The organism is Marinobacter flavimaris, assembly GCF_002933295.1.
Classification (GTDB): Bacteria; Pseudomonadota; Gammaproteobacteria; order Pseudomonadales; family Oleiphilaceae; genus Marinobacter; species Marinobacter flavimaris.
This window is the reverse complement of record NZ_PSSW01000010.1, coordinates 56,788-112,324: the sequence shown is the minus strand read 5'-3', so window position 1 is coordinate 112,324 and position 55,537 is coordinate 56,788. Positions and strand designations below refer to the sequence as shown.

General features: G+C 58.7%; 54 protein-coding genes (2 of these 54 running past the window's edge). 24 read left to right on the top strand and 30 right to left on the bottom strand.

Going from position 1 to position 55,537, the window contains the following annotated elements; genetic code table 11:
* Nucleotides 1–1,368, top strand: partial view of an ATP-binding protein gene (locus tag MDHKLMBL_RS16880; protein ID WP_008173225.1) — the final stretch only. It extends 1,434 nt beyond the left edge of the window; 1,368 of the gene's 2,802 nt are visible here — the last part of the coding sequence; its start codon lies beyond the left edge, outside the window; its stop codon occupies nt 1,366–1,368.
* A gap of 12 nt (nt 1,369–1,380) precedes the next feature.
* Here MDHKLMBL_RS16880 and MDHKLMBL_RS16875 read toward each other — a convergent pair whose 3' ends face one another.
* A complete protein-coding gene (locus MDHKLMBL_RS16875) occupies nt 1,381–1,746 on the bottom strand; it encodes a hypothetical protein (RefSeq protein ID WP_008173227.1) in 366 nt (121 codons plus the stop codon).
* 218 nt (nt 1,747–1,964) lie between these two features.
* On the opposite strand from MDHKLMBL_RS16875, the gene MDHKLMBL_RS16870 reads away from it, so the two are divergent.
* Together MDHKLMBL_RS16870 and MDHKLMBL_RS16865 are read left to right on the top strand one after the other, a co-directional pair.
* On the top strand, nt 1,965–2,567 hold the full coding sequence (locus MDHKLMBL_RS16870) for a hypothetical protein (RefSeq protein ID WP_008173230.1): 603 nt from the start codon (nt 1,965–1,967) through the stop codon (nt 2,565–2,567).
* A gap of 7 nt (nt 2,568–2,574) precedes the next feature.
* On the top strand, nt 2,575–4,791 hold the full coding sequence (locus MDHKLMBL_RS16865; RefSeq protein ID WP_053114170.1) for a patatin-like phospholipase family protein: 2,217 nt from the start codon (nt 2,575–2,577) through the stop codon (nt 4,789–4,791).
* A 6-nt stretch (nt 4,792–4,797) separates the two neighbouring features.
* Here the strand turns inward: MDHKLMBL_RS16865 and MDHKLMBL_RS16860 are convergent, their stop codons facing one another.
* From MDHKLMBL_RS16860 to MDHKLMBL_RS16850, 3 genes are all read right to left on the bottom strand, one after another.
* Entirely contained in the window at nt 4,798–5,475 is a 678-nt protein-coding gene (locus MDHKLMBL_RS16860; RefSeq protein ID WP_008173234.1) for a GntR family transcriptional regulator, read from the bottom strand.
* Nucleotides 5,476–5,558: 83 nt separating this feature from the next.
* Nucleotides 5,559–6,989, bottom strand: a complete 1,431-nt coding sequence (gene cls / locus MDHKLMBL_RS16855; protein WP_014575864.1) for a cardiolipin synthase — start codon at nt 6,987–6,989, stop codon at nt 5,559–5,561.
* A complete protein-coding gene (locus MDHKLMBL_RS16850; RefSeq protein ID WP_008173236.1) occupies nt 6,989–8,065 on the bottom strand; it encodes an AraC family transcriptional regulator in 1,077 nt (358 codons plus the stop codon). Before MDHKLMBL_RS16850 ends, cls begins: the two co-directional genes overlap by 1 nt.
* 389 nt (nt 8,066–8,454) lie before the next feature.
* On the opposite strand from MDHKLMBL_RS16850, the gene MDHKLMBL_RS16845 reads away from it, so the two are divergent.
* The 4 genes from MDHKLMBL_RS16845 (at nt 8,455) to MDHKLMBL_RS16830 (ending at nt 11,965) form a co-directional block, all read left to right on the top strand.
* Nucleotides 8,455–9,252: an alpha/beta fold hydrolase gene (locus MDHKLMBL_RS16845; protein ID WP_014575867.1), complete on the top strand. Its 798-nt coding sequence runs from the start codon at nt 8,455–8,457 to the stop codon at nt 9,250–9,252.
* A gap of 101 nt (nt 9,253–9,353) precedes the next feature.
* Nucleotides 9,354–10,439, top strand: coding sequence for an SMP-30/gluconolactonase/LRE family protein (locus MDHKLMBL_RS16840; RefSeq protein ID WP_053114172.1), 1,086 nt, complete (start codon nt 9,354–9,356; stop codon nt 10,437–10,439).
* Complete coding sequence (locus MDHKLMBL_RS16835) at nt 10,439–10,900, top strand: acyl-CoA thioesterase (RefSeq protein ID WP_053114174.1); 462 nt, start codon at nt 10,439–10,441, stop codon at nt 10,898–10,900. Before MDHKLMBL_RS16840 ends, MDHKLMBL_RS16835 begins: the two co-directional genes overlap by 1 nt.
* Before the next feature lie 81 nt (nt 10,901–10,981).
* Nucleotides 10,982–11,965, top strand: a complete 984-nt coding sequence (locus MDHKLMBL_RS16830) for an NADP-dependent oxidoreductase (protein WP_008173247.1) — start codon at nt 10,982–10,984, stop codon at nt 11,963–11,965.
* Here MDHKLMBL_RS16830 and MDHKLMBL_RS16825 read toward each other — a convergent pair.
* The 3 genes from MDHKLMBL_RS16825 to MDHKLMBL_RS16815 all read right to left on the bottom strand — a co-directional run bounded on the left by MDHKLMBL_RS16825 (nt 11,951) and on the right by MDHKLMBL_RS16815 (nt 16,689).
* The gene (locus MDHKLMBL_RS16825) at nt 11,951–13,828 is read right to left on the bottom strand and encodes a cation:proton antiporter (protein ID WP_053114176.1); all 1,878 of its coding nucleotides are present in this window, start codon (nt 13,826–13,828) and stop codon (nt 11,951–11,953) included. The two genes, MDHKLMBL_RS16830 and MDHKLMBL_RS16825, sit on opposite strands and share 15 nt — an antisense overlap.
* Nucleotides 13,829–13,849: 21 nt before the next feature.
* Nucleotides 13,850–14,641 carry a tRNA cyclic N6-threonylcarbamoyladenosine(37) synthase TcdA gene (tcdA, locus tag MDHKLMBL_RS16820; protein WP_169702126.1) on the bottom strand — a complete coding sequence of 264 codons (792 nt, stop codon included), beginning with the start codon at nt 14,639–14,641 and terminating at the stop codon, nt 13,850–13,852.
* 272 nt (nt 14,642–14,913) lie between these two features.
* A complete protein-coding gene (locus MDHKLMBL_RS16815) occupies nt 14,914–16,689 on the bottom strand; it encodes an acyl-CoA dehydrogenase C-terminal domain-containing protein (protein ID WP_008173252.1) in 1,776 nt (591 codons plus the stop codon).
* A gap of 170 nt (nt 16,690–16,859) precedes the next feature.
* Between MDHKLMBL_RS16815 and MDHKLMBL_RS16810 the strand changes: the two genes are divergently transcribed.
* Nucleotides 16,860–17,603 (top strand): SDR family oxidoreductase, encoded by a 744-nt coding sequence (locus MDHKLMBL_RS16810; protein WP_053114195.1) that lies wholly within the window; start codon nt 16,860–16,862, stop codon nt 17,601–17,603.
* Nucleotides 17,604–17,682: 79 nt separating this feature from the next.
* Here MDHKLMBL_RS16810 and MDHKLMBL_RS16805 read toward each other — a convergent pair whose 3' ends face one another.
* Complete coding sequence (locus MDHKLMBL_RS16805) at nt 17,683–18,321, bottom strand: ChrR family anti-sigma-E factor (RefSeq protein WP_053114198.1); 639 nt, start codon at nt 18,319–18,321, stop codon at nt 17,683–17,685.
* Nucleotides 18,318–18,917, bottom strand: coding sequence for a sigma-70 family RNA polymerase sigma factor (locus MDHKLMBL_RS16800; protein WP_053114200.1), 600 nt, complete (start codon nt 18,915–18,917; stop codon nt 18,318–18,320). Before MDHKLMBL_RS16800 ends, MDHKLMBL_RS16805 begins: the two co-directional genes overlap by 4 nt.
* Before the next feature lie 239 nt (nt 18,918–19,156).
* Between MDHKLMBL_RS16800 and MDHKLMBL_RS16795 the strand changes: the two genes are divergently transcribed.
* Nucleotides 19,157–20,194 carry an AraC family transcriptional regulator gene (locus MDHKLMBL_RS16795; protein ID WP_053114202.1) on the top strand — a complete coding sequence of 346 codons (1,038 nt, stop codon included), beginning with the start codon at nt 19,157–19,159 and terminating at the stop codon, nt 20,192–20,194.
* A gap of 6 nt (nt 20,195–20,200) precedes the next feature.
* On the opposite strand, the gene speA is transcribed toward MDHKLMBL_RS16795, so the two are convergent.
* Nucleotides 20,201–22,111, bottom strand: a complete 1,911-nt coding sequence (gene speA, locus MDHKLMBL_RS16790) for a biosynthetic arginine decarboxylase (RefSeq protein ID WP_053114204.1) — start codon at nt 22,109–22,111, stop codon at nt 20,201–20,203.
* Nucleotides 22,112–22,322: 211 nt separating this feature from the next.
* On the opposite strand from speA, the gene speE reads away from it, so the two are divergent.
* On the top strand, nt 22,323–23,204 hold the full coding sequence (gene speE, locus MDHKLMBL_RS16785; RefSeq protein ID WP_008173265.1) for a polyamine aminopropyltransferase: 882 nt from the start codon (nt 22,323–22,325) through the stop codon (nt 23,202–23,204).
* A gap of 74 nt (nt 23,205–23,278) precedes the next feature.
* Here speE and MDHKLMBL_RS16780 read toward each other — a convergent pair whose 3' ends face one another.
* Together MDHKLMBL_RS16780 and glnK are read right to left on the bottom strand one after the other, a co-directional pair.
* Complete coding sequence (locus MDHKLMBL_RS16780) at nt 23,279–24,562, bottom strand: ammonium transporter (protein WP_008173267.1); 1,284 nt, start codon at nt 24,560–24,562, stop codon at nt 23,279–23,281.
* 73 nt (nt 24,563–24,635) lie between these two features.
* A complete protein-coding gene (gene glnK / locus MDHKLMBL_RS16775; RefSeq protein ID WP_008173268.1) occupies nt 24,636–24,974 on the bottom strand; it encodes a P-II family nitrogen regulator in 339 nt (112 codons plus the stop codon).
* 381 nt (nt 24,975–25,355) lie between these two features.
* Between glnK and MDHKLMBL_RS16770 the strand changes: the two genes are divergently transcribed.
* From MDHKLMBL_RS16770 to trmB, 3 genes are all read left to right on the top strand, one after another.
* Nucleotides 25,356–25,610, top strand: coding sequence for an accessory factor UbiK family protein (locus MDHKLMBL_RS16770; protein ID WP_008173270.1), 255 nt, complete (start codon nt 25,356–25,358; stop codon nt 25,608–25,610).
* A gap of 63 nt (nt 25,611–25,673) precedes the next feature.
* Complete coding sequence (locus MDHKLMBL_RS16765; RefSeq protein ID WP_053114206.1) at nt 25,674–27,206, top strand: YifB family Mg chelatase-like AAA ATPase; 1,533 nt, start codon at nt 25,674–25,676, stop codon at nt 27,204–27,206.
* A 72-nt stretch (nt 27,207–27,278) separates the two neighbouring features.
* Complete coding sequence (gene trmB / locus MDHKLMBL_RS16760; RefSeq protein WP_008174166.1) at nt 27,279–28,010, top strand: tRNA (guanosine(46)-N7)-methyltransferase TrmB; 732 nt, start codon at nt 27,279–27,281, stop codon at nt 28,008–28,010.
* Between the two features lie 17 nt (nt 28,011–28,027).
* Here the strand turns inward: trmB and MDHKLMBL_RS16755 are convergent, their stop codons facing one another.
* From MDHKLMBL_RS16755 to MDHKLMBL_RS16710, 10 genes are all read right to left on the bottom strand, one after another.
* Nucleotides 28,028–28,561, bottom strand: a complete 534-nt coding sequence (locus MDHKLMBL_RS16755; RefSeq protein ID WP_008174168.1) for a hypothetical protein — start codon at nt 28,559–28,561, stop codon at nt 28,028–28,030.
* Nucleotides 28,561–29,727: a radical SAM family heme chaperone HemW gene (hemW, locus tag MDHKLMBL_RS16750; protein ID WP_039882032.1), complete on the bottom strand. Its 1,167-nt coding sequence runs from the start codon at nt 29,725–29,727 to the stop codon at nt 28,561–28,563. Before hemW ends, MDHKLMBL_RS16755 begins: the two co-directional genes overlap by 1 nt.
* A 5-nt stretch (nt 29,728–29,732) precedes the next feature.
* Nucleotides 29,733–30,332 (bottom strand): RdgB/HAM1 family non-canonical purine NTP pyrophosphatase, encoded by a 600-nt coding sequence (gene rdgB / locus MDHKLMBL_RS16745; RefSeq protein WP_053114208.1) that lies wholly within the window; start codon nt 30,330–30,332, stop codon nt 29,733–29,735.
* A gap of 6 nt (nt 30,333–30,338) precedes the next feature.
* On the bottom strand, nt 30,339–30,794 hold the full coding sequence (locus tag MDHKLMBL_RS16740) for a DUF4426 domain-containing protein (protein ID WP_008174175.1): 456 nt from the start codon (nt 30,792–30,794) through the stop codon (nt 30,339–30,341).
* A gap of 2 nt (nt 30,795–30,796) precedes the next feature.
* Nucleotides 30,797–31,396, bottom strand: coding sequence for a methionine biosynthesis protein MetW (gene metW, locus MDHKLMBL_RS16735; protein ID WP_008174176.1), 600 nt, complete (start codon nt 31,394–31,396; stop codon nt 30,797–30,799).
* Nucleotides 31,393–32,541, bottom strand: a complete 1,149-nt coding sequence (gene metX, locus MDHKLMBL_RS16730) for a homoserine O-succinyltransferase MetX (RefSeq protein WP_053114210.1) — start codon at nt 32,539–32,541, stop codon at nt 31,393–31,395. The genes metW and metX overlap by 4 nt, the downstream gene beginning before the upstream one ends.
* Nucleotides 32,542–32,747: 206 nt before the next feature.
* Nucleotides 32,748–34,712, bottom strand: a complete 1,965-nt coding sequence (locus tag MDHKLMBL_RS16725; protein ID WP_104271535.1) for a dynamin family protein — start codon at nt 34,710–34,712, stop codon at nt 32,748–32,750.
* A gap of 243 nt (nt 34,713–34,955) precedes the next feature.
* On the bottom strand, nt 34,956–35,540 hold the full coding sequence (locus MDHKLMBL_RS16720; RefSeq protein ID WP_008174183.1) for a YggT family protein: 585 nt from the start codon (nt 35,538–35,540) through the stop codon (nt 34,956–34,958).
* Between the two features lie 22 nt (nt 35,541–35,562).
* Nucleotides 35,563–36,396 carry a pyrroline-5-carboxylate reductase gene (gene proC / locus MDHKLMBL_RS16715; RefSeq protein WP_014575886.1) on the bottom strand — a complete coding sequence of 278 codons (834 nt, stop codon included), beginning with the start codon at nt 36,394–36,396 and terminating at the stop codon, nt 35,563–35,565.
* Between the two features lie 61 nt (nt 36,397–36,457).
* Nucleotides 36,458–37,162, bottom strand: coding sequence for a YggS family pyridoxal phosphate-dependent enzyme (locus MDHKLMBL_RS16710; protein WP_104271533.1), 705 nt, complete (start codon nt 37,160–37,162; stop codon nt 36,458–36,460).
* Nucleotides 37,163–37,302: 140 nt separating this feature from the next.
* Between MDHKLMBL_RS16710 and MDHKLMBL_RS16705 the strand changes: the two genes are divergently transcribed.
* The 3 genes from MDHKLMBL_RS16705 (at nt 37,303) to MDHKLMBL_RS16695 (ending at nt 41,040) form a co-directional block, all read left to right on the top strand.
* Nucleotides 37,303–38,337 carry a type IV pilus twitching motility protein PilT gene (locus tag MDHKLMBL_RS16705; RefSeq protein ID WP_008174189.1) on the top strand — a complete coding sequence of 345 codons (1,035 nt, stop codon included), beginning with the start codon at nt 37,303–37,305 and terminating at the stop codon, nt 38,335–38,337.
* Nucleotides 38,338–38,395: 58 nt separating this feature from the next.
* The gene (locus MDHKLMBL_RS16700; protein WP_008174191.1) at nt 38,396–39,517 is read left to right on the top strand and encodes a PilT/PilU family type 4a pilus ATPase; all 1,122 of its coding nucleotides are present in this window, start codon (nt 38,396–38,398) and stop codon (nt 39,515–39,517) included.
* Nucleotides 39,518–39,636: 119 nt separating this feature from the next.
* On the top strand, nt 39,637–41,040 hold the full coding sequence (locus tag MDHKLMBL_RS16695) for an OmpP1/FadL family transporter (protein ID WP_490401406.1): 1,404 nt from the start codon (nt 39,637–39,639) through the stop codon (nt 41,038–41,040).
* 31 nt (nt 41,041–41,071) lie between these two features.
* Here MDHKLMBL_RS16695 and MDHKLMBL_RS16690 read toward each other — a convergent pair whose 3' ends face one another.
* Both MDHKLMBL_RS16690 and polA read right to left on the bottom strand, forming a co-directional pair.
* Complete coding sequence (locus tag MDHKLMBL_RS16690) at nt 41,072–41,446, bottom strand: hypothetical protein (protein WP_008174194.1); 375 nt, start codon at nt 41,444–41,446, stop codon at nt 41,072–41,074.
* Nucleotides 41,447–41,679: 233 nt separating this feature from the next.
* The gene (gene polA / locus MDHKLMBL_RS16685) at nt 41,680–44,412 is read right to left on the bottom strand and encodes a DNA polymerase I (RefSeq protein WP_104271531.1); all 2,733 of its coding nucleotides are present in this window, start codon (nt 44,410–44,412) and stop codon (nt 41,680–41,682) included.
* 87 nt (nt 44,413–44,499) lie between these two features.
* Here polA and MDHKLMBL_RS16680 point away from each other — a divergent pair, with 87 nt between their 5' ends.
* A complete protein-coding gene (locus MDHKLMBL_RS16680; protein ID WP_008174197.1) occupies nt 44,500–44,838 on the top strand; it encodes a DUF2782 domain-containing protein in 339 nt (112 codons plus the stop codon).
* A 7-nt stretch (nt 44,839–44,845) separates the two neighbouring features.
* Here MDHKLMBL_RS16680 and MDHKLMBL_RS16675 read toward each other — a convergent pair whose 3' ends face one another.
* Nucleotides 44,846–45,325, bottom strand: coding sequence for a fibronectin type III domain-containing protein (locus tag MDHKLMBL_RS16675; protein WP_227507713.1), 480 nt, complete (start codon nt 45,323–45,325; stop codon nt 44,846–44,848).
* Nucleotides 45,326–45,604: 279 nt separating this feature from the next.
* On the opposite strand from MDHKLMBL_RS16675, the gene MDHKLMBL_RS16670 reads away from it, so the two are divergent.
* The gene (locus tag MDHKLMBL_RS16670; protein WP_014575893.1) at nt 45,605–46,027 is read left to right on the top strand and encodes a hypothetical protein; all 423 of its coding nucleotides are present in this window, start codon (nt 45,605–45,607) and stop codon (nt 46,025–46,027) included.
* Between the two features lie 97 nt (nt 46,028–46,124).
* Here MDHKLMBL_RS16670 and MDHKLMBL_RS16665 read toward each other — a convergent pair whose 3' ends face one another.
* Together MDHKLMBL_RS16665 and pyrE are read right to left on the bottom strand one after the other, a co-directional pair.
* Nucleotides 46,125–46,778: a DUF4124 domain-containing protein gene (locus tag MDHKLMBL_RS16665; RefSeq protein WP_104271529.1), complete on the bottom strand. Its 654-nt coding sequence runs from the start codon at nt 46,776–46,778 to the stop codon at nt 46,125–46,127.
* 3 nt (nt 46,779–46,781) lie between these two features.
* Complete coding sequence (pyrE, locus tag MDHKLMBL_RS16660) at nt 46,782–47,420, bottom strand: orotate phosphoribosyltransferase (protein ID WP_008174208.1); 639 nt, start codon at nt 47,418–47,420, stop codon at nt 46,782–46,784.
* 81 nt (nt 47,421–47,501) lie between these two features.
* Between pyrE and MDHKLMBL_RS16655 the strand changes: the two genes are divergently transcribed.
* Nucleotides 47,502–48,308, top strand: coding sequence for an exodeoxyribonuclease III (locus tag MDHKLMBL_RS16655; protein WP_008174210.1), 807 nt, complete (start codon nt 47,502–47,504; stop codon nt 48,306–48,308).
* Between the two features lie 150 nt (nt 48,309–48,458).
* Here the strand turns inward: MDHKLMBL_RS16655 and rph are convergent, their stop codons facing one another.
* Nucleotides 48,459–49,175 carry a ribonuclease PH gene (gene rph / locus MDHKLMBL_RS16650; RefSeq protein WP_092033172.1) on the bottom strand — a complete coding sequence of 239 codons (717 nt, stop codon included), beginning with the start codon at nt 49,173–49,175 and terminating at the stop codon, nt 48,459–48,461.
* Nucleotides 49,176–49,343: 168 nt separating this feature from the next.
* Here rph and MDHKLMBL_RS16645 point away from each other — a divergent pair, with 168 nt between their 5' ends.
* Nucleotides 49,344–50,210 (top strand): YicC/YloC family endoribonuclease, encoded by an 867-nt coding sequence (locus tag MDHKLMBL_RS16645; RefSeq protein WP_053114218.1) that lies wholly within the window; start codon nt 49,344–49,346, stop codon nt 50,208–50,210.
* Nucleotides 50,211–50,231: 21 nt separating this feature from the next.
* On the opposite strand, the gene MDHKLMBL_RS16640 is transcribed toward MDHKLMBL_RS16645, so the two are convergent.
* Entirely contained in the window at nt 50,232–51,053 is an 822-nt protein-coding gene (locus tag MDHKLMBL_RS16640; protein ID WP_008169597.1) for an RluA family pseudouridine synthase, read from the bottom strand.
* A 148-nt stretch (nt 51,054–51,201) separates the two neighbouring features.
* On the opposite strand from MDHKLMBL_RS16640, the gene gmk reads away from it, so the two are divergent.
* The 4 genes from gmk (at nt 51,202) to MDHKLMBL_RS16620 (ending at nt 54,913) form a co-directional block, all read left to right on the top strand.
* The gene (gene gmk / locus MDHKLMBL_RS16635; RefSeq protein ID WP_008169596.1) at nt 51,202–51,834 is read left to right on the top strand and encodes a guanylate kinase; all 633 of its coding nucleotides are present in this window, start codon (nt 51,202–51,204) and stop codon (nt 51,832–51,834) included.
* 86 nt (nt 51,835–51,920) lie between these two features.
* On the top strand, nt 51,921–52,133 hold the full coding sequence (rpoZ, locus tag MDHKLMBL_RS16630; protein ID WP_008169593.1) for a DNA-directed RNA polymerase subunit omega: 213 nt from the start codon (nt 51,921–51,923) through the stop codon (nt 52,131–52,133).
* A 173-nt stretch (nt 52,134–52,306) separates the two neighbouring features.
* Complete coding sequence (locus MDHKLMBL_RS16625; protein ID WP_053114221.1) at nt 52,307–54,448, top strand: RelA/SpoT family protein; 2,142 nt, start codon at nt 52,307–52,309, stop codon at nt 54,446–54,448.
* A gap of 78 nt (nt 54,449–54,526) precedes the next feature.
* A complete protein-coding gene (locus tag MDHKLMBL_RS16620; protein ID WP_008169589.1) occupies nt 54,527–54,913 on the top strand; it encodes a RidA family protein in 387 nt (128 codons plus the stop codon).
* A 61-nt stretch (nt 54,914–54,974) separates the two neighbouring features.
* Here MDHKLMBL_RS16620 and MDHKLMBL_RS16615 read toward each other — a convergent pair whose 3' ends face one another.
* Nucleotides 54,975–55,537: the 3' portion of an NAD-dependent epimerase/dehydratase family protein gene (locus MDHKLMBL_RS16615; protein WP_104271527.1), read on the bottom strand. The gene runs 304 nt beyond the window's last position; 563 of the gene's 867 nt are visible here — the last part of the coding sequence; its start codon lies beyond the right edge, outside the window; it ends in the stop codon at nt 54,975–54,977.

Here is a 55,537-nt window from a genome sequence, read left to right as displayed (position 1 = left end):
AAGGACAACCCTGAGCTGCACCGGGTGCTGAACAAGGCGCTGGGCAGCCTCGAAGCCAGCGAGACAGAATCCATCTACAACAGGTGGATTCATCTGGATATCGAGCAGGAGACCGATTACACCGTAGTGCGGCGGGTGGTGCTGATCGCCATCCTGGTCGTGCTGATCTTTCTGTACTGGAACCGCAAGTTGTCGCGGGAGGTGGATGAGCGTATCCGGTCGGAGAATGCCCTGCGCCGGAGCGAAGACGAGTTGCGGGCCGCCAAGCTCGAAGCCGAGAGGTTGGCCCGGGAGGCGGAGGCCGCCAGCCTGGCCAAGAGTGAGTTCCTGGCCAATATGTCCCACGAAATACGAACGCCGATGAACGCGGTGATCGGCTATAGCGATCTGCTCAGCAACAGTGTTACCGACCCGCAGCAGCGCAATTACCTGGACGCCATCCGGGCGGGAAGTCGAAGTCTGCTGATGCTGATCAACGACATTCTGGACCTGTCCCGAATCGAGGCGGGGAAAATGCGGTTGGACTATTCCGCCGTATCGGTCCGTCGTCTCCTGGATGATGTTCGCCACATTTTCGATCTGCGGGCCCGGGAGCAGGGCATAACCCTGGAAGTGAGTGTCGACTCGCGAATGCCCGGCGCCATGATGCTGGATGAAACCCGTCTTCGGCAGGTTCTGTTCAACCTGGTCGGCAACGCCATCAAGTTCACCCACGACGGTGGTGTCACAGTTCGGGCAACCGCGAAGCCGCTCAAGAAGCGGTCGGCAGAAGCGGAACAGAACCCGGAAGCGCCGGAACGCCAGTATTACAAGTTGATCGTCACGGTCAGCGATAGCGGTATCGGTATCCCGCCGGATCAGGTGGAGCGTATTTTCGATGCCTTTGAGCAGCAGGAGGGGCAGAATACGCGGCGCTATGGTGGAACCGGTCTCGGGTTGGCCATCAGCCGGAAGCTGGCCCGTATGATGGGCGGTGAGCTGGAAGTTGAGAGTGAGCAAGGTTCCGGTTCGGTCTTTACGGTGACCTTGCCCCGGGTTGAGGCGACGGTGGAACAGGCGGAAGACGAGGGCGTTCCCAAGGAATCCGACCGGCTGCTGGCCCAGACTCTCAGCATGCAGGAGCGGGGCTGGCTCAGGGAACAGCTCGCGGCGGATTTCGGTGACGAGTGGGAAGCTGTGAGAGAGAGTGGCGATCCGGAGCAGATGAAAGACTTTGCACGCCGGGTGCTGGCCTGGGGCCAGCGATTCCGGTCACGTTCCGTTACCCGTTACGGGGAGAAGCTGCTTGCGGATGTCGAGGCATTCAACCTGGACGCGGTCAACAGTGCTCTTGAGGCTTTCCCGAAGTTGCTCGGCCGCGAAGAGTAAGAGCCGGGTGGGTTACAGACAATCGAACTGCGAGCGACGGTCGAAAGCGACCGAGACCATGTCGTAACCGGAATCCGAGAGTTGGCGGATCAGGTCGCGGTCTTTCAGCAGAGTCATGCAGACCTTGTGCACGCTGGCCTGAAGCTGTTCAGATGCCATGTCGTTAGAAGCCAGGCGGAAATCCACAATCAGGTATTTGCGCTCGACCGCCGCGCTGGCGGGGATATCCTGTCGTTCAACGCTCTCGTACCCGATATAGGTCGCCTGGGCTTCCGGAAACACCTGGCTCATGAGTACATCAAGATTTTCGGCATGAACAAGCGGTGCCGACAGCAAAAGGGCTGTGGCAGCGAGGCGAAGTGAGCGTGTGATCGTCATTGGAGGCCACTCCCTGGTGACATTCCGGTTAATCTGTAACCAAGTGTAAAGTTTGGTTACCGTTGATTATTGCAGAGTCTGTCGCATTTTGCGTGATATGTGACATTAATTTTTCAATTGTTTGCAGTCTCGATACAGTGACGACCGGGCTTTCGGGCTCCCGGTCCGGTGCACGATCAACTATGATGTGGGTAAGACGGACTTAGAGAGGAAAACGCATGTTTCAGCTTGTCTTTAAAGGGGAATGCGTTCCCGGAACGGATCTGGAAACGGCGCGCAACAATGCCAGAACCCTGTTCAAGGCGTCTCTTGATCAGGTTGATCGCATGTTCAGTGGTCAGCCGGTGGTTATTCGCAACAAGCTGGAAGAGGTTCAGGCTGAAAAATACCGGGCGGTGTTGAAAAAGCACGGCATGGTAGCTTATGTCCAGCCGATGGCTGACGCCCGGCCTGCTGCCAGTGCGGCACCACAGCCAGCCCCGTCGGCCCCCGCAAGTCAGCCCCGTCCGCAGCCGGCGCCCTCTGCCCCGCCGGCGGAAGGGCAGCGCCGTGGGGTTCCTGAAACCGAGCCTGGCGATCGTTTGCCGGTGGCGGGCGAGAAGGTGGATACGATACTTTCCGGCTCCGGTCTGAGTCTGGATCCGGTCGGGGTCAACCTGACAGAGAAGACCGAAGTGGAGCCACCGATGTTTCAGCATCTGGACGAGTGGAGCCTTGCTCCGGCTGGCAGTGATCTGGGTGTCGAGCGTGACCTGCCGCCGCCGATGATACCTGACGTATCCCACCTGTCACTGGCGGACGACTCCTCCGAGCGGAAATAACCCAATTGTGAGCCAGTGCAACCCCTGGGGCCGGAATGCCCCTCGACTGATCGCCGTCATCATGATTCTCTTGGCACCACTGGCTTCGGCTGAGGAGCGTCCCAAGGTAGGGCTGGTTCTGAGTGGCGGCGGCGCCAAGGGTATGGCCCATGTTGGCGTGCTGCGGGTTCTGGAGGAAATGCGGGTTCCTGTTGATCTGGTGGTGGGCACCAGCGCGGGTTCCGCAGTCGGTGCCCTGTATGCCAGTGGTATGCCGGTCAGTGACATCGAGCAGCGCTTTATCGAGATGGACTGGCTTTCCAGCTTTCGCGACGATCCCGGCCGGGTCTACAAGCCGGTTCGGCGCAAGCAGGATGACTGGCGGTTTCCGGTGGTCCCGGGCATCGGTGTTCGCGCCGATGGCCTGCGTGTCGGCGGCGGGCTGATTGCCGGGCAGAATCTAGGTTTTATCCTCAACGAGCTGACCCACAACGCCGCCCTGGTTGAAGACTTCGACCGGCTCCCCATTCCCTTCCGGGCGGTTGCCACCGATCTCGAGACCGGTGAGCAGGTGGTCATCGGTGACGGTAACCTCTCCGAGGCCATCCGTGCCAGCATGAGTATTCCCGGGGTATACGCGCCGGTGGAACGTGATGGCCAGTTGCTGGTGGATGGGGGCGTCGCCAACAACCTGCCCATCAGCGTTGCCAGGGATTTGGGCGCCGACATCATCATCGCAGTGGATATTACCGACAGTCTGATGGAAACCGACGAGCTGCGGGGCGCGTTTTCCGTTGTCGGTCAACTCACAACCATCATGACCCGTCGGAACACCGACCAGCAGCTGGATCTGCTCGCCGAAGACGATGTTCTGATCCGCCCCGACCTCGAAGGCTACACCTCCGCTGATTTTTACGATGCGCCGGTTCTGTTTGAGCTGGGCGCCAGCTCGGCCCGGGAACACGGCGTCGAACTGCGTCCGTTGGCATTATCCCGCAAGGCCTGGGCCGATTGGCGCGACAGCGTGTCAGCGCAGGACGCGGGTGCGCGTATCGTGTCACGCATCGAGATCGAAGACAGTCGTCGGTTGGCCCGGGACTTCCTCAAGGAACGAATCCGGCAGAGAATCGGAGAGCCACTGGACACCGCCCGCCTGGAAGCCGACCTCAAACGGATCTACGGGCTTGGCTATTACGAGATTGTGTCCTATTCGACCTCGTCTTTGCCCGAGGGAACCGTTCTGACCATCCGCGTCCAGGAGAAGAGCTGGGGGCCGAACTACCTGTCTTTCGGTTTGAGTTATGAGGATAACTTTGACGGGGAAACCCGGTTCAATCTTGCCTCTTCCCTTCGAATGACCGAGCTCAATGCCCTGGGCGGGGAGTGGCAGACCGGTGTTCAGCTGGGCACCGAGCCCTGGGTTCGCAGCCAGTGGTATCAGCCGCTGGATTACGGCTATGAGCGTTTTCTGGTGCTCGGTGGCGAGTACTCCCGGGATACCTTCAGCCTGTTTGATGCCGCCGGAACCCGCGTTACGGAGGTGGATGTGACCTTCCGGAAAGCGGATCTGGCACTGGGCATGGAAATCGGCGGCAATGCCGAAGTTCGCCTGATCTATGCGCGGGGCTATGCGACGGTTGACGAGCAGATCGGGCAACCGGTAGCGCCGGAGGGGTCGGTGCACCAGGGTGGGCTGGCCGTGCAACTGGTACACGACTCTCTGGACGATACTTTCTATCCTCGCGACGGTGGCTTTGCCGGCCTCCGTGGACGTTTTGAACGGGAGGGCCTGGGATCCGACCGGGAGTTCGATTCGGTAACCGGCCTGGCGCTGGGAACCGGAAGCTGGAAAGGCCTGACCCTGACCGGACTGGTCTTCGGCCATGCGGTAACCCGGGGCACTCCCGGAATTGAAAATGCCGTCCGCCTGGGTGGATTCCGCCGGCTATCGGCATACGCGCCGGGTGAGATTACCGGAGACAACGCGTTAATGGTTTCAGCCTATGCCAGCCAGACCTTTGGCGGCCCGCTGCTGCCCTGGTTCGTTGGCGCCGGGTTCGAGGCGGGTAATGCCTGGCCCTCTCTGGATGAGGCGAGCTGGGACAGTTCGGTGAAATCGTCCAGCGTATTCGCCGGCGTGGATACCTTCCTCGGCCCGGTTCAGGTGGCCGCAGCCTACAACAACGAAGACAACTGGACGGCCTACCTGAACATTGGTTTCTCGTTCACCCAGCTCTTTTACTAAGTGCCGTCAGGCCGTTCTGCTGCCGGTCTTTTCAATGGCAGTGAGAACCTGCTGGCATTGTTGCAGGGCATAGCGGTGCAGGATGTCTGCCAGGCGATCCTCATCCCGATCCTTGATGGCACTGATTGACTGTTCCATGTGGGACAGGTTGTCCTCAATGACACGATTGCCTCCTTCCTGGAAGGCGACGAAGGCACAGCGCTTTGCCGAAGGCCAGAGGTCATCAATGGCAGAGACAATGAAGTAGTTGTCGGCATAGGCCAGCGATGCCTTGGTGTACTCAATGCCCAGCTCCAGAAACGCCATAAGATCGTTTTTCCTGTAGCAGGCCTGCATCTGCTCATACAGGCTCTCCAGCCGGGCCATGTCCTCGGGCTGCCAGTGACGCACCAGCTTGCGACCGGTGTGGGTGAGGTAGAGCTCCAGGGTCTCGTACAGGCTGCGAACGAAGTATTCATCCAGCGGAGTCACGAACGCGCCTTTGCGGGGTACGTTGCGGACCAGATGCCGCTTCTCCAGCAGCAGCAAGCCCTCCCGTATGGATCCATGACTGACGTCCATCTGTTTCGCCATGGCGCCCTCGTAGATCCGTTCACCGGAGCGCAGCTGGCCAAAGGCAATCAGGTTTTCGATGTGGCGTGCGACCTGTTCGGTCAGTGTTTCTCTGGGCTTGAAGGCATTCATGGTGATCTGTCGCTACTGCATACTGGCTGAATCGTCCTGGCATAGTCGCACATCGGCTATTCCGGAGCCAGTGGGCGGATGGCCTATAGCAGTGGCGCCAGCAGGCGGACGGCCCGGCAACACAGGCGGAACAGGATCGACCGATCCTTGTAGTCGCTCTCGATCATCAGGCGGGAATTGTCCAGATCGTGTTCCAGCATGGATTCCACACTCCGGATGAAATGCCTTGCGGTGGTTATGGCGGTGATCTCGAAATTCAGTCGCATCGAGCGGTTGTCCATGTTGGCGGTTCCCACCGCCGCGTATCGATCATCCACCAGGATCACTTTCTGATGCATGAAGCCAGGCTGGTAGCGATAGATGCCGATGCCGGTCTTGCAGGCCTGGACGAGGTAAGAGTAAGCCGCCAGGCCAATCAGGCGGCTGTCCGATTTCTCCGGAATCAGGATTCGTACGTCCACGCCCCGAAGCGCCGCCAACTGAAGGGCGTTCATGATCTGGAAATCCGGAACAAAATAGGGCGAGGCGATCCAGAGCCGGGTGCGGGCATTATTGATGCAATTGAGGAAAAACAGTGTGCAGGTTTCCCAGCTGTCCGCGGGTCCTGTTGGCAGCATCAGCACCTCGTCGTCGCCGGGCTGGTTGTCGACCGGCGCCCAGTCGAGGCTGGGAAAATCGTTGCTGGCCCAGTTCCAGTCTTCCAGCCATGCCAGCTGCAGGCCGGTGACGGCCGGACCCTCAATCCGGCAGTGGGTATCGCGCCAGGGTTCCTGGTCCATGGCAGTGCCCAGGTATTCGTCCCCCAGGTTGATGCCACCCACAAAGCCGATCTTGCCGTCGCAGACCAGCAGTTTCCGGTGGTTCCGGAAATTGATCTGGAACCGCCTCCGGCGGATGTTGCCGTTACCGAACGAGGCCACGCGGGCGCCGGCGGCGGCGAGCTGGTTCAGGTACTTGCGCGGCAGCCAGACGCTGCCAATGTCGTCATACAGAAACCAGACTTCCACACCCTGGGCCAGTTTGCGCTCGAGAATTGACTTGATCCGGCGGCCAACCCGGTCTGACCGCACGATGTAGAACTCCAGGAGGATATAGTGCTCGGCGTCTTCCATGGCTTCGAACAGGGCCTCGAACGTGGCCTCACCGTCCCTGAGCAGGGTACATCGGTTGCCATCGGTGAACGGCTGCCGGCCCAGTCGGCAGAGCACCTGAAGTTCGTCGGTGAACCGTTCGCTGGCGGGGATGGGTATGGAGGTTGTTTGCTGCTCGAACCGGTTCAGCAGATTGGTCAGGGATTCGTCGCCAAGCCGTCGGGCTTTCACGTAGCCGCCAAACCGATGCCGCCCGAACAGCACGAACATGGGCACAGCCAGGTAGGGCAGGCCGATCAGGGCAATGACCCAGGCAATGGCACCCTGTGTTGTCCGATAGGTCAGAAGAATACGGTAAATACAGGCAAATGCGCCCAGGTAAACGGCCCCGACCACCAGTGCAACGAGAGACAGCTCGTCCATCATTGCGCTCCCTCATCTGCCTGGTGGCCGTAGGGCCCCGATGTGGCCAGATGCCTTGCCCGGTACTCTGCCGGTGAGGTGCCGGTCCAGCGCTTGAACGCCCGGCTGAAGGCGCTGAGCTCTGAAAAACCCAGCAGAAAAGCAATTTCACCCAGAGCGTACTGGTCGGCCGCAACATACCTGAGCGCCTTGTCCTGGCGAACCTGCTCAACCAGGCCATGGAAGCTCAGGCCTTCCTTCTTGAGCTTGCGGTAGAGCGTCTGGCGGCTCATATGGCATTGCCGGGCAAGGCTGTCGGCATCGATTCTTTCGGTCGCCATCTGCTTCGAGATCAGTCGGCGAATCCTGCGGCCGAACGAGCGGCGGCTCTGAAGCCTCGCCAGCAGCGTATTGACCTGCTTCAGTACTGCCGAATACACGTAGGGATTGCGGCGTGGTATCGGGTGCCCCAGATGCCGGCTGTTGAACGCCAGCCGGGTAATACCGCAATCAAACCGCACCGGGCCACCGAGAAGCTTTTCGTACTCGTCGGCGTACACCGGCGCCGGATGGGCGATCTCCACCCATTCCGCCCGGATGCCCGGATGAATGAAGTGGCGGGTGCGGGTGATGGCCGCAGCCAGGGTCCGGTCCATATCCTGCCGGCAGTAATGTTCGGCCATGTCCGGTTGCCAGCAGAGAATGGCCTGGTCGGCGGTCTGTTCGAAGCTCAGGAATACCGACTCGTTGATCAGCCGATGCAGGCGCACGTACTGGGTAACGGCTTCACCCAGGGTGTCACAGTTGAAAAACACATGCCCGACCAGTCCCATCCGCTCGGGATCCACCACTTTTCCGGCGTGCAGCCCGACAGCGGGATCGCCCGTTACCAGCTCGGCGTGTTCCCACAGCCGGTAATGGGCATCGGCGGGCACGCGCCGGTCCGGGTCGGTGAGCTCCGACATGGCCAGCCCGGTCAGCTGTTCCACCCGTGGCGCATTGAGAACACCCTGGCGTTCCAGATAGTGAACCAGCGCCAGCGTGCTGGAGGCAGCGACCAGGGGTGCGCTGGTGGAGTCTGATTGGGCAGATGTCACGTTGATAGTTAACGACCTGTCATGATGACTGATACAAAATGTCAAGTGGGTGCAACGGCCTGTCAAGGGTTACCCGTGGCTTTAACGATAGCATCAGGGTATCAGGTTGGAGCAATGGAAAAGCAATCAGGAGGTGTTTTATGGAACAGGAAATCTTCGTACCTCATACCGAGCTTGAGCGTAAAAACGTGATTGAGCTTGCCGAGTATCTGAACAGCATCTTCTACTGCTGATCCTTCAGACGTCACGTCTATGACCTTCAAGCCGGGCTTTGCCCGGCTTTTTTTCGTCCACGGAAAATGACCGCTAATACCGGCACTTGCTCGCAAGACTGGCAGTGGTAATGTATCCGGTCTGAGAACGCAGACCAATCCGGAGACTGACTGCCCATGACTGTTGCGCTGAACCACCGCATTACCGGCGAAGGCCCGCCCCTGATACTGCTGCACGGGCTGTTCGGCTCCCTGGACAACCTGGGGGGGATCGCCCGCCGTCTGGAAGACCAGTGGCAGATTCACGCACTGGACGAGCGCAACCACGGGAGTTCGCCCCACACGGATACCATGGACTATCCGGCCATGGCCGCCGACGTCATCGCCTACATGGACGCCCAGGCCCTGGACAAGGTGAGCCTGCTGGGTCATTCCATGGGTGGCAAGGTGGCGATGCAGGTTGCCCTACAGGCGCCGGAGCGTGTGGAAAAACTGATCGTGGCCGACATTGCCCCGGTAAACTACAAACCCCGGCACGATGCTATTCTGGAAGGGTTGACCAGCATGGATCTGACCGGTGTGCGTTCCCGTCAGGACGCAGACAGGCTGATGGCAGATTTTGTCGAAGAGCCGGGTGTTCGCCAGTTCCTGCTGAAAAACCTGGAACGGATTCCCCGCGAAGACCAGCAGGAGGGCGGGCCAATGTTCCGGTGGCGGCTCAATCTGCCGGTTATCGATGCCTGCTATGAGCATCTGGCCAGGGCGCCGGAGGGTGATGGCCCGTTTGATGGTCCTGTGCTGTTTCTGAAGGGCGCGGATTCGGCCTACATCCAGGAAAAACACCGGGATGATATCCAGCGACTGTTCCCGCAGGCACAGCTGCGTATTATCCAGGGGACCGGCCACTGGCTGCACGCTGAGAAAGCCGACTCCTTTGCTGCCCTGTGCCGCCGTTTCCTCAGCGCCGATGAATGATGGTGCCCTGCGTAGGGCATTTTCCTGCTCACCGGCCCGTCTGCTAAGGTGGGCCAATCGCTGACATACGGAATGGACATAACAACAGGCGGGCAGAGTGTATGAAATGGCTGATGGTGGGTTTGCTGGTTGTCTTCCTGCTGCTTGGCAGTTTCCTGCTGACTCCGTCGCCCGTCGACAGCAAAGCCTGGAACCCGCCATCGCCACCTCCGCTGACCGGTGAGGTTGCGCCAAATGAGCGCCTGAGGCTTGCGGACCTGATCGCCAGGGGCCAGGTATACGGCCCAGAGGACACAGCCGTGAGCGAGGATGGCGTGCTTTATACCGGCACCCAGGATGGCTTCATCGTGCGGGTGTTCCCGGATGGCCGGGTTGAAAACTGGTTGTCCACCGATGGTCGGCCTCTGGGCATGGTGTTTGACAGCCAGGGCAATCTCATCGTTGCAGATTCCTGGCGGGGGCTGCTGTCTATCAGTCCTGAGGGCGAGATCACCGTATTGGCCCGCGAGGCGGAGGGAACGCTGTTCCGCTTCACCGATGACGTCGACATCGCCGATGACGGGCGCATTTATTTCACCGACGCCAGCTCCAAGTTCCACCAGCCGGAATACATGCTGGATCTTCTGGAAATGCGTCCCCATGGCCGCCTGCTCCGCTACTCTCCAAAAACCGGCAAGGCCGAGGTTCTCCTGGCCAACCTGCATTTTGCCAATGGTGTTGCGGTATCTCCGGAGGGCGACTACGTGCTGGTTAACGAAACCTGGAAATACCGCATCCTTCGATACTGGATTCACGGGCCCAAAGCCGGCCAGGCGGAAGTCTTTGCCGACAATCTGCCCGGTTTTCCCGATAACCTCGCGGTGGATGATCAGGGGCGCTACTGGGTGGCGTTTCCTACCCTTAGAGATTCGAGGATGGACGCCATGCACCCCCGGCCCTGGCTCAAGGATCTGGTGGCTAAACTCCCGAGCAGCCTGAAACCTGCGCCACAAGAATATGGTCTTGTGATTGCGTTCGACCGGGACGGTGAGGTTATTACCAGTCTCCACGACACTCGGGGGACCCATTTGCAGGAAATCACCTCGGTGAATCCTCACGATGGCAACCTGTACTTTGGTTCACTTCACAATGATCGTATTGGTCGGCTACCGTTGCAGGCCATTCCGGGTCTGGGGGACAGCAACTGATGCAGCAACACGATATTGACTGGGATCTGCCGGCGCCTTTCACGATCGAGATAGCGGTACGGCCCGAGGATACCGATCGGCTTGGGCACGCCAACAACGTTGTTTACGTACGGTGGCTGGAAGACGTCAGTTGGGCCCACATAGAAAGCCTGGGTATGACCTGGGAATTGCACGAGAAAACCGGCAAGGCGATGGCCATTACCCGAACGGAAATCGATTACCTGGCCTCGGCGAACGCCGGCGATCAACTGGTTCTTGGGACCTGGCTCACCGATTACGATGGTCGGTTCCGGTCTGCACGGCAGTTCCAGCTCGTTCGTCCCTCGGATGGCAAAACCTTGGTCAGGGCCGTTTCCACTCACGCCTGTGTTGATCTGAAAAGCCAGCGGCCTGCCCGTGCGCCCAAAGAGTTCGCTGAGATTCTCGGTTCCGCTGTGGTAGCCGGAGGCAAAGGGCTGTAGGTCACCCGAGGTCTTTTGTGCTTTACTTCAGCTAATCTTGTTCAAAGCCAATCCCGTTTAACCTGTTGTCCGGAGATCTTCATGGAAAATACTGCCGATCAGAACGCTGAAGCCACGATGCGCCATGTGATCTACGATCGCTTTGGTGAGCGTGACGTCCTGCAAGTGGTCTCGGCCGATGTGCCAGTCCCCGGAGACGATCAGGTGCTCGTCAGGGTGCACGGTGCGGGGCTCAATCCGATCGACTGGAAAACCCGGAAGGGGCTTGGTTTCGCGGCGCGGCAGATCGAGAATTCGTTGCCGTGGACGCCCGGTTACGATGTCGCCGGAGAGGTTGTCGGAGTAGGTGCCAACGTGACCACCCTTGCGCCCGGTGACCGTGTCATGGGCATGGTCGGATTCCCGGCCGGCGGTGGCGGTTATGCGCAGTATGCCCTGGCCGCGGCCGATGAACTGGCTATCGTGCCGGAAGAACTGGACCTGGTGTCTGCAGGTGCCTTGCCCCTGGCGGCACTGACCGCATGGCAGGCTCTGTTTGAGATGGCGAAACTGGAGTCGGGGCAGAAAATCCTGATCCACGCCGGCGCCGGTGGCGTGGGCCATTTTGCGGTGCAGTTTGCATTGGAGCGCGGTGCCCATGTCATTGCAACGGCCTCGGCCGGTAACCGGGATTTCCTGGCGGAACTCGGGGTCCACGAGGTGATTGACTACCGCAACACGGATATCGCCGAAGAGTGCTATGGTCTGGACGTGGTACTGGACCTTGTTGGGGGTGATACCGGCAAACGCTCCCTGCACACCCTCGGCGAACATGGAGTCCTCGTGACCATCCCGACGGTTACCGCCGACGAAATCATCAGTGCTGCCGAGGAAATGGGTTTACGCGCCCATGGCATGACTGTGCGTCCCGACGTATTTCACCTGGATGAGATTGCCGAGCTGATTGAGGACGGTGACGTCAAGGTGCACATCGAAAAAGCGTTCGCGCTGGACGATGTCGCGCAGGCCCACGAACTGCTGGAAGGCGGGCACGTGCGCGGCAAGCTGGTGCTAGATTGTCGATGAGGGTTCCTGATCGGCCGGTTGATCCTGGCTGGCCGATGGTTCTCCTCCCTCTTTCTCCTTGCGCTCCTTGCGGGCCTGGGGCGGTACCAGGCTGATCAGGATCCAGTCGTTTTCCGGTTTCAGGTCTTTCATGCTGCAAACCGGGGCGACGTGTTCCTTGCTGTCGAACGTGAACAGCACCAGGGCCTGGTTCTGGTATTTGTTCAGGAACTCCTCGTAACCGAATTCCTCACTCAACTGGGTGGTCTTTACGGTGTAGCCCTGGCTCACCAGACTGGCCAGCTTGGCGTAGCTGACGCCATCGAACAGGCCCCGGGTCATCTGTATTTTTTCAGCCGTCTGATGCCGGGCCTTCTGGTCCTGATCACCTTCGGCCAGGCTGAACACGCACTTGTTTCCGAACCAGTCCAGGAAGTGGTACGTGGCCAGTGAGTTCATGTGCTTGTACGGGGAGATCACCAGCAGCTTACCGATGCCTGTCAGGTCCAGATGGGTCGATGCATGCTCGGAAACCGGGTTGCCGAAGTACACCTGCAGGTTCTCCATGCGGGCCTGACGGACGTTTTCCCAGTTGGTGTCCGCCAGGGTCACGGGCACCTCATACTTTTTCAGGGCCATGCCAATCATACGGGCCACCGGATTGGCGCCCAGGATCAGGAAGCCGTATTCCGCTGGTTCCGCGACCTTCAATAGGCGGGCAACCGGCCGTGCGGTGAGGCTCTGCAGAGTAACGGTGGCGATAATCAGCATAAACACCAGGGGTACCAGGGCGCCGGCACTCTCATAACCCAACTTCTGCAGCTGGAAAGCGAACAGCGCTGACACCGCGGCCGCGACGATGCCCCGGGGGGCGATCCAGCTCAGAAATAGCTTTTCCCGCAAGTTCAGGTTGGTGCCGATGGCCGACAGGAAAATACTCAGGGGGCGGGCTACCAGCATCAGCAGGGCCAGCACAGCCACCAGGCCCCAACCCAATTCGGCAATCGCCGCAAACTCAACTCGCGCCGCCAGAATAATGAACAGGGCGGATATCAGCAGAACGCTCAGGGATTCCTTGAACTCGAGGATGCTCTCTATAGGCACCTGCTTCATGTTGGCCATCCAGATGCCCATGATGGTCACGGTCAGCAGGCCAGACTCATGGGCCAGTTCGTTCGAAATGGCATAGACGCCGAGCATGAAAGTGAGTGTGCCAGCGTTATGCAGGTACTGCGGAATCCAGTGCTTGCGCAATACGATGCCGTTGAGATACCCGGCCACGGCACCGATCACAAAACCCACAGCCAGGGTTTTTCCAAAGATATACAACGAGTGGCCAAACACGTTGCCCTGGCCCCAGGAGACAATCCCCTCGAATACCAGAACCGCCAGCAGAGCGCCAACGGGGTCAATGATGATGCCTTCCCAGCGCAGTATGTTGGCCAGTTTCGAATCGGGTCGCACGGAGCGCAGCAGCGGCGCGATAACCGTCGGGCCGGTGACAATCGAGATGGCGCCAAACAGCAGGGCGACTGCCCAGGAGACATCCAGAAGCCAGCGGGCAGCCAGGGTGCCGATGATGCAGGTGACGATAGAACCGACCGGAATGAGGTTGCGAACCATTTTACCATGGCCCCGTATCTCCTCGTAGCGCAGGGTCAGGCTGCCCTCAAACAGGATGATGGCAACGGCCAGGGAAATAACCGGAAACAGCAGATCGCCGAACACCACTTCCGGTGCCAGAAAACCCAGAACAGGCCCGGCGGCAATGCCACCCGCCAACAGGAAAAGGATGGCGGGCATACGCACGCGCCAGGCAAGCCACTGGCAGAACAATGATAAAACGCCAATGCTGGCAAGAAGCAGGACAGTGCTGACTGGCATAATGGTTTCAGTTCCGTTGATCTATTGGTTGGCGCGCCGGGCAATCCGGTTCAGGAGTCGGGAAGCCGCAAATAAACCGAAGCTGGCGGTCACCGGGCTGGCGGCGCCAAAGCCGGAGGCGCAATCCAGGCGCACCGGACCGTCGGTGGCCGGTTTCTGCAGGCACACTTCCCCGTCTCCGGCAGGATACGTCAGCTGCTCGAGGGAGTATACGGCCTCAATGCCAAAGCGCCGCTTTGGATTCCGGGAAAAGCCATATTCCCGCCGCAGAAGGTTTCGAACCTTGGCCAGCAGTGGGTCCTGGGTTGTTTTGCTGAGGTCTGCCACCTGGATCTGAGTGGGGTCGATCTGTCCGCCTGCGCCGCCGGCACAGACCAGAGGAATTTTCCGGCGCTGGCAGTGGGCAATCAGGGCGGCCTTGGCTTTGACGCTGTCGATGGCGTCGATTACCCCGGTCATGTCTTCGGTGATCAGCTCGCTGACGTTCTTCGTGGTCAGGAAGCCGAAATGCACCCGAATGTCGGCTTCCGGGTTGATCGCCCGCAACCGGTCTGCCATGGCGTCGGTTTTGGTACGGCCGTACTGGCCTTCCAGGGCGTGGAGCTGGCGGTTGGTGTTGGACACACAGACATCGTCCATGTCGATCAGGGTGATGGTACCAACGCCACTTCGGGCCAGGGCTTCAGCGGCCCAGGACCCGACCCCGCCAAGACCGACCACAGCAATATTGGCGTGACGAAAGGCTTCCAGGGCCCGGCGCCCGTAGAGTCGTTCGATGCCACCAAAGCGGAAAGCGTAATCGTCGGCGTTCATGATGTCCCCGTGCAGGTCCGGTCGCAGACCGGACAGAATCAAAGATCGCAATTGTAACCCAGTGACCGCACAGACAAAAAAGGACCATAAAAAAAGCCACGCAGGGCGTGGCTTTCAAAGTGCCCAGTCCGACGGGGAGCTGGGCGGGACTAGTTCAGAGACACTAATCAACTTGATCATTATCAATGGCCAGTGCATTCACCTGAAGGTCACAAGCTGTCATTGATCGGTCATTTCCGGCCAGGCCTTGGGAGCACTGGCCGGATAGCGGATCACGCGGCCCAGTGGTCGTCCGAGAACGCCATCAGGCTGTCCTTGCCACTCTGAATGTCACCCAGCAGCCAGTCGACTTCCGGAAGCAGCCTTTCAAAGTAGAAGCGGGCAGAGACAACCTTGCTCTCGAGCAGGGGCTTGTTGCCTTCGCCGGCGGCAAGCTGTTCGTTGGCAACGTTTGCCATCCTGGACCAGAGGTAACCGATGACCGTCAGCGCCATCAGGCGCAGATACGGTGTCGCGGCGGCGCCCGCCTGCTCCGGATCTTTCGGTGCGTTGCTGGCCAGCCACATGGTGGCTGTCTCAAGCGCCTTCATGGCGTTTTTCAGCTCTTCACGGTGCGGCGCTTCCGGATTGTCCTTCAGATATCCGCTCAGGGTGCCAAAGAGGGTGCGCACCAGCTGGCCGCCTTTCAGACTCAGCTTGCGGCCCACGAGGTCCATGGCCTGAATGCCGTTGGTGCCCTCGTAGATCCTGGCGATCCGGCCGTCACGAACCAGCTGCTCCAGCGGCCAGTCGGTGGTGAAGCCCGAGCCACCCAGTACCTGCAGCCCGGTGTTGGCGTTGTTGAAGCCTTCGTCTGTCAGGAACGACTTCACCACCGGGGTAAGCAGTTGAACCAGATCGTCCGCGGATTCCCGGACGGTCTCGTCTGGATGGGCGACAGAGAGATCCAGTTGGTGGCCAGCAAACAGGGCCAGAGCACGCATACCCTCGTTCAGAACTTTCTGGCGCATCAGCATTCGGCGTACATCCGGATGCACGATGATCGGGTCAGCGGGACCATCGGGGTTCTTCGGGCCGCTCAGTGAACGGCTCTGCAGGCGCTCACGGGCAAAGCCGAGGCTTTCCTGGTAGGCCATTTCGGCCAGGCCCAGGCCCTGCATACCAACCATCAGGCGCGCCTCGTTCATCATGGTGAACATGGCACGCATACCATCGTTCGGCTCGCCGACAAGCCAGCCTTTGGCGCCCTCGAAGTTCATGACGCAGGTTGCAGAACCCTTGATGCCCATTTTGTGCTCAAGGCCGCCACAGAAGGCCGGGTTTCGCTCCCCGGATTCCGGCAGGAACTTGGGTACCACAAACAGGGAAATGCCCTTGGTGGTATCCGGCGCGCCGGGCAGCTTGGCCAGAACCAGATGCACGATGTTGTCCACCAGGTCGTGTTCGCCCCCGGTAATCCAGATCTTGGTACCTTCGATGGCGTAGCTGCCGTCATCGTTCGGGTTGGCGCGGGTGCGAATCAGGCCAAGATCTGTGCCGCACTGGGGTTCGGTCAGGCACATGGTGCCGGTCCACTCGCCGGAGATCAGTTTTTCCAGATAGATGTTTTTCAGTTCGTCCGACCCGTGTGCGTGCAGGGCACTGATGGCGCCATGGGTCAGGCCCGGATACATGCCCAGGGAGAGGTTGGTGGAGCAGACCATTTCGTCCACCACGAACTTCAGGGTGTGGGGCAGGCCCTGGCCGCCGTATTCAAGCGGTGCGTCCAGCGCTGTCCAGCCGCCCTCAACGAACTTCTTGTAGGCATCCTTGAATCCTTCGGGCGTTTTCACCGAGCGGGTCTCGGGATCGTAGGTACAGCCTTCCCGGTCGCCGACCTGGTTGGTGGGCTGGATGACTTCTGCGGCGAGCTTGCCAGCCTCGTCAATAACCGCGGAAATCAGATCCGGGGTGGCATCTGCGTATTTTTCCAGCTCATGCAGCCGGTCTGCGCCCAATACATCAAACAACAGAAAGCGAAGGTCATTCGCCGGAGCCTGGTATTGCATGGATACTCTCCTAGGTGCGCCGTTTTAACGGGAGCGCTGCAGCATTCGGCAGCGACCCGAAGATAATTTGAACACTGGTTTCATACGCCCGTTTTAATGCGCTGGTTCACCGTTTTGGCAGTCTGGACGATAGAATTTTCGTATGTCCTCCCGAACCAAGGAGGTATCAAATGAAACAAGTGTTGATAGCCGGGGTTTCCGGCGCAATCGGTGGCGCTTTGGCAAGCCGGTTGCTTGAGCGTGATTCCCAAACCAGGGTGATCGGGTTGTGCCGTGATCCGGAGAATGCGCCGGACGCTTTGCGCAGCCATCAGCGCATCACTTTGCTGCCCTGGGATGCCGAAAGCAGTGCCGCGCCCGGTGCGATTGCCGAGGCACTGGAATCGCTGCTAAACAGGGAGGATGGGATTGATAGCTTTATTTATGCCGCGGGGCTGCTTCACGGGCCGGATATGTTCCCGGAGAAGCGCCTTGAAGACCTCGATCCGCAGAGTATGGCGCGTGCGTTTGCCGTCAACGCAACCGGTTTCGGATTGCTGACCCAGGCGCTATTGCCATGGCTGCGACATCGGGCATTCAAACGGGTGGTGGCTATTTCCGCCAAGGTTGGCTCGATAACCGACAACGGGTTTGGCGGCTGGTATGCCTACCGGAGCTCCAAGGCGGCGCTCAACATGCTGGTGCGTAACCTGTCCATCGAATTACCCCGGCGATGCAAACCGATAGCTTGTGTTTCGTTGCATCCGGGCACCACTGAGTCGGCGTTGAGCGAACCGTTCAGCCAATCTCTCGCCAAGCTTAACGTGCATACTCCAGAGGAGACGGCTACCAACCTTCTGGAGGTGCTCGATGGACTGGGGGAAGACGATAACGGAAAGTTTCTGAGCTGGGATGGTACAGAGCTGCCCTGGTAGTTCGGGCAACCCTGGTGTCGGCTACAAAAAAGGGGCGATTTCCATCGCCCCTTTTTCGTGTCCGTCATTCGGCGGAAGGTTACCGAATAAAGGGATTGAGCATCCGGGTAAAGGTGCCCGTGAGCTTCACCGGAGCACTCAACACGGAGAGTGTTATACAGTCCTCGCAACCAACCGCTACGGGCTTGTGTTCGTCCTCATCGTTCAGGACCACGAAATCCCACTGGTTAAACACCCCTTTCTGGTCTGCAAACGCACCCTGAAGGACGATGGTCGTTTCCTCGCCGCGATGCGTGTGGGCAGGCGCTTTGCCGCCGGCAGCGAGTTTCTGGAGTACAACCTGTTCTTTCTGACCGGGGAACCGGTCGGTGATGTCCAGGACGCTCACATCACCCAGCTGGCGCTTCCACGGCAAGCTGTTGAGATCTTCACCCAGTAGCTTCTGCAGGGCGCTGACCCTCGGGGCAGCCGCTGCTGCCGGCTCAGCTGCCGGCTCGCTGTCGATCTTTGAAAGAATGCTGTCGAACATGCTTTCAGAGACAGTCACCTTTGGCTGCTGCTCCATCATCACAGCCCCAAGGCTATCAAGCGTGTCCACACGGCTGCGGCAGTGGGAACACTTGTCCAGGTGGAGCTTGATGCACAGGGCATGGGGCTCGCTCAGGTTACCTGCGCTGTACTCCATCAGGCTCAGGCTGTCGGGATGGTGCCGTGTCATACGTTCTGGTCCTGCAAAATCACTTTCAGTTTATTCAATGCCAGGCGAACCCGGCTTTTCACGGTGCCAAGAGGAATGTCCAACTCGTCCGCAACCATCTGGTGCGACTTGTTTTCCATGTACACTTTGGCAATGACCGTAATCTGTTCTTCCGGCAGATGACTCAGGGATTCCCTGATTCGCCGTTCGGACATGAGACGGTGCAAAGAAGTGACCGGCTCGTTTTCGTTCTCACCCGGAATCTGCCAAAGGTCTTCTGTCTCGACCGGCATTTCAGCACTGGTACGCTGCATCTTTCTCAGCATATCGATTCGCTGGTTCCGGGCGATGGTGAAAATCCAGGTTGATGCCGCCGCCTTGCGCCAGTCGTAGAGGCATGAGCGTCTCCAGATCGACACGAATACTTCCTGCACGAGCTCTTCCGCATGACTCGCCAGACCGTTCGCCATGGCGTAGTACTTGATTTGCGGGCCAAAATGCTCGAACAGCGCGTGGTACGCCTCGCGATCCTGGTGCTTGCCCACTTTCTGCAGCATCTGGCTCCACGGGTCCTTTCGGCCCTCGGAACTGGCTGGCTTCTGATCCAGTGTGGTCACCGGACGCTCCTTGACAGTCGCATGATTTGAGCTTGTTCTGGTCATCATTCTATGCACTCGTCCCGGTTTTGTCAGTCGCAAGATTTACGGAGTGGTTTACGCGTTGGATCTGCCGGTCCGAAAAAAATGCAAAAAAGCTGGCGCCAGAGACGGTTGCCGGTCGTCTCGCCGGTAATTGCCGGAACAGCCCGAGCGGTCTAGTCTGAGCAATAAACCGAGACCGGAAGAAAACCATCCCCATGAATGCACCCGGCATTTCCGGAAATTTGCCCGTTATCCGGGCGCACTATGCGGATATCCTCTGCCAGTTGGCGGAGGATCGGGGCCTGCAGCGTGGGCGGTTGCTGTCGGCCGCCGGAATCCGTCCGTCCATGCTTGGACACCCGGACAACTTCATCACGGTTGATCAGTTCAGCGCCCTGTGTCGGGAAAGCCTGGCGCAAAGCGGTGATCCTGCCCTGGGGCTGGAGTTCGGCAAACGACTGAAGTTTACCACCCACGGTTCCCTCGCCCAGGCTGCCATCAGTTGCGACACCCTGGAGCAGGCGCTCACCGTGTTGATCAAGTATTTCCAGATCCGTTTTGTTTACATGAGGCTGTCTTTTTTCGTGGAGGATCGTGAGGCGGTCATCCAGCTGGATCTGGCCCACGGAATCGAGGAGCTATACCGTTTCAATGTTGACGTGGTGATGGCGTCGTTGATGGATGTAAACCTTTTACTGTTCGGTCAACGACTCCTGGACGGCGGCCGCTGCCTCTTAGACTTTCCGGAGCCCGGAGATGTCTCAGCCTATCGGCAGCTGTTTGGCAGTCAGATCTCGTTTGGCAGCGGTGTGAACCAGTTAAGGTTCAGGCGGGTGTTTCTGGACTCGCCCATGTCCCTGTCGAATCCGGTGACACGCCGGATTGCCGAGGCCCAGTGCGAAGAGGAAATGCGATTTATCGAAGGAGCAACATCGGTAGCCGACAGGGTGATGCGCCTGCTTGAGACGGGACGGAGTCAACGCTTGCCGGCTCTGGAAGACGTGGCCGAGCACCTGCAAATATCCACGAGGACACTACGCAGGCAGCTGGCAGCGGAAGGGGTCCGTTTCCAGCAGTTGCAGGATTCCCTGCGCCACCGCCGAGCGTTGGAGCTGCTGCGGCGCAATGAGCTGACCATCGACGAGATTGCCGACGCCCTCGGCTACAGCGACCCTTCCAACTTTGGCCGGGCCTTCCGAAAATGGGAAGGCCTCTCGCCCAGCGCCTGGCGTCGGACGCACCAGAAACCCTGACTCTGGCTATTCTTCCAGGTAGGTGTAGCCATCAAGACCGGCGGCCAGCTCCGCCAGCAGCGCTGACTGGGTCTCCGGCGCCAGGGTGGAGGCGGCGAACTTGCGTCGGTAGGCCTCCACCAGGGCATCCGGTTCAAAGTTCACATAGCGCAACACCTTGGCTACGGTATCGCCGGTGATGGGGTCGCTGATCTCGTAGCCACCTTCTGCCGTCAAGCGGACATCCACGGAATGAGTGTCGCCGAACAGGTTGTGCATGTCCCCCAGAATTTCCTGATAGGCACCGGTCATGAAAAAACCCATCAGCAGCGGTTCGCCGGTCTTTTCTTCAGGTAGAGGCAGGGTGGTCTCGGTGCCCTGGCCATCCACGTAACGATCGATTCGTCCGTCCGAATCGCAGGTGATGTCCTGGATGACGGCGCGGCGGTTCAGCGGCCGGTCCAGGCCGTTGATCGGCATCACCGGGAAGATCTGGTCGATGCCCCAGACATCCGGCAGTGACTGGAACAGGGAGAAATTCACAAACAGCTTCTCGGCCAGTTTCTCATTGAGCTCGTCGATGATTTCCCGGTGGGCCCGGTTGCTGCTGTCCAACTGATTGCGAAGCAGGCGGCAACAGCGGGTGTACAGCGTCTCCGCATCTGCCCGTTCCTGCAGAGAGAGCACGCCGTGGGCAAACTGCGCATGGACGTCGGCCATGGCATGCAGGACGTCGTGGTAGATCTCGGCCAATGAACGCGGCGTGTTGGTATCCTGCAGGCTGTCGAGATCGCGCCAGAGGTCGTGCAGTGGCGCGGAGGCGTTATCGTCTGGTTGTTCCGGCGTCCGGTTTTCCGGTGCTTCGCGGTCGATCACGTTGGTTACCAGCACCGAATGGTGGGCGGTCAGGGCCCGGCCGGATTCGCTGATCAGGTCCGGGTGGGGAATGCCGTGGCGATCACACTCCGCCTGCAGAACATGCACCACGTTATAGGCGTATTCGTAAACGCTGTAGTTCATGGAGCAGCTGCTGCGGGAGCGGGTGCCCTCGTAGTCCACACCCAGGCCGCCGCCGATATCCACCGTGCCCACCGGAGCGCCCATCTGGCGCAGTTCACTGTAGAAGCGGGCACATTCCCGGAGACCGGTCTGGATGTCACGGATGTTGGCAATCTGGGAGCCAAGATGGAAGTGCAAAAGTTGCAGGGTGTCCAGGGCACCCGCCTCGCGCAGGGTGTCGACGACATCCAGGACCTGGCTGGCAGACAGTCCGAATTTCGACTTTTCACCACCTGTGTTCTGCCAGTTGCCCTTGCCGATGGTTGCCAGACGCGCCCGCACGCCGATCAGGGGCGAAACGCCCAGGCTTTTTGCCTCCTCCAGGATAAGTGGCAGTTCGGATTTTTTCTCCACCACGATGAACACCCGGTGACCCAGGGTCTGGCCGATCAGGGCCAGGCGGATGTACTCCCGGTCTTTGTAGCCGTTGCAGACGATCACCGATCCCGGTTGCTGTGACATCGCCAGCACCGCCATCAATTCCGGCTTGCTGCCTGCTTCGAGGCCTATCTGCCCTTTAGAGGCAGCGGGCTCGGCGGCCAGCAGTTCCTCGACCACGCGGCGTTGCTGGTTGACCTTGATCGGGTAGACCGCTGTGTAACGGCCCTGGTAGGCATGTTCTTCTGCGACCTTGTTGAAGGCATTGCACAGTTTGTTGACGCGGTCGTGGAGGATATCAACGAAGCGCACCAGCACCGGCAACTGAATCCCGGAGTCGGTCAGTGTTCGGGTCAGCTCCGGCAGGTTGATCCGTGCCGGGCTCTGGCCCCGATCCGGACGAATCAGTACCTGTCCCTGGTCGTTGACACCTATGTAGCCATCGCTCCAGTGGGCAATGTTGTAAACCTTGTGGGCCGGGGTGGCGCTGGCTTCGCTCATGCTTGCTATCCTGTCAGGAAACACTGGCCGGCAGGGAATTGTTCGGCAGCCGGCTTCTGGCCGACATTGTATGGATTCCCGCCACGGGCTAAAAGAACCGGGCAGGGAAAATATCTGGCCGGTTGCCGCGATTATCGCTTTAGCTCACGGTAAGGCGTCCCTACAATACGCCCTTTTAACACAGCCCATGGCCCACATCGGGAGGCAAGACATGACAGCACTCAATGACGGCTGGTTTACCGAGGTATTCCAGGATCAGGGGACAGCGTTCTCCCTTCAGGTGAAAAAGAAGCTCCACGAGGAGCAGACACCGTTCCAGAAACTGGAGATCTACGAGACCGAGACCTTCGGCAACCTGATGGTTCTGGACGGCTGCGTGATGCTGACCACCCGCGATAACTTCCTGTACCACGAAATGATGACCCATCCGGCCCTGTTCACCCACCGGGACCCCAAAAAGGTGGTGATTGTCGGCGGCGGTGACTGTGGCACCCTGAAAGAGGTGCTCAAGCATCCGGGCGTTGAGGAAGCCTGGCAGGTGGAAATCGACGAGCGGGTAACCCGCATGTCGGAAAAATATTTTCCGGAGCTTTGCGAAGCGAACAGTGACCCGCGCGCCAATTTCTTCTTCGGAGATGGTATCCAGTGGATGCGGGACATTGAGCCGAACAGTGTCGACCTCATTATTATCGACAGCACCGATCCTGTCGGCCCGGCCGAAGGCCTGTTTGCCCTGGATTTTTACCGGGATGCCATGTTGGCGCTTCGAGAAGGCGGCATTATTGTCCAGCAGAGCGAATCACCGCTGCTGCACACCGACAGCATCATCAAGGGCATTCACGAGGACATGCGTAAGGCCGGATTCGAGCATGTGCAGACCATGCCATTCCCGCAACCGGTCTACCCCACCGGCTGGTGGAGCTGCACCATGGCCAGCAAGGAAAACCCGATCAAATACTTCCGCGAGGAAGATGCCAACAACCGGCCGTTCGTGACCCGATACTATAATTCCGGGGTTCATCACGGTGCCCTGGCGATGCCCCAGTTCATGGTGGATGCACTGGAAGATGAGGTCCGTCCGGAAGAAGGTTAAGGGGAAAGCGGGCAGACAAAGCAGACAAAAAAAGGGCGCCAGATGGCGCCCTTTTTCGTTGCTCGTGTCAACGATTACTGCTTGCCGCTGACAAACTCCGGATAGGCTTCCATGCCGCACTCGGACAGATCCACACCTTCGTACTCGTCTTCCTCGGAAACCCTGATGCCCATGACGGCTTTCAGGATGCCCCAGACGATCAGGCTGGTGACGAACACCCAGATGAAGATGGTGAGCATGCCGACCAGCTGACCCATGAAGGTAGCGTCTGCGTCGGACAGGAGAACCGCGAAGATACCCCAGATACCCACCACGCCGTGGACAGAGATGGCACCGACCGGGTCGTCAATGCGCAGCTTGTCCATGGTTACGATGGAGAAGACAACCAGGGTGCCGCCAATGGCGCCGATGATGGTGGCCAGCAGGGGAGAAGGATCCGCCGGCTCTGCAGTGATGGCAACCAGGCCAGCCAGGGCACCGTTCAGGGCCATGGTCAGGTCCGCTTTGCCGAACATCAGGCGTGCCACGATCAGGGCGGCAATCAGGCCACCGGCTGCAGCTGCGTTGGTGTTCAGGAACACGTTGGCAACTTCGTTGGCGACACCGATGCCACCCAGCTTCAGGGTGGAGCCGCCGTTAAAGCCGAACCAGCCCATCCAGAGGATGAAGGTACCAAGCGTTGCCAGGGGCAGGTTGGCGCCCGGGAAGGCACGGATTTCGCCTTTGGCGCCGTACTTGCCTTTACGGGCACCGAGGAGAAGAACGCCTGCCAGGGCCGCTGCTGCGCCTGCCATGTGAACGATACCGGAACCGGCGTAGTCGCTGTAGCTCAGCTCGTACATGCCGAATACCGCGTCGCCGTTCCAGGTCCAGGAACCCTGCATCGGGTAGATGAAGCCACACATAACGATGGCGAAAGCCAGGAAGGCCCAGAGCTTCATGCGCTCAGCCACGGCGCCGGAAACGATGGACATGGCGGTTGCAACGAAAACAACCTGGAAGAAGAAGTCAGAAGCGCCACTGTATTCGCCCATGTCGCCGAAGCCGGCTTCAGTGGAGGCTGCAATAACGCCCGCGATCGCTGCGTCGTCCATCTCGGCAACGGTTGTTACACCGCTCAGGAAGATACCGCCGTCGTACATGATGTCGTAGCCGACAATCAGGTACATGGTACAGGCGACCGCAAACAGGGCCACGTTCTTGGTCAGGATTTCAGTGGTGTTCTTGGCACGCACCAGGCCGGCTTCCAGCATGGCAAAGCCAGCGGCCATCCACATGACCAGGGCACCGCAAATCAGGAAGTAAAAGGTATCCAGCGCATACTGGAGTTCAAAAATGTGATTAAGATTGCTTTCCATATGAAGCCCTCCGCACGAGGCTTTTCAGGTTATAAATTTTTTTGCGTTGGCTGATCGAAAAATCAGAGCTGGTTCAGACCGCTTCTTCGCCGGTTTCGCCAGTCCGGATCCGGATGGCTTGAGCCAGTTCAGTCACGAAGATCTTGCCGTCACCGATCTTGCCGGTGTTGGCCGCCTTGGTGATGGACTCGATAACTTGGTCCAGAAGGTTGTCGCCGATAGCAACTTCCACCTTCACCTTGGGCAGGAAATCCACCACGTATTCCGCGCCACGATAGAGTTCTGTGTGGCCTTTTTGCCGACCGAAGCCTTTGACTTCAGTGACGGTTACGCCTTGAACGCCAATCTCGGATAATGCCTCACGGACATCGTCCAATTTGAAAGGCTTGATGATCGCTGTCACAAGTTTCATTGCTTTCTCCTTGGTAAAGCCGTCTCAACAGTGAGGGCCCGTCGGCCGGTTGTTGAGCTCGGGATGCTGCCACCTCGCACACCAATCGTGCGGATTGCGTACGAGAGCTTTAGCATCGGGTATGCCAACGCAAAAAAATATATTTAAAACAACAGGCTACGATATCCGCGTACCAGAATGGCGCAAAGTTGTGCACCAAAATGAAGCGGGTAGCCGGCCAGTGAGCCAAATTGGAGCGGGCTGCCTGACCGTTCGACCGCTATTATAGGGCCGACCGCCTACAGTATGGCAGGGGCTGCGGTGTGATACACTCCTGCAAACCGGTAACAGGCCCTCTCTTTTAGTCGAAGCCGGATATTTCAGAAATGTGTGAGGTGATGTGTGAAAGGTCCACAGGATATTTTTGCTCAGCTGCAGGGCCAGTTTGGCCAGTTTGTACCGGACATGGCCCGCGCTGCACGGGAAGATTTTGAAACCCAGGCCCGGGCCACCGTGATGTCCGTCCTGTCCCGCCTGGAGTTGGTAACGAGGGAAGAGTTCGACGCCCAGCAGGCGGTCCTGCTGAAGACCCGTGAAAAGGTGGACGCACTCGAGAAGCGGGTAGCCGAACTGGAAAATTCCCTGCCAAAACAGTAAACCACGGACACGCCCGGCAGGACGCCGGGCAAGCAGTTCCGGTCATTACCATGGAAGGTTGTCATGCTTGCTATCGTTCATTCCCGCGCCACCATTGGCGTGTCGGCGCCCGCCGTTACCGTTGAAGTCCATCTCTCAGGCGGCTTGCCTGCGCTCTCGATTGTGGGGCTGCCGGAAACCGGTGTAAGGGAGAGCAAAGAGCGTGTTCGCAGTGCCCTTCTGAACGCCGGGTTCGAGTTCCCCGCCCGGAGAATCACCATTAATCTTGCCCCTGCCGACTTGCCCAAAGAGGGTGGTCGCTTTGATCTGCCTATTGCCCTGGGCATTCTGGCGGCCTCGGGCCAGATTCCGGCCGAGAGCCTTTCGGACTGCGAATTTCTCGGCGAATTGTCCCTTGATGGTGCATTGAGGCCGCTTAAAGGCGTGCTGCCGGCGGTATTAGCCGCCCGGCAGGAGCAACGAAACCTGCTGGTTCCCCAGGGCAATGCCGAGGAGGCGGCCCTGGCCAGCCAGGGTGACGTTCTGGCTTCCGGCCACCTGCTGGCCGTGTGCGAGCACCTGAGTGGCCGCGCCCGCCTGGTGCCGGTGCCCAGGTCCTCGCTGGAACAGGCGCCGGGCAGCAACAGGGAAGTGCCGGACCTGTCGGATGTCCGTGGTCAGCGAGTTCCCCGCCGTGCACTGGAAGTGGCTGCGGCAGGCAGCCACAATCTGCTGTTCTTCGGCCCACCGGGAACCGGCAAGAGTATGCTGGCCAGTCGTTTGCCCGGCATTCTTCCGGGGCTGGATGATGGCTCCGCCATGGAAGTCGCCAGCGTGCATTCGGTGGCCGGGCTGCCGATTCGGGCCGGGGGCTGGCGCCAGCCGCCTTTCCGGGCGCCCCATCATACCGCTTCAGCGGTGGCCCTGGTGGGCGGCGGCAGCAGCCCCAAGCCCGGAGAAATCTCACTGGCTCACCGGGGCGTACTGTTTCTCGACGAGTTGCCAGAGTTTGAACGCCGGGTGCTGGAGGTCCTGCGTGAGCCGATGGAAACCGGCGAAATCTCGATCAGCCGGGCAGCACGGCAGGTGAATTTTCCGGCGCGATTTCAGGTCGTGGCTGCAATGAATCCCTGCCCCTGTGGCTACAGTGGTCATCCCACCATCGAGTGTCAGTGTACGCCGCAACAGGTTACCCGTTACCGGTCGAAAATTTCCGGCCCCCTTCTGGACAGGTTTGATCTGCATGTGGAGGTGCCTGTGCAGGGTGGCGACGTATTGATGCAGTCGGGCGGGGATGGCGAAACCAGCGCCACCGTCCGGGAGCGTGTCCTGATTGCCAGAGCCCGGCAATCAGAGCGGGGTTGCCTGAATGCGGCCTTGTCCGGGCGTGCGTTGCAGGCTGCGTGCCGGCTGGATCGCCAGGGCGAGCAGTTGCTCACCGGTGCCATGGAAAAGCTGGGGCTTTCGGCCCGTGCACTGCACCGCATATTGCGAGTTGCCCGAACGCTTGCCGATCTTGAAGGCAGCGAGGAGCTACGACAGAGCCATCTGGTTGAGGCTCTGGGTTACCGGCAGCTCGACCGACAGCAGGGCCGCAACTCGGTGGTCTCCGCCTGAGCGACAACACTCTGGTAAACTGTTGGCAAATCCCGTTAACCATGACCCGCTGCCTGCGGTTAAGGATTGCAGATGACAGACCATAAAGAACCGCAAGATCCCAAAGAGGCCGCCGATTCGCCGGTCACCACCCGTCGCGGTGTGCGCAGCTTTGTTTTGCGCCAGGGCCGGATGACGGAAGGCCAGAAAAAGGCGTTCGAGCGGAGCTGGCCGAAGTACGGGCTGACCCGTGAGGACGGAATGATTGATCCCAGGGAAGTGTTCGGCCGCGACAACATGCTGAACCTGGAAATCGGTTTTGGTATGGGGCGGTCCCTGGCCGACATGGCTGAGGCCGCTCCCGAACAGGATTTTATCGGGGTTGAAGTTCATCAGCCCGGTGTTGGCGCGTTGCTCAAGGAGATCGAGGACCGTGGCCTGGAAAACGTCCGGATTTACAGTATTGATGCCAACGATGTGATTGACCTCTGCCTTCCGGATGCGTGCCTGGATCGCGTGATGGTGTTCTTCCCCGATCCCTGGCACAAGAAAAAGCATCACAAGCGCCGGCTGATCCAGCACGAGTTTGTCCAGCGGGTTCGTCACAAGTTGAGGGTAGGCGGCATTCTGCACCTGGCGACCGACTGGGAGAATTATGCCGAGCATATGCTCGAGGTGATGAGCGAGTCCGAGGGCTTTGCCAACACCCAGGAGACCGGTGGCTATTCACCGCGCCCTGACGACCGTCCAATTACCAAGTTTGAGAAGCGGGGCGAAACCCTCGGTCACGGTGTCTGGGACCTGTTGTTCTATCGCACCAATTAAGAGGCGTTGATCGGGGGTCAGTGATGCGCGAGCGGGTGGCGCCGTGACGCCCGGATGATGACCAGCCCGGCGATGCCGAGCGTGAGCGCCGTGAATTTGATGAGTGCGCATAGGGTTGCGGACAGGCTCATCTCATCGGTGGGCGGGTTGAAATTGTTCAGCAACAGAATGTTCTCTGCACCGTCGCTCAGGCCGGCAGTTGCGAACAGGGCCCGTACCCAACGGGCACCCACCCGCTCGCGAATGCCGGGGCGATCACGGGTAAAGTGCCGGGTAAGATGAATCAGGGCCAGCATGTAGGCAGGAATGAACAGGAAGTCCAGCCACAGCGAAACCTTCGCCCAGGCAACCCCTTCGCTTCCCCAGCTGCGAAAAATGGCGTGGGCCTGATCGGCAGTCCCGGCCAGCTGATAGCTCACGATACCCTGGGGTGCTGATGCCGTCTGCAGAGGCTGGTTGACCATAAGCAGAGCGAACAGCAGCACGGCAGCCACGACCAGGCTGGCTTTCAGGCTTTTGGGAAATGCTGCCACTCCGTGTGCAGGGTCCATTACAGAAAACGCTCCAACAGGCTGTTAAGGTATCTCTGGCCCAGGTCGGTTGCCTGGAGTCGATCGCTTACCAGCAGCTTTTCATTCCGCAGTTGTTCAAGTTTTACTCCAACTGTTGTCAGGGGTAAACCCGTTCGTTCAGAAAAAAGGCTTTCATCCACTCCTTCTTTCAGTCTGAGGGCGTTCATCAGGAATTCCAGCGGCAGATCGTCCACGGCAATCGCATCAGAACCGGCCGTTCGGCTGCCGATCCGGTTCAGGTAAGCGTCCGGCTGCCGGGTCTTCCAGTATCGCCTGATACCCCCGTCCACCAGGCTGATCTTGCCGTGGGCCCCAGCCCCGAGGGCCAGGTAGTCCCCGAACGTCCAGTAGTTCAGATTGTGACGGGAGGCCCTTCCCTGGAGGCTCCAGGCCGAGACTTCGTAATCCTCGTAGCCGTGTTGGTGCAGGTAATCGGAACCCCGGCGATAGATGTCCCAGAGATGATCGTCGTCGGGCAGTTCTGGCGGACGGCTGTAAAACTCGGTATTGGGCTCGAGGGTCAGCTGGTACCAGGAGAGATGCGGTGGTTTGTAGTCCAGGGCAGTCTGGATGTCCTCAAGTGCCTGCCCGGGCGTCTGGCCCGGCAGACCGTGCATCAGATCGATATTGAAGTTATCGAACCCGGCACGGCGAGCGGCGCGTATGGCCCGGTGGGCGGCATCGGCATCGTGAATGCGCCCCAGCGTTTTGAGATGGTCGGGATTGAAACTCTGGACCCCGATGGACAGACGGTTGATGCCCGCTGCCCGGAACGCGTCGAACCGGCCGGCTTCGAGCGTGCCGGGGTTGGCTTCCAGGGTAATTTCGGCATTTGTGGCGAAGGCAAGGCGTGCCCGCAGTTCCCTGAACAGGCGATCGTAGAAGTCGCCGCTCATCAGGGACGGAGTGCCGCCTCCGATGAACACGGTCTCTATTGGTCGATCGGTGGCAAAGGCCAGGTCCTGGTCGAGATCTTCGAGCAGAGCCTGCAGATAGGCGGATTCCGGGATTGTCCCGGTGAAAGCGTGGGAGTTGAAGTCACAGTAGGGGCACTTCCGCACGCACCAGGGTACGTGAATATAGAGGCTCAACGGCGGCCTAACCGCCGCTGGCTGCTGATCGTCCCCGGGGCTGGTATTACTCAACTGTTTCAGGCCTCGGCCTTCAGCTGATCCAGCAGAATCTTAAGGGCGCGTCCGCGGTGGCTGATGCTGCCCTTTTCGGCGCGAGACAGTTCCGCCGCACTGCAGCCGTGCTCTGGTGCCAGGAACACCGGGTCATAACCGAAGCCGCCATCGCCCTGAGGGGATCTGAGGATCGAGCCCGGCCAGCGGCCATGGCAGATGATCGGGGTCGGGTCTTCGGCATGGCGCAGGTATACCAGCACACAGTGAAACTGGGCGCCCCGCTGCCCGTCCGGCACGCCCGCCATGGCGTCGAGCAGCGCGTCCACATTGTCCTGATCGGTTGCATCATCGCCGGCAAAGCGGGCAGAGCGCACGCCCGGACGGCCCTCAAGCGCGTCCACCGCCAGACCACTGTCGTCAGCGAGTGCTGGCAGCCCGGTTTCCCGGGCCGCGTGGCGCGCTTTGAGAATCGCGTTTTCTACAAAGGTGACCGCCGGCTCCTCGGCTTCACCGACGCCCAGATCGCCCTGGGCAATCGGCGTCATGCCAAGAGGTGCCAGGAGCTCGGTCAACTCGGCGATTTTGCCCTTGTTATTGCTGGCGATGACAAGTCGGTTGGTCATAGAGGCTTAATCGCTGAACAGTGTGTGAGCAAACCGTACCGCCAGGTCCTGCTGGTGTCCGGTAGGGCGTGCGGTAATATTGAAAGTCATCAGTTCGCCGGAGGAATACTGATACTCGGCAATAAAGTACACGGAGTCGCCCTCCTGGATGCGGCGGAACGCCAGGAAGCGCACCTGCTGGACATCGTTGGTTACCTTGCCTTCCACCTGGCCGCTCACCGGGGACATTGAGCCATCGTCGTTTTCCTCCATGATGGAGATATTGACGATGCCTATGCCCTTGCTCCGCTGAAGATTATTGGCCTGGGCGACTTCCGGAGCCAGGAAGGTGCTGGGCAGGACACTCCAGAGTACCTTGTAGTCTCCGAAATCCTTCGAGCCGGCCTGTGCCTGCAGGCTGAACAGGCCAATCAGCGTAATTGCCAGCAGCGTACGGAATGTGGAAAAGGTTTTTGCGATCATTGCTAGGTCTCCCGTGTGATTCGGTAAATGGCAATTTCGCCCAACAAGTTCGGCCAGAGACGAGCCAGCCAGCTGTTCTGGTGCTGGCCGTCAACCACCCGGCGGCTTTTGATCCTGATGCCTTTCTGACGGCACAGTGCCTCAAAATCCTTGAAGGTGCACAACCTTATGTTGGGCGTGTTATACCATTTATACGGCAGTGCCTCGGATTCGGGCATACGACCGCTCAAAGTCAGTCCCCAGCGCAATCGCCAATGAGCAAAGTTGGGGAAGGTCACGATGCCTTCGCTGCCAACCCGCAGCATTTCATCCAGTACCCTGTCAGGGCGCCGGACCGCCTGAAGCGCCTGGGTCATCAGAACAATATCGAAACTGCCATCTTCAAAGTTCCCCAGCCCCTGGGTGTCCAGGTTCTGTTCGATAACCGCCACTCCGCGGCCCATGCAGGCGGTGATGTGGTCCGGGTTAATCTCCAGGCCGAAGCCACTGGCACCCCGTTCCCGCTGAAGGAAATCAAGCAGAGTGCCGTCGCCACAGCCCAGGTCCAGAACATGGTGGCCGGGCTGAACCCACTGCTGGATGATTTCGAGATCCGGTCTCATGCGCCGACCTCCCGTGCTACCCGGTCCATGTAGGCGTTAAAGATGTCAGTGTACCGCGGGGTCGGAATCAGAAACGCGTCGTGTCCCCAGGGTGCGTCCACCTCGGCGTAGCTGACCTTTCTGCGCGCGCCAATCATGGCATTGACCATTTCTTCCGAGCGGGCCGGCGTGAAGCGCCAGTCGGTGCTAAATGACAACACCAGGTATTCGCAACTGGCCGCTGCCAGTGCTTTCGAGAGGTCGCCGCCAAACTCGTAGGCCGGATCAAAGTAGTCCAGGGCACGGGTCATCAGCAGGTAGGTGTTGGCGTCAAACGATTCGGAAAAGCGTTCGCCCTGATAGCGGAGGTAGCTCTCGACCTGGAACTCCGCGTCATAACCAAACTTGTAAGCCTGGTCACGGAGTTCGCGGCCAAATTTCTCGCCCATGGAGGCATCAGACAGATACGTGATATGGCCAACCATCCGCGCCAGCATAAGGCCACGCCTGGGAACCGTATCAAAGTCGTAATAGCGCCCCTCGTGAAACTCCCGATCAGAGGTTATTGCCTGGCGTGCCACTTCATTGAAGGCAATATTCTGGGCGGTCAATCGCGGAGTGGACGCAATCACCACCGCATGCCGCAGGCGATCGGGGTAGTCCAGGCTCCACTGCAGGGCCTGCATGCCGCCGAGGGAGCCGCCAACAACGGCCGCCCAGCATTGAATGCCGAGCCGATCTGCCAGCAGCGCCTGACTCTTGACCCAGTCGCCCACGGTGATAACCGGAAACTCCGGGCCAAACGGCTTTCCGGTTTCGGGATTGATGCTGTTGGGGCCGGTGCTGCCGTGACAGCCGCCCAGATTGTTCAGGCTGACAACAAAAAAACGATCGGTATCGATGGGTTTTCCGGGGCCGATACAGCTGTCCCACCAGCCGGGTTTGCGGTCCTCGGCAGAGTGGTAGCCGGCCGCGTGGTGATGGCCGCTCAAGGCGTGGCAGATAAGAACGGCATTGCTGGCGTCGGCATTCAGGGTGCCGTAGGTTTCCACCACCAGGTCGTAGTTTTCCAGGGACTGGCCGCAGGCCAGATCGATGGGAGCGTCGAAATGATAGGTCTGCGGGGAGACAATCCCGACAGAATCCGCAGGCAGGGTATCAGGCATCGGCGCGAATGGTTCCTGGTTCGATCCGTAAGTGTCTGGAAAAGCAATGACAAAGCCATCGCCAGCCCAGCAGTTTAAAGCCGGGGCGTGATGGCTGCAACCGCCTGAATGGTCGCGCTTGCGGGGCTTAGTGTCCCGTCTGGCTCATGCCTTAACCTACTGAGCTTCTGAAAAGCCGAAGGGCTCGGCATGAGCCAGACGGGACACTACACAGCGCCGGAGATGTTCACCACTTTTTGCTGGATCAGGGTGGGGGCCGGTTTGCGGATCTGGCGCTGCATCGCGTCGGCCAGTTCCAGTTGCCTGCGCAGGTCGGCAATGGTGTTGGTCAGGCGCAGGCGCTCGGTGCGGCTGTCCTTGTCGTTGCGGACCATATCGCGAAGGCGCCGGATCTGGTGCTCCAGAAGCTGCTTCTGCTCCATGGAATACTGCATGATCGGTAGCAGGGCTTCCGATGGCCAGCGCTCAACGTCCTGGCGTACACGGGCATGCAGTGTGCGGGCTTCGCCCACCATGACATTGAAGAAACGGCGAACCAGAACCGATTGCTCGGTGAGCAGATTCTTCGGACTGATGCGGAAGCGTCTCGCTTTTTTGCGCAACTCGCGGATGGCAATGACATGGCGCCCGGCCCGCAGCGGGATGGGCTCAAGGTGACGGGCCCGGTTGTCTTCGTTATAGCGACGGTAAATCGCGCCCACCATTTTTTCGGCCAGGTGCCCTTCGCTCAACAGGTTGGTCAGGTCGCTTTCAAGCAATTCGAAGAACTGGTCCATGGCGCGGTTCATGCCGGCCGTGGTCCAGCTCTTTGACATGCTGGTACGCACGCGTTCTGCGTGGGCTTCGAAGCGGTCCTCGCTCACCAGCTTCTTCAGCAGGTCGCCCTGGGAGTCCATGAGGCGACGGCTGGAGCGCAGGGTGATCAGCTTCTTGTAGTAAAAGTCGTAGTCTTTCTGGGCGCGTTCTGCGAGGCGGCCCAGCGCTGCCTTGTCCATGGTAACGCCCGCGCACGCCTGGAGTTCTTCCTCCAGGGATTCGAGGCGGTACTGCATGGCTGCCTGGCTGTTCTGGAGCATGCCTAGCAGGTCGTTGATCAGACTCTGGGTGATCAGCTGTTCCTTGTGCATGAGAATGCGCTGGATAATCAGCTGCTCAAGCTGATTGATATTGGAACGGTCAAACAGGTCGTTGTCTTTCTTTACCCTTGCGACCAGCCCCTGCTTGGCAGAAACCGGGATAACATCGTGCTGGCGCATGCCCAGGTGGTCGGCCGTATAACCGCGCACCCGCTCAATCGCCTCGTTGGTGTGGCGCTCGCCCTGGAGGTCATCCCAGAGCACGTCGATCTTGTTCAGCACGGCAAAGCGGCCGGCGCGATGATCGGCGTGCTGGGTGTCGATGTGCTCTTTCCAGATGGTCATGTCGCTGGCAGTCACACCGGTGTCGGCACTCAGCACAAAGATCACCGCATGGGCGCGGGGCAGCATGCTGATCGTCAGCTCCGGCTCGGAGCCAAGAGCATTCAGGCCCGGCGTATCGAGGATCCGCAGGCCGCGCTCGAACAGGGGGTGGCGGATGCTGATCTGTGCGTTCCGCCAGGCAGGTACAAGTACATTGCCCGGGTTGTTGCGATCATTCTCGAGCATGCCTTCGTCGAAGCCGAGTGCGCGAGCCTCCTCAGGTGGCACACTCTTGACGCGGGCAACCTCGGCAAGCACCTCCCGCATGATCTCAGGGTCGCGCTCATCCAGCTCATGTTTGACCCAGCGTTCCGGCTGCTTGCGCAACTGCTGCAGGGACAGTTCGCCGTTTCGGGTCTCGATGGGAAGCAGGAGCAGGTAGTTTTCATTGGCGCTGCGATCGAAGAACAGCTCCGTGGGGCACATGGTCGTGCGCCCCGCCTGAGACGGGAGCATGCGCTGGCCATACTCGGAGAAGAACAGGGCGTTGATCAGTTCGGTTTTACCGCGGGAGTATTCGCCGACAAACGCAATGGTCAGTTCATCCTCAATGAGCAGCTCCAGCCCGTGGCGTATGCGGGTGCTGACATCGTCGGAGAACAGATTGTTGTCCTGCAGCCACAACCGATACCTGCCGATCTGGCGGATCAGCTCTTTTTTCCAGTTGTGATAAGCCTCTACCTGCTGCGACAGAGTTCCCTGTTGGTTCATCGGATTTTCCTTCTGCGCGACTTCCTGGTATCCCGCTCAGAACGGGGTGCTCACGGGTGACGGATTAATTACCGTTAATACTATCCTGTTATTTCCAAGTTTGTGGCTGGGCCGGAGTGGAAGAAGTGGCCAAACTTGCCGGAAATTCAATAAAAAAGCTGCAAAATCAGTCACATGAATTTGCAGCTCGGGAATGATGGATTTCGTGGCTAAGTGTTACAAAGTGTATATTTGAGACGGGGTTTACATACCGAGCCCGATGGAGCCGAGGCCTGCGGCCATTTTCATGTGTTCAATCACCACTGAGATCACGTTCAGAATCAGGAAAACGATGATGGGTGACAGGTCCAGGCCGCCCATGGAGGGCATGATATTGCGCACCGGGCGCATGACCGGCTCGGTGATCTGGGCGACCAGCTGGATGGCCGGATGGCCGCTGCCCGGCGCGATCCAACTGACGACGACCACTGCAATTACCGACCAGAAATAGATCTTCACGATCAGGTCCAGTACGTTCAGTACCGCCCACACCAGCAGCGTAATCGGATTTATGGCCGGAATGCCGCCGTTCAGCGCCACCAGGATCAGGAAGAAGGTGATGCCCTGAATGATGACTGCAAGAACCAGCGAAGCTCCATCGAAACCGCCCAGGCCAGGAATAACCCGCTGTAGCGGGCGTAGCGGTGGATTGGTGGCCTTGACCACGAATTGAGTGATGGGATTGTAGAAGTCGGCCCTGGCCAGTTGAAGCAGGAACCGAAGCAGCACAATGGTCAGGTAAAAGGTGGATGCGATGAGCAGGATGGTAATCAGAATATCTGCCAGCATGAAGCCGTGTCTCCGTTATCGGTTACTGTTTGCCTGCCAGTTCTTTGGCCATTTCTTCCGAACGCTTGAAGGCGGCCTTGTACGCTTTGGCTACCAGATCGCGCATACCACCTTCCTCGAACGTGTTGATGGCCTGTTCGGTGGTTCCGCCAGGAGACATCACATTACGCTTGAGCTGGCCGGGATCGTGCTCGCTTCGACCGGCCATTTCCGCGGCTCCCGCCATGGTCTGGATAGCCAGTTCCCTCGCGGTTCCGGCGGCGATGCCAGCCTCGGTGGCCGCTTCCTCAAGCGCCTCAAGCATCAGGAAGAAATAGGCGGGGCCGCTGCCGGAGAGGGCGGTAACCGCGTGCAGCAGGTTTTCGTCCTCAACCCAGAGCGCTGACCCGATGCTTTCGAACACCGATTCCACCATCTTCTTCTGTTTGTCTTTCACTTCTTTGTTGGCAAACAGGCCTGCAGCCCCTTTGCCGACCAGGGACGGTGTGTTGGGCATTACCCGAACCATCGGCAGGCCGCCACCAAGCCAACCATCGAGGGTATCCGCTGTCAGGCCGGCGGCGATGGATACCATCAGTGGGCGAGTGTTCTGGACCACTGGTGCAATGTCGCGACAGACATCGGCCATGACCTGGGGTTTCACCGCCAGAACTACCATGTCAGCCTGCTGGGCGCAGTACCGGTTGTCTGTGGTGACGCTTACGCCAAAGCGCTTGCGGATTGTCTGCAGGTGCGCGTCATCCGGCGCGCTGACCCAGATATTGCCGGCCTTATAGCCGTTATCCAGCATACCGCCAATGATGGCGCTGGCCATGTTGCCGGCGCCAATAAAAGAAATGGTTGGTGATGTGCTCAAGGTTAACTCCCCGGTTGATCGGTTAAACGTCCGGCCCTGATCATAGCAGGAACCGGCCGGTTCAGCTCTTTACTGGGCGTTTGCCGAATAGGGCAGTGCCGACCCGTACCCAGGTGGCGCCTTCCGCAATCGCGACTTCCAGGTCGCCGGACATGCCTATCGACAGTGTGTCGAGTGGGCCGGCGTCGGGATGGTCTGACCGCAGCTGTTTCAGAGTATTGGCAAGTTTCCGGAAACTGGCTCTCAATCCTGCTTCAGGCTGATCCGGGTCCGGAATGGCCATCAGGCCTCGCAAGATGAGGTTCGGCAATTCGCCGATTTCGGCCACCAGATCCGGCAGCTCATCCAGAGTGCAGCCGGATTTGCTCTCTTCCTCATTAATATTGACCTGAAGACAGATATTCAATGGCGGCAGCGCAGGATCGCGCTGTTCGCTCAGGCGACGGGCAATCTTGAGTCGGTCGACGCTGTGCACCCAGGCAAAGGCGGAGGCCATCTGTCGCGTCTTGTTGGACTGGATCGGCCCGATGAAATGCCAGTCGACGCCCTCGAGATCTGAAAGCGCCTCGATCTTCTCGAGGGCCTCCTGGAGGTAGTTCTCACCAAAGGCCCGCTGCCCGGCAGCGAAGGCTTCCCGCAGGTCTTCCGGTGGTCGGGTTTTGCTGACGGCGAGCAAATGCACAGACCCGGGCGCACGGCCTGCCTGCAATGTTGCTTTTTGTATGCGTCGGGTTACGCTCCCGATGTTGTCTGCTATGCTGCTCATAGTGTGAGAATGCCACGCTCGGTCTGTCACTTGTACGGTGACACGTTACCCGCAGGTCACTGAAATGCCAAGTGAACCGCGCCGGGGCCCCGCCGGGCGGAAGCTACCGGGATAAAAGAAAAAGCCTTCCGAGGATTCCTATGGATATTACTGAACTGCTTGCCTTTTCGGCGAAACAGGGTGCGTCTGACTTGCACCTCTCTGCCGGTTTGCCCCCGATGATTCGTGTTGATGGTGATGTACGCCGCATCAACCTGCCGCCCATGGAGCACAAAGAAGTCCACGGGCTCATCTACGACATCATGAATGACAAGCAGCGTAAGGACTACGAGGAATTCCTGGAAACCGACTTCTCCTTCGAAGTTCCGGGCGTCGCCCGTTTCCGTGTTAACGCTTTTAACCAGAACCGTGGCGCAGGCGCCGTGTTCCGGACCATCCCTTCCAAAGTACTGACCATGGAAGATCTGGGTATGGGGCAGGTGTTCAAGGACGTGTCTTCAGTGCCCCGGGGGCTGGTTCTGGTGACCGGCCCGACCGGCTCGGGTAAGTCCACCACGCTGGCGGCGATGATCGATTACATCAACGACACCCGCTACGAACACGTTCTTACCATTGAAGACCCCATTGAATTTGTACACGACTCCAAGAAATGTCTGGTCAACCAGCGTGAAGTTCACCGCGATACCCTGGGCTTCAACGAAGCACTGCGTTCAGCACTGCGGGAAGACCCCGACATCATTCTGGTGGGTGAGCTTCGGGATCTGGAAACCATCCGCCTCGCGCTGACGGCGGCCGAAACGGGCCACCTTGTGTTCGGCACACTTCACACCACCTCTGCCGCCAAGACCATTGACCGTGTGGTCGACGTGTTCCCGGCGGAGGAAAAGTCCATGGTGCGGTCGATGCTGTCAGAATCCCTGCAGGCAGTTATATCCCAGACCCTGATGAAGAAAATGGGCGGCGGCCGGATTGCGGCGCACGAGATCATGATCGGTACGTCTGCGATCCGGAACCTGATCCGGGAAGACAAGATCGCGCAGATGTATTCGTCGATCCAGACCGGCGGTTCACTGGGCATGCAGACGTTGGACCAGTGCCTGGAGCGGCTGCTGCAGAAAGGGCTTATTTCCCGTGAAGCGGCGCGGGCCAAGGCCAAGATGCCCGATAATTTTTAACTGGTAGGTTCCTGGTGCCTGGAAGTCAGGCACCAAACAAAGAAGACTGGGTACAAAAATGGAATTCGAAAAACTGTTACGGCTGATGGTGGAGAAGGGCGGTTCGGACCTGTTTATTACAGCGGGTGTGCCGCCGAGTATGAAGGTGAACGGGAAGGTTCTACCGGTCACCAAGAACGCGTTGACGCCGGAGCAGACCAGGGAGTTCGTTTACGGCGCCATGAACGACAAGCAGCGCGCCGAATTCGAGGAAACCCATGAGTGTAACTTCGCTATCAGTGCCCGTGGCATTGGCCGTTTCCGTGTTTCTGCCTTTTTCCAGCGCAACCTGTGCGGGATGGTGCTGCGTCGGATCGAGGTAAAGATCCCGCAAATCGATGATCTGTCGTTGCCGGAGGTAATCAAGGAACTGGCCATGACCAAGCGTGGCCTGATCATGTTCGTGGGCGCTACCGGTACCGGCAAGTCTACGTCCCTTGCGGCCATGCTCGGGCATCGTAACCGCAACAGCCGTGGCCACATCATTTCCATCGAAGACCCGATCGAATTCGTGCACCAGCATCAGGGTTGTATCGTCACCCAGCGCGAGGTGGGTATCGACACCGAGAGCTTCGAAGTGGCGCTGAAGAACACGCTGCGTCAGGCGCCCGACGTGATCCTGATCGGTGAGGTGCGTACCCGGCAGACCATGGAATATTCCGTGCAATTCGCCGAGACCGGTCACCTGTGTCTGGCCACCCTGCACGCCAACAACGCGAACCAGGCGCTGGACCGGATTATCCAGTTCTTCCCTCCGGAACAGCATAACCAGATCTGGATGGACCTGTCCCTGAACCTCAAGGCCATTGTGGCCCAGCAGCTAGTGCCAACGCCGGACGGCAAGGGCCGGAAGGCGGTTATCGAGGTGCTGATCAATACCCCGCTGGTGTCGGACCTGATCCGGAAGGGCGAGGTACACCGGCTGAAAGAGCTGATGTCCAAATCCAACGAATCCGGCATGCAGACCTTTGATCAGGCGCTTTATCAGCTCTATGCAGAAGGGTCGATTACCTACGAGGACGCCCTGGCTCATGCCGATTCTGCCAACGACCTGCGTCTGATGATCAAGCTGGGGGCGGATGCCCAGGGGGCCGATAAACTGTCTTCCTCGGTTGATAAGCTTTCAATCCAGGATGACTGACGGCTGGATCATAATTAGACTTTGGTCGTAGAAAGTTAGCGCCCCAAACCGTTAGGAATGGCATTTGAGGCCAGTAAGGGGTGGTGCGTATACTCCGAGCGATTCAACAAGGAGATACCATGCAACACCGATCTTCAATGCTTACACGAGCTGTACGTTTTACCACCCTCGCGGCGCTCGCCGCACCAGCCAGCGCGCTGGCAGGCGGCTTTTCCCTGAATGAGCAGAGCGCCAGCGCCATGGGCACCGCCAACGCAGGCGCCGCTGCCAACCCCGAAAATGCGACCACCGTTCTTTTTAACCCCGCCGGTATGAGCCAGTTGTCGGGCACAAATATTTCGTTTGGTGCTGCGGTTCTGGATATTGATGCTGAGGCCAAGGAAAGTAGTATCCGGACCTCCAGAAACAATCCCTCGGTGCCTGTAAGCCCGGCCAGTAGCGGAGGGGATATTGCAGACCCTGCGGTGCTGCCGAATTTTTATCTAAGTCATGAAATCAACGAGTCGATAGATGTAGGTTTTGGAATCCATGCGCCCTATGGTTTGGCGGCGGATTACGATAACGACTTTGCAGGGCGTTTTTTCGCTGACAAGACAGAGCTCACGGCGATCGCATTCACGCCCTCGGTTTCTCTTAACAATGGCCAGGGCCTGTCAATGGGTGTTGGTTTGAATGTCCTATACGCGGAAGGACGCTTGAGCCGCTACCAGGACATCAGTGCTCAAGTAGGGACAGCGGCGCTTGCACTTGAGGAGCCTTATGCGGATGCAGAGGGTGACGATGTTGGCATGACGTTCCGTGTTGGCTTTCTTTATGAGCTGACCAGCGCTACTCAGATTGGCCTCACGCTTCAGACGGGTACGGAACTCGAGCTGGAGGGTGACCTGGAAATCTCTGGCATAACCAATCCGTCCAACCCGATGGGGCCGACGCTGTCCGCCTCAGAGAGTATCAAGGTGCCTCTTGCGATTCCTGAGAGCGCGACCCTGGGGCTTCGTCACAGCCTTACCGATAACGTTACTCTTCTGGCTGGAGCAACTTACGCTCGTTGGAGCCGATTCGAGGAGCTTGATATCGTCAGCACCGAAGCTGGTGGTGCCGTTAGTGGTGCGCCGCAAGAAGGCGCTGTGATTTCTCATGTTACCGAACAATGGGAAAACAGCTGGCAGATCAACGCTGGTGCTATCTGGCAGGCTTCGCCTGAATGGGCGTTTAAAGCCGGATATGCCTGGGATGAGTCGCCCGTGAATCAGTATGTTACCGCCCGAATTCCCTCCAGTGATCGTCACTGGCTGACTCTCGGTGCCCAATGGGCTGACGCCCAAAGTGGCTGGACGGTCGACGTAGCGGTTGGAACGCTCTTGTTCACGGACGATCCACGAGTCAACGATCGGAATTACCAGCATGAAAACCCGAGCGAGATCGCGCAACTGGCGCCTGGTGTCGAGGATCCAAGCCTTTACGCTGCTGAGTACGATCTGAGCGCCTGGAGCGCTGCGTTCGAAGTAAGCAAGTCCTTCTAAAATCCGGAGAATCTGGCCGGCTGAAGGCCGGTCAGCCAACCACCTGGCCACGGTAGATGACTTTTTTCTTCCGTGGCGGGTCGATCTGTCCCTCCTCGTCCTGTTCCGCTGATGCGGGCGGAGCATCGGCAATGACCTGGCCTCTGTAGTTACGCTTGAGGCCGTCATCTTCTTCCTCGGGCTCAATATTGAGCTGCGGAACCCGTTCTTTGAGGGTCTCCCAAACACGAGTCAGCTGACTGGAGCGGGTTTTCCGCGCGTAATCGGCCAGTTGTTGTTCCAGATGCTCTTCCGTGAGGTGCAGTTTGACGCCGAATTCCGTGTGAATCAGGCGGCGGCACTGGTGAACCAGTTTCAGCACGCTGGGGTCCAGCAGCCAGCTACGTTCAGATGCCAGAGAAGTCATGGTATGAGCCTCGGAGATGGGTGTCACAACATGGCGCAGCCCGGAGTGTCTGATGGGGCGGCGCCGACTCTGGAATCGTAGCGAATATCGTGCCGTAAAGGCGATAGAATCGGCCGGCCTTGGCACCTCCGCGGCCTGGCGGCAAGCCGCGAAAGCTGAGGGCAGGTTCAGTGCTTGCAAGTATGAGCGTTTTCGGTGCGTGCAAGGGCGTCCATGCCCTGTTTTTGGGAGCGTCAGTGAGCCTCATCCCAGTTGTCGCCGACGCCGGCTTCCACCAGCAGGGGAACGTCCAGCTCGGCCGCTGCCGACATACGCTTCTCAAGTCCTGATCGGATCTTGTCGAGTGCCGATTCTTTGACCTCAAGAATCAGTTCATCGTGCACCTGCATGGTCATGCGAGCTTCATCGGCGTGCTCTTTGAGCAGCCAGTTCTCTACATCCACCATGGCCCGCTTGATGATATCCGCGGCAGTACCCTGCATCGGGGCGTTGATAGCGGTTCGCTCCGCAGCCTGCTGCAGTTGTTTGTTGCGGGCGTTTATCTCTGGCAGGTACAGGCGCCGGCCGAAGAGCGTCTCCACAAAACCGTCGTCATGGGCCTGTTTGCGGATGTTGTCCATGTATTTAAGAACGCCGGGATAGCGTTCGAAATAACGATCGATGTATTCCTGGGCGAGTTTGCGCTCAACGTCGAGTTGCCGGGAAAGGCCAAAGGCGGACATGCCGTAGATCAGGCCGAAGTTGATGGCCTTGGCGCTCCGACGCTGGTCTGAGGACACATCGTCAAGGCTGACCCCGAATACTTCCGATGCCGTTGCCTTGTGAATGTCTTCGCCCTTCTCAAACGCTTTGAGCAGCCCTTTGTCTCCCGAGAGATGGGCCATGATCCGAAGCTCGATCTGAGAGTAGTCGGCAGCGACGAGCTTGTATCCCTCGGGCGCTATAAAGGCCTGCCTTATACGGCGTCCCTGTTCGCTCCTGATGGGGATATTCTGCAGGTTGGGTTCCGACGAGGACAGTCGACCGGTAGCAGTGACAGCCTGATGGTAGGACGTGTGTACCCGGCCGGTACGATGGTGAATCAGCTCCGGCAGCGTGTCGGTGTAGGTCGACTTCAGCTTGCTCAGGCTTCGGTGCTCAAGAATCAGACGCGGCAGTTCGTGTTCGTGGGCGAGTTCCTGAAGCACCGGCTCCGCTGTTGACGGCGCGCCCTTTGGGGTTTTCTTGATGACCGGCAGCCCCATCTTGTCGTAGAAGATCGCCTGCAGCTGCTTGGTGGAGCCCAGGTTGAAGGTTTCCCCGGCCACTTCATGGGCCTCTTTTTCCAGCTCCGCCATGCGCTCCGCCAGTTCCTGGCTGTGCTGGCGCAGAGTACTCGCGCTGATGAGGGTGCCACGCTGCTCCATTCGCGACAGTACCGGCACCAGGGGTAAATCGATATCTTCGTACACAGCGGCCAGTTTTCCGGTCTCTTTCAGCTTCGGTCGCAGGGTCTGGTGCAGGCGCAGGGTAATGTCCGCATCTTCGGCGGCGTAGGGCGCCGCTTTTTCAAGGTCAATCTGGTTGAAAGTGAGCTGTTTCGCGCCTTTCCCCGCAATGGACTCAAAGCTGGTGGTCTTCTCGCCGAGGTAGTACATGGCGAGGCTGTCCATATCGTGCCGCGTGGCCACAGAGTTCAGAACGTAGGATTCCAGCATGGTGTCTTCGGCAATGCCCTCCAGGGTAATGCCGTGGTTGGCCAGTACGTTTTTGTCGTACTTCAGATTCTGGCCGACCTTTGCCACGTCGGGGTTCTCCAGCAGTGGTTTAAGCTGGTCCAGCACCTGATCACGGTCCAGCTGCTCGGGCGCGCCCATATAGTCGTGCCCCAGCGGGACATAGGCGGCTTCGCCCGGCTTTACGGCAAAGGAGACACCGACGATTTCGGCGTCCATGTAGCGAAGGCTGGTGGTCTCTGTGTCGAAGGCAAACAGCTCCGCCGCCCCAAGGCGCTCCATCCACTGATCCAGTTCTTTCTGGTCGGTGATGATGCTGTAGTCTTTTTCGCCGGTTTCCGGTTTGGGGTTTTCATCGCCGGCTCTGGCATTGCTGGAAGAGGAACTTTCGTCCTCTTCGAGTTCGGCGATCCAGCTTCGGAATTCATACTCCCTGAACAGCTCAAGCAATTGCTGGTCGTCCTGCTCCCGGAGTTTCAGGTCTTCCAGGCCAAAATCCAGTTCCACGTCGGTGCGGATGGTCGCCAGTTCACGGCTCAGGGGCAGGGTCTCCGTTGCGTCCCGCAGGTATTCACCGATCTTGCCTTTGATATCGTCGGCGTGTTCGATGACGTTGTCCAGGTTGTCGTAGCTCTGAAGCCATTTGACCGCGGTCTTCGGTCCGCACTTGTTGACGCCGGGGATGTTGTCCACCTTATCGCCCACCAGGGCCAGGTAATCGACAATCTGCTCCGGAGTAACGCCGAATTTCTCCACCACGCCGTCCCGGTCCATCCGGGTCTCGGTCATGGTGTTAATCAGCGTAACGTGATCGCTGACCAGCTGCGCCATGTCCTTGTCGCCGGTGGAGACCACCACATCGATGCCTTTGCTGGTTGCTTCGTTGGCAAGGGTGCCGATCACGTCGTCGGCCTCAACGCCTGTCACCGTTAGCAGCGGCAGCCCCATGGCCTTTACGATCTCGTGAATAGGCTCGATCTGGCAGGCGAGATCCTCCGGCATGGGAGGTCGGTTGGCCTTGTACTCTTCATAGAGATCGTGCCGGAAGGTTTTGCCCTTGGCGTCGAACACCACCACCATCTTGGACCCGGGAAAATCCTGCTCCAGGCGGCGGAGCATGCTGATCACGCCTTTAATGGCTCCTGTCGGATGATCCTTGCTTGTGGTGAGCGGTGGAAGTGCATGATAAGCACGGAAAAGATAGGACGATCCGTCCACAAGAACCACAGGTGGTGTGTTTTTGCTGGTCATGTCAAAACAGGTCCGGAATCTGATTGAAGCGTGGGTTGGCTTATGCAACTCTGTACTGAAATCGATGGACGAAAGGGTATCACGAAAATGAAACGAATCGCCTGCCCGGCTTTGTTGCTCGCCTGTCTGCCTTTGGCTGCTCTGGCCCAGGAAGAAGGCGCTCTGGATGAGACGCCGGTGACAACTCCCGACGAGCCAGTGGTGATCTCGGATTACCAGCCTGCAAGCCAGGGCCCCGAGATTGTTATTCGCCCGGGTGAGCAGGAAGTGTTCTATGAATACCGGGTCAACGGACAGCTGATGGAAATCAAGGTTGTACCGGAAGTCGGACCGGAGTATTACCTGGTGCCGGCGGATGGCGGCGGTTGGATCCGGGAAACCGAGTCCGACATGTTGGTGCCTAGCTGGGTGATTTTCCGCTGGTAAACCTCAGTCAGATCAGATCGACGTTGACCGGAGTTGAGCGCCGGCTCTCCAACCCCTGAATATCCACGGTGGTGATGGCGAACTCGTAAGCGCCTGGCGCCATCTCCGCCAGAGAGAGTCTTGTGGTTGCAGGACTCTCAATGTGGATAACCTTGAAGTTGTCCTGGTGTCTGAACCGATAGTAGACCCTGAATTCCGCAATCTCTCCAAGTGCCAGTGACGAGCCGTCCTCACGGGTCAGTGGAGCTGTCCATGTCAACTCCTTCGGCTCAGTGGCTGTATATCCGGTTTCCCGAGTCTGCCCAAGTGTGGTCATGAGCCCGTCGGTCGCCTTGTTCAGCCGCGAATTTGCGATTTCACTGGCCCTGTCAGAGCTGGTGCTGACGGCGCGGGAATCTTCCTGGCAGGCAGCAAGGAGGAAAGAGGCGGCAATCACTGGTAAAAGAAATATGAAGAAATGCGGTTGTCGGGTTTTGCTGGTGGTCATGGTTACTCGCATACGGGCCTGATCGAGGCCTTTGGTGATTAAGCGTATGGAGCCTGAATAAAACGGGGAGACGGGCTTCTGTGAAAGCACGGCATTATGCCAGCCGGGTTTTCAGGATCAAGTGAATAATCCGTAAAAGCCCTTATTCGTTCACTTCCTGCTTTTAGTATGAACATTCTAATTTTAAGGCGTAACTTGGGTGGTGAGATTGAAGTAAGGCCTTCGTTGCACTGGTTTCGACAGGGCCTTGGAACTTTCAGGAAACCAAGGGGATTTATCATGGGTAAACTCAAGTCTTATCAGGAACAGCTCCAGGAAATCGTGGACAAGGGTATCAACGCCGCTGAAGAGCAGCAGAAGAAGCTGGCTTCCAAGCCGTTCGATTACGCCGAGAAGCTCGAGTCTGAAGCGCGCGAGTACAGCGTGAAGACCCTGCGCAAGCGTTACAACGGCTACAGCGATAGCCTGTTCGATCAGCTGCGCAACCTGAACAGCCGTTTTGGCAGCTTTGCTGGTGACCTGGTCGCCAAGCTGGAAAAAGAAGCAGCCGAAGGCGCTGATGCAGTTGCAGAAGCCGCGGAAGATGTGTCTGACGCTGCGAAGGATGCGAAAAAAACGGTTGAGCCGAAGAAGACGGCTGCACGCAAGACCACTGCGCGCAAGACCACTTCCACTGCCAAGAAGAGCACTGCATCCGCCTGAATTGTGGATAGCACCTCATCGGTAGGTGAGTGAAATGAAAAAGCCACCGGCTAACACCGGTGGCTTTTTTTTTGGTCTCGGAAATTTCAGTGCAGAATCAGTTGTCGGTCTTGGTGTGATCCAGTGGCAGAGTTCGTGCCTCGCCGGTAACTTCTTCCAGGCGTTCGATGTCGTCCTCAAAAGCCTTTCGTAGTTCGTCGATTTCCTGGGTCTGTGAGGCAATTTCCCGCTCAATGTCGCGAATCTGGGCCTCCAGCCGCCGGATCTTCTCCAGCGTGCCCTCGGGAATCTCGCGACCGGCCCGCTCCATGTTGGCGGCCCGACTCTGTTCGTTATCCAGCTGGCTCGATATCACCGATATATTGCCGCGCTTGAGCTGGATAAGACCCTCTAGCTCGCGGATTTTCCGGTGCATGGCTTTCACGGCCTGATCCGGATGGCTGAAGCGTTTCAGCAGCGCGCGGTCTTGCTCGCGCTGTTCTGCGAGTTCCTTCTGGCGCTGTTTTTCCGCTTCCCGGGCAGCAATTTCTTCTTCGGTTGGTGCCGGTGGAATGGTTTCGATCACGCGGCCATTGTTGCTCAGGATGTCATAGCCCCGCTTGGTGGCTTCCTGGGGGATGGTGCTGCTGATTACGATCTGGCCGTTCTCATCCGTGTAACGGTACATATTGGCAGCCGCCTGGGCAGAAAACCCCAGGGCAAGCGCCAGCGCCGTTGTTTTAACAGACAGTGCGGTCAGACGATTGGCCATCAATCAGACTCCGTAACGATCCCGATAACTGGCTACCTTTTCGGCATGCCCGGCAAACTCCGGGTTGGCTTTAAGATAGTCCAAAACCTGCTCGAGACGAATAATGCTCACCACCGGAATGCCGAATTCCTTTTCCACTTCCTGGATGGCAGACAGTTCGCCGTTGCCTTTTTCCTGGCGATCCAGAGCAATCAGCACGCCTGCAGGTTCAGCCCCGGCGGCCCGGATGATATCGATGGATTCCCGGATCGCGGTACCGGCGGTGATCACATCATCGACAATCAGTACTTTGCCCTGCAACGGTGCGCCAACAATGTTGCCGCCCTCACCATGATCTTTCTTTTCCTTACGATTAAACGCAAAGGGTTTGCTGTTACCGTCTGTAGCCAGCGCCATTGCTGTGACGGTGGCCAACGGAATGCCCTTATAGGCAGGGCCGAAAATAATGTCATAATCCAGGCCGCTGCGCGCGATCGCGGCGGCATAGGCCTTGCTTAACTGAAGCAGGTCGTCCCCGGTATTGAAAAGTCCAGCATTGAAGAAGTAGGGGCTGGTTCGGCCCGACTTGAGCGTGAACTCACCAAAGCGTAGTACATTCCGGCGGATGGCAAATTCGATAAATTTTTGCTGATAGTCGTGCATGACAAGGCTTCTGGCGGGTGTTGATCTTTAATTAGCTCGTAAAAACGGTATCATACACACAAACCGAATCAGGGAACACGTATGAGGGTAGTGTCAATCAGCGTCAATGGCCTCGCCCAGGCTGTTGAAAAAGGTTTTTTCGACTGGCTGGCGGAGCAGGACGCTGACGTGGTCTGCGTTCAGGACCATCGCATGCGGGCCTACGAGATTGAGGACTATAACCTGATTCCGGAAGGTTACGAGGCCTACTTTATTGATGGCGAAAAGAATGAAGATGGCGGTGTCGGCATATACACCCGTCATTTCCCGAAGGCCATCATGTATGGATTTGCCAACGAACAGGCCGATCGGGAAGGCCGGTTCATTCAGGCCGATTTTGACAAGGTCTCGGTTGCCTGCGTCCTGGCGCCCTGTGCGCTGGGTCGTGAGGACGAGCTGATTGGCGAGGACGACCTGACGGTTCTCGACCACAAGGACGAATTCATGGAGTCCTTCGGTCTGCACATGCAAAAGACCCTTCGTAAGCGCCGTCAGTTCATCTTCTGCGCCAACCTGCAGACTGCCCATCACGTAACCGACGCCAGCCCGCTGTACCACAAACTGGATTTCTCCGGTTTCCTGCCCCACGAGCGTGCCTGGTTGGATCGTCTGTTCGATGAGATGGGCTGCGTTGACGGCTTCCGGGAGATCAACAAGCAGAGCAATCAGTTCACCTGGTGGCCCGAGCAGGCCGAGGGTTCCCGCAAGAATGCCGGCATCCGGGTGGATTACCAGCTGCTGACACCAGGAATCCGCAAGACCATCGAAGATGGCTGGATTGACGACTCAACCCGCTTCTCTGATCACGCCCCGGTGATCATGGATTACGACATCGAAATCGGCTTCTGAGGCGAGATCTTACCGGAATAGTAGCGGGTTCGGAGGGGGAAGCCTTTCCGGGACCGTCTCCGGCCAGGGAAGGCCGGAGACGAGCGCACATGGATGTGCTTGTAGCGTGTCCCGGAAAGGTTTCCCCCTCCGGACACGCGGGCAACAAACTTAATCTGCCAGCGCCGCCTTCTGAATCTCAAACAACTGCTCAATACCCTGTTTGGCCAGAGTCAGCATGCTGTCCAGTTCTGACTGGTCGAACGGTGCACCTTCCGCAGTCCCCTGAATCTCAATGAAACCGCCCCGGTCCGTCATGATGACGTTCATGTCGGTTTCGGCCTCGGAGTCTTCCGGGTAGTCCAGATCCACCACCGGGGTGCCTTTGTAAACACCGACTGAAAGCGCGGCGACCATCTGCTTGAGCGGAGATTTCTTGAGGCGCTTGTCAGCAACCAGGTGGTTCAGGGCATCAACCAGTGCCACGCAGCCGCCGGTGATGGCTGCGGTGCGGGTGCCGCCATCGGCCTGGATGACATCGCAGTCAATGGTGATGGAGTGTTCACCGAGAGCGGTCAGATCCACCGCTGCACGCAGGGAGCGGCCAATCAGGCGCTGGATTTCGACGGTCCGGCCACCCTGCTTGCCGCGGGCAGCTTCACGGCCCATTCGGCTGCCGGTAGAGCGGGGCAGCATGCCGTATTCGGCGGTGATCCAGCCCTTGCCTTCACCCCTCAGAAACGGAGGGACCTTGTTTTCGACGGAGGCAGTGCAGATGACTTTTGTGTCCCCGAATTCCACCAGCACAGAGCCTTCGGCGTGACGGGTGTAGTTGCGGGTGATTCGAACATCTCTGGGTTGTTCGGGCGTTCTGCCGCTTGGACGCATAGTTTTTCCTGAAGTCAGTTTTGAATGTCCGGGAGCGAGTCCCGGGCGAACGTTTGTCGAAAAGGCCGGTCAGTATATCACGTTGGGGTTGGCCTTTTGTCCGGTTCGCCGTTGCTGTTAAGAGCCTGTTAAACTTCATCAATACAACACTATCGAAGCGGAGCTGACATGATCCGAAGTATGACTGCATTTGCCCGCAAGGACGTCCAGGGAGACTGGGGAACGTTGACCTGTGAAATCCGGACCGTGAATCACCGGTATCTCGAACCCTCCTTCCGCCTGCCGGAAGCGTTCCGTGAGCTGGAGAACCGGTTCCGGGAGGAACTGAGAAAGCAGTTGAAGCGGGGCAAGGTGGATGTCTCCATGCGCTTGCAGTCGGCAGAGAAAGGCTCGCAAAGTTTCGAGATCAGCGAAGACATGGCCCAGGCGGTGAATGAGGCGGCCAACCACATCAACCGGATTCTGGATAATCCGGCCCACATCAATGCCCTGGACATACTCAGGTGGCCGGGCGTGCTGTCAGTGCCGGAACAGGATTATAGCCCTGCAAAAGAGGCTGCCGTCGGACTGTTCGAGCAAACCGTGGCCGAACTTGCATCGGTGCGCGAGCGGGAGGGGGAGCGCCTGCGGCCACTGTTCGAAGATCGCCTGAAAACCATGGGTGATCTCGTTGCCGACGTCCGTAGGCGTATGCCGGAATTGCTCGAGGCGCAGGAGAAAGCGCTGCGAGATCGGTTCGAAAAAGCCAAAGTGGAACTGGATGCCGAGCGGGTTGCCCAGGAGATGGTGATGCTGGCTCAGAAAAGCGATGTGGCCGAGGAGCTGGACCGGCTGGATGCCCATATCGGTGAGGTGTCCGATACTCTGAAAAGCGAAGATGCCATTGGCCGGCGGCTGGATTTTCTCATGCAGGAGCTCAATCGAGAGGCCAACACCCTGAGCAGCAAGAGCATTGATGCCGGCGTTACCCGTACTGCAGTGGATCTCAAGGTTCTGATCGAACAGATGCGAGAGCAGGTGCAGAATCTGGAATAAGCCGGATCTCTACGCCGGTGGTCAATTCAGTGTGAGGTCGCTCAGTTCCGCCGACAGTTCGAACGTCATCTTGCGCTTGTTCAGGGGGCAGTCGAATTCCAGGTAAAAGGCGAGGAGCTGCAAGGGTACGCCGGCCGGTCGCCCGTAAAGGCGATCACCGATGATCGGATGGCCGAGGCCCGCCAGATGCCGGCGAATCTGGTGTTTTCGTCCGGTTTCGATACTGATTTCCAACAGTGAAGTTTCCCCGGTTTCGTCCAGCTCGAGCGTTGAGACACGGCTGACGGCCGCCTTGCCCTCGACGGGCGCATCAACGAGCTGCTCCCGAGCGTCGATGAGGCCGGCCACTCGCGCCTTGTAGTGTTTGGTCATGGTCCGCCCCGAAAAACACTGGGAAAGGGCGCCGGCCGCTTTCGAGTCATGGGCGATCAGCATCAGCCCGGCAGCGTCGGCGTCGAGCCTGTGGATCAGATGGCATGGTTGCTCAAGCTGGATTTCGGCCAGGCGAAGCAAACTGCAGTGGTCGCCCCACTGGGAGCCCTGGGCCAGTAGCCCATGAGGTTTGAACCAGACGGTGTAGCGCCCCGCATTCTCCAGGAGAATCGGCTTTTCCGGTTTCCTCTCAAGCACCTTCTCGTCGTAGTAAAGCTGTAGTCGGATACCCGGTTTCAGCTCCTTTGTGGCACGGCGTAGCCGAAGGCGTTTGCCTTTGTGAGTCCACCAGCAGGCGCCTTTGGTCATGGCGTCCTTGATTTTCTGACGCGAAAGCCCGGGGGCCGCCTCGCTCAGGGCGTCGATGGCTTTGCCTGGCTGCTTCACGGTGATGTCGATGGTGGTTCGCATGGGTTCTTGCAGTCGCTGAACAGTGGATAGGCAAATGGTATCAGCTGACGCCCTTGTGGGGTGCGGTGTTTTGCCAAAGTCCGTATAATTCCGTGCTTTACTGGCCGGAATACGCGGCCGCCGTGTCCAGGTTTGGAGTTCTCGGGTTATGAGTCAGGCAGTTGAGCAGGGTACTCTGTACGTTATCTCCGCGCCATCCGGTGCCGGCAAGACCAGCCTTGTGGCGGAAATGCTCCGCAATGACGAGAAGCTCGGTGTTTCCGTCTCGCACACGACCCGCTCGATGCGGGAGGGCGAACAGAACGGGGTGAACTATCACTTTGTCAGCCGGACCGTGTTCGAGGCGATGATTGGCGAGGGCGACTTTCTGGAGCACGCCGATGTCTTCGGCAATTACTACGGCACTTCCCAGGCATGGGTTCGGGAAACTCTGGCAACAGGCCAGGATGTGATCCTGGAGATCGACTGGCAGGGTGCCGCTCAGGTGCGACGGCTTATTCCCGAGTGTGTCAGTATTTTCATCGTGCCACCCTCTCCGGAAGTGCTGCGCGACCGACTGGTCGGGCGTGGCACCGATGCGCCGGAGATAGTGGAGCGGCGCCTGGCCGAGGCTGAGGAAGAGTGCCGTCACGCAGTGGAGTTCGACTTTCTGGTGGTCAATGACGACTTCGAAGCGGCCCTCGGAGATCTGCTCGCGATTGTCCGGGCCCAGCGCCTTCGCATGGAAGTGCAGCAGCCAAGGCATCGAGCGTTGCTGGCGGGATTGTCCGGCCCGGCGTGATACGGGGTTTTCCTATATACAAATTGAACCGGCCACAGTAAACTGTGCGGTCTGCTGAAACAGTCATTTTATGAGTCGGGGAAGTTATGGCACGAGTTACCGTTGAAGATTGTCTGGAAAACGTTGATAACCGCTTCCAGCTGGTAATGCTGGCAACCAAGCGTGCCCGTCAGCTCGCTACCAAGGGTGCCGAGCCGATGGTGGCTGAAGAAAATGATAAGCCCACGGTTATCGCTCTGCGCGAGATTGCCGAAGGCAAGATTACTCGTGATCTCCTCAAGGAAGAAGACGACGAGTGACCCAGCTGCGGAGCCAGGTATATAAGTATCTGTCCGCAAGCGAGAAGCATTGAAATCTGTCCCCGCGGTTTTATAGTGTAGCTATAGAACGTTGCTGGAAGGACTCTGGAAGGACCCGGATGCGTGCATTCGGGTTTTTTTGTCCCTGAATTTCATGAAGTCGTGGAGGCGCGGTGTCGGCAGAGGCTACGGTTGAAGGACTGGCTCGAGAGCTAAGTTCCTATCTGGATACCACTCGCATCAATCAGGTGCGACGCGCCTATTATTATGCCGAGCAGGCCCATGAGGGCCAGATGCGTAAGAGCGGCGACCGGTACATTACTCACCCCCTGGCTGTCGCCCATATTCTCGCCGATCTCCGTCTGGATCATCAGAGCCTGATGGCGGCGATGCTTCACGATGTGATCGAAGACACCGGCATTCCCAAGGATGCCCTGGCGGAGCAGTTCGGCGACGATGTTGCGGAACTGGTGGATGGCGTCAGCAAGCTTACCCAGATCGAATTCCGGTCCCGGGCGGAAGCCCAGGCTGAAAACTTCCAGAAGATGACTCTGGCCATGGCCAGAGATATTCGGGTCATTCTGGTGAAGCTGGCGGACCGCCTTCACAATATGCGCACCCTGGGCCCCATGCCCTATGAGAAGCGCCAGCGCATTGCCACCGAGACCCTCGATATCTACGCCCCCATCGCGAACCGCCTGGGTATGCACTCGATCTGCACCGAGCTCGAGGATCTGGGGTTTACCTCGCTGTATCCGATGCGTTCGAGATACATTTCAAAAGCGGTGGACAAGCTCAGGGGCAGCCACCGCGAAATCATCGAGGATATTCGTGGCAAATTGCAGGAGAAGCTTGAAGAGCGCGGCCTGCCGGGGCGGATTCTGGGCCGGGAAAAGCACTTGAACAGCATCTACAACAAGATGAAGTTCAAGCAGAAATCCTTCCATGAAATCATGGACGTTTACGCGTTCCGGATCATCACCGATACCGAAGACGACTGCTACCGGATCCTTGGTGCCGTACACAGCCTCTACAAACCCCTCCCGGGCCGCTTCAAGGACTACATAGCCATGCCCAAGGCCAATGGCTACCAGTCCATCCACACCACTCTGTTCGGGATGCATGTGAACATCGAGATCCAGATCCGTACCGAGGAGATGGAGCATATCGCCAATAACGGGATTGCGGCGCACTGGATGTATAAGAATGAACCCAGCAGCGTGACCAGCGCCAACCAGGCCCGGGTCGACCGCTGGGTGAAGGGGCTGATGGAAATGCGGGAACGGGCCGATGACTCTATGGAGTTTATCGAGCATGTAAAGGTAGACCTGTTCCCGGACGAGATATACGTTTTCACCCCGAAAGGCCGCATCATGGAGTTGCCAAGCGGGGCAACGCCAGTAGACTTTGCCTATGCCATCCACACGGACATCGGCAACGCCACCGTAGCCTGTCGAATCAACCGCAACCTGGGTTCCCTCAGCCAGCCTCTGCAGAGTGGCCAGACCGTGGAAATCATCACTGCGCCCGGCGCCCGCCCCAACCCGGCCTGGCTCAGTTTCGTGGTGACCGGCAAGGCCCGGAGCAGTATCCGGCACGTGCTCAAGAGCCAGAAGCGCGCGGAATCGCTGGAGCTCGGTCGCACCCTGCTGAAGAAATCCCTGAAAGGGTTTGGTGCGAAACTTTCCGAGATCAGCGACGCCCAGAAGCAAGCCGTGGTGAACCACAATCAGGTGAACAGTTTTGATGATCTGATCAGTGACATCGGGCTCGGCAACCGGATGGCCTATCTGGTGGCTCGTCAGCTCGCGAGCGGCTCAGAGGTTGCCGAAGCCATTGAGGCTCCCAGGGATATCGAGGGTGGCAATCATAGCCCGGTGACCATTCGTGGCACGGAAGGCCTTCTGGTCCGGTTCGCCAGCTGTTGCAAACCGATTCCGGGAGACCCGGTGGTTGGGGTGATGGATTCCGGCAAAGGTATGGTGATTCATTCCGATACCTGCTCCCGGTTGCCCGAGGACGATGAGGGGCGGGCTCGCCTCACGCATCTTAAATGGGCCAAGGACATTACCGACGAATTTTCCGTGGAGCTCCGGGTAGAGCTGGAGCGCCAGCGCGGTGTGATTGCCGAGATGGCCAATGCGGTTGCCATGGCGGACGGCAACATCGAGCGCATTAACGTGGAAGAGCAGAACGCCCGCTTTGGCGTTGTCAGTCTAGTGGTACACGTTAATGGTCGCCGGCACCTGGCCCGGGTGATGCGCCGGATCCGCAACATTCGTGCGATTACCCACATCAGCCGTGTGCGGCACTGACCCCGACCAAAGCCCGGTTGACAGGCGCGCCACGCAAGGGCGAGGATTGGCGTTTTGGAAGAGAGGAAACCAAGGGTCATGACCAACAAATCCGTAATTCAGACCGAGAATGCGCCCCAGGCGATCGGCACATACTCCCAGGCGGTAAAGGCAGGGGATACCGTGTACCTGTCTGGCCAGATTCCGCTGGTGCCGGAAACCATGGAAGTGGTCGCCGGCGATTTCTCTGCCAAGACCCGGCAGGTATTCGATAACCTCAAGGCCGTTTGCGAGGCCGCCGGTGGCGAGCTGAAGGACATTGTGAAACTGAACATCTACATGACAGACCTGGCCAATTTCGCCACGGTCAACGAGATCATGGCCACCTATTTCCAGGAACCGTATCCGGCCCGAGCGGCGGTAGGTGTCGCGGCGCTGCCCAAGGGAGTGCCCATTGAAATGGAAGCGGTGATGGTGCTCAGCTAAGACCTGAAAACACCTGAATTGAGAAAAGGCGGCCTTGGCCGCCTTTTTTAATGCCGAAGGCTCACCCCTGATCAATCATGTCGCGGTAGCCGGCACGGAAATCCGGGTAGCGGAACTGGAAGCCGGTGTCCAGCAGTCGCTTGTTGCTGCAGCGTTTGCTCCCGGCCCGGCCACCTTTCCGGGCATCAGGCTGCGGATCGGCGCAGGGCGTTTGCTGCCGCACCCAATCTACTACCTCATCAAGTCTTACCGGCTCGCAATCGCTGGCAAGGTAGCAGGTCTCCAGTGACGCTCCCGAAAGTGCCAGCTTCACAAGGTGGGCAGCCGCCTCCGCTGCATCCTCCTCGTGAATCCGGTTACTGAACGGTGCTGGCTTCGCCGGATTCATGCGCCCCTCCTGTACCTCCTCGAGAAAACGACGCCGTGAAGGCCCGTAAATGCCGCTGTATCGAATGATTGTCGCCGGATGGCCGCTTTCCAATGCGGTCTGTTCACCGGCCAGGACCTGCTGGCCGCTGAACCGGGCCGGTTCTGTGGGGCTGGATTCATCCACCCAGCTGTCGTCATCCTGTGAATAGACACTGCTGCTGCTCACAAAGAACAGGTGCTTCAGAGACTGACTGC

Bases quoted from the DNA above. Each gene is read 5' to 3' on its own strand.
- MDHKLMBL_RS16620 (WP_008169589.1), top strand. From the start codon at position 54,527: ATGACCAACAAATCCGTAATTCAGACCGAGAATGCGCCCCAGGCGATC.
- tcdA (WP_169702126.1), bottom strand. From the start codon at position 14,641: ATGAACGCCGACGATTACGCTTTCCGCTTTGGTGGCATCGAACGACTC.
- pyrE (WP_008174208.1), bottom strand. From the start codon at position 47,420: ATGCACGACTATCAGCAAAAATTTATCGAATTTGCCATCCGCCGGAAT.
- MDHKLMBL_RS16875 (WP_008173227.1), bottom strand. From the start codon at position 1,746: ATGACGATCACACGCTCACTTCGCCTCGCTGCCACAGCCCTTTTGCTG.
- MDHKLMBL_RS16700 (WP_008174191.1), top strand. From the start codon at position 38,396: ATGGAATTCGAAAAACTGTTACGGCTGATGGTGGAGAAGGGCGGTTCG.
- MDHKLMBL_RS16725 (WP_104271535.1), bottom strand. From the start codon at position 34,712: ATGAACCAACAGGGAACTCTGTCGCAGCAGGTAGAGGCTTATCACAAC.
- MDHKLMBL_RS16835 (WP_053114174.1), top strand. From the start codon at position 10,439: ATGCAGCAACACGATATTGACTGGGATCTGCCGGCGCCTTTCACGATC.
- MDHKLMBL_RS16755 (WP_008174168.1), bottom strand. From the start codon at position 28,561: ATGGACCCTGCACACGGAGTGGCAGCATTTCCCAAAAGCCTGAAAGCC.
- polA (WP_104271531.1), bottom strand. From the start codon at position 44,412: ATGACCAGCAAAAACACACCACCTGTGGTTCTTGTGGACGGATCGTCC.
- MDHKLMBL_RS16670 (WP_014575893.1), top strand. From the start codon at position 45,605: ATGGGTAAACTCAAGTCTTATCAGGAACAGCTCCAGGAAATCGTGGAC.
- MDHKLMBL_RS16710 (WP_104271533.1), bottom strand. From the start codon at position 37,162: ATGAGCAGCATAGCAGACAACATCGGGAGCGTAACCCGACGCATACAA.
- MDHKLMBL_RS16870 (WP_008173230.1), top strand. From the start codon at position 1,965: ATGTTTCAGCTTGTCTTTAAAGGGGAATGCGTTCCCGGAACGGATCTG.
- MDHKLMBL_RS16825 (WP_053114176.1), bottom strand. From the start codon at position 13,828: ATGCCAGTCAGCACTGTCCTGCTTCTTGCCAGCATTGGCGTTTTATCA.
- MDHKLMBL_RS16680 (WP_008174197.1), top strand. From the start codon at position 44,500: ATGAAACGAATCGCCTGCCCGGCTTTGTTGCTCGCCTGTCTGCCTTTG.
- MDHKLMBL_RS16805 (WP_053114198.1), bottom strand. From the start codon at position 18,321: ATGACACGGCACCATCCCGACAGCCTGAGCCTGATGGAGTACAGCGCA.
- MDHKLMBL_RS16655 (WP_008174210.1), top strand. From the start codon at position 47,502: ATGAGGGTAGTGTCAATCAGCGTCAATGGCCTCGCCCAGGCTGTTGAA.
- MDHKLMBL_RS16645 (WP_053114218.1), top strand. From the start codon at position 49,344: ATGATCCGAAGTATGACTGCATTTGCCCGCAAGGACGTCCAGGGAGAC.
- speE (WP_008173265.1), top strand. From the start codon at position 22,323: ATGACAGCACTCAATGACGGCTGGTTTACCGAGGTATTCCAGGATCAG.
- MDHKLMBL_RS16740 (WP_008174175.1), bottom strand. From the start codon at position 30,794: ATGATCGCAAAAACCTTTTCCACATTCCGTACGCTGCTGGCAATTACG.
- MDHKLMBL_RS16830 (WP_008173247.1), top strand. From the start codon at position 10,982: ATGGAAAATACTGCCGATCAGAACGCTGAAGCCACGATGCGCCATGTG.
- speA (WP_053114204.1), bottom strand. From the start codon at position 22,111: ATGAGCGAAGCCAGCGCCACCCCGGCCCACAAGGTTTACAACATTGCC.
- MDHKLMBL_RS16640 (WP_008169597.1), bottom strand. From the start codon at position 51,053: ATGCGAACCACCATCGACATCACCGTGAAGCAGCCAGGCAAAGCCATC.
- MDHKLMBL_RS16815 (WP_008173252.1), bottom strand. From the start codon at position 16,689: ATGCAATACCAGGCTCCGGCGAATGACCTTCGCTTTCTGTTGTTTGAT.
- MDHKLMBL_RS16840 (WP_053114172.1), top strand. From the start codon at position 9,354: ATGAAATGGCTGATGGTGGGTTTGCTGGTTGTCTTCCTGCTGCTTGGC.
- rpoZ (WP_008169593.1), top strand. From the start codon at position 51,921: ATGGCACGAGTTACCGTTGAAGATTGTCTGGAAAACGTTGATAACCGC.
- rdgB (WP_053114208.1), bottom strand. From the start codon at position 30,332: ATGACCAACCGACTTGTCATCGCCAGCAATAACAAGGGCAAAATCGCC.
- MDHKLMBL_RS16780 (WP_008173267.1), bottom strand. From the start codon at position 24,562: ATGGAAAGCAATCTTAATCACATTTTTGAACTCCAGTATGCGCTGGAT.
- MDHKLMBL_RS16720 (WP_008174183.1), bottom strand. From the start codon at position 35,540: ATGCTGGCAGATATTCTGATTACCATCCTGCTCATCGCATCCACCTTT.
- cls (WP_014575864.1), bottom strand. From the start codon at position 6,989: ATGGACGAGCTGTCTCTCGTTGCACTGGTGGTCGGGGCCGTTTACCTG.
- MDHKLMBL_RS16845 (WP_014575867.1), top strand. From the start codon at position 8,455: ATGACTGTTGCGCTGAACCACCGCATTACCGGCGAAGGCCCGCCCCTG.
- MDHKLMBL_RS16690 (WP_008174194.1), bottom strand. From the start codon at position 41,446: ATGACTTCTCTGGCATCTGAACGTAGCTGGCTGCTGGACCCCAGCGTG.
- rph (WP_092033172.1), bottom strand. From the start codon at position 49,175: ATGCGTCCAAGCGGCAGAACGCCCGAACAACCCAGAGATGTTCGAATC.
- MDHKLMBL_RS16695 (WP_490401406.1), top strand. From the start codon at position 39,637: ATGCAACACCGATCTTCAATGCTTACACGAGCTGTACGTTTTACCACC.
- metX (WP_053114210.1), bottom strand. From the start codon at position 32,541: ATGCCTGATACCCTGCCTGCGGATTCTGTCGGGATTGTCTCCCCGCAG.
- glnK (WP_008173268.1), bottom strand. From the start codon at position 24,974: ATGAAACTTGTGACAGCGATCATCAAGCCTTTCAAATTGGACGATGTC.
- MDHKLMBL_RS16795 (WP_053114202.1), top strand. From the start codon at position 19,157: ATGAATGCACCCGGCATTTCCGGAAATTTGCCCGTTATCCGGGCGCAC.
- metW (WP_008174176.1), bottom strand. From the start codon at position 31,396: ATGAGACCGGATCTCGAAATCATCCAGCAGTGGGTTCAGCCCGGCCAC.
- MDHKLMBL_RS16810 (WP_053114195.1), top strand. From the start codon at position 16,860: ATGAAACAAGTGTTGATAGCCGGGGTTTCCGGCGCAATCGGTGGCGCT.
- MDHKLMBL_RS16705 (WP_008174189.1), top strand. From the start codon at position 37,303: ATGGATATTACTGAACTGCTTGCCTTTTCGGCGAAACAGGGTGCGTCT.
- MDHKLMBL_RS16675 (WP_227507713.1), bottom strand. From the start codon at position 45,325: ATGACCACCAGCAAAACCCGACAACCGCATTTCTTCATATTTCTTTTA.
- gmk (WP_008169596.1), top strand. From the start codon at position 51,202: ATGAGTCAGGCAGTTGAGCAGGGTACTCTGTACGTTATCTCCGCGCCA.
- MDHKLMBL_RS16765 (WP_053114206.1), top strand. From the start codon at position 25,674: ATGCTTGCTATCGTTCATTCCCGCGCCACCATTGGCGTGTCGGCGCCC.
- MDHKLMBL_RS16860 (WP_008173234.1), bottom strand. From the start codon at position 5,475: ATGAATGCCTTCAAGCCCAGAGAAACACTGACCGAACAGGTCGCACGC.
- MDHKLMBL_RS16665 (WP_104271529.1), bottom strand. From the start codon at position 46,778: ATGGCCAATCGTCTGACCGCACTGTCTGTTAAAACAACGGCGCTGGCG.
- trmB (WP_008174166.1), top strand. From the start codon at position 27,279: ATGACAGACCATAAAGAACCGCAAGATCCCAAAGAGGCCGCCGATTCG.